Origin of the sequence: Brevundimonas sp., assembly GCF_032055285.1 — a bacterium.
In the GTDB taxonomy this organism is placed as follows: Bacteria; Pseudomonadota; Alphaproteobacteria; order Caulobacterales; family Caulobacteraceae; genus Brevundimonas.
The window spans coordinates 551,822-607,552 of record NZ_DAMBRE010000001.1 but is presented as its reverse complement, the minus strand read 5'-3'; the positions used below and the strand labels follow the sequence as shown (position 1 = coordinate 607,552).

Annotated in this window: 54 protein-coding genes and 1 tRNA gene (2 of these 55 only partly in view); 19 read left to right on the top strand and 36 right to left on the bottom strand. The window is 68.5% G+C overall.

The features are described from left to right. On the bottom strand, positions 1–106 hold the beginning of the coding sequence (locus RTY13_RS03060) for a hypothetical protein (RefSeq protein ID WP_312781039.1). The gene continues 557 nt to the left of window position 1, outside the view; the window shows 106 of its 663 coding nt (coding positions 1–106); its start codon is at positions 104–106; its stop codon lies off the left edge, out of view. A 190-nt stretch (positions 107–296) separates the two neighbouring features. On the opposite strand from RTY13_RS03060, the gene RTY13_RS03055 reads away from it, so the two are divergent. After that, the gene (locus RTY13_RS03055; RefSeq protein ID WP_312781038.1) at positions 297–545 is read left to right on the top strand and encodes a hypothetical protein; all 249 of its coding nucleotides are present in this window, start codon (positions 297–299) and stop codon (positions 543–545) included. Between the two features lie 586 nt (positions 546–1,131). Further along, the gene (locus RTY13_RS03050) at positions 1,132–1,884 is read left to right on the top strand and encodes a hypothetical protein (RefSeq protein WP_312781037.1); all 753 of its coding nucleotides are present in this window, start codon (positions 1,132–1,134) and stop codon (positions 1,882–1,884) included. Positions 1,885–2,587: 703 nt separating this feature from the next. On the opposite strand, the gene RTY13_RS03045 is transcribed toward RTY13_RS03050, so the two are convergent. Further along, positions 2,588–2,662: transfer RNA gene (locus RTY13_RS03045), tRNA-Val, on the bottom strand. A gap of 114 nt (positions 2,663–2,776) precedes the next feature. Beyond that, a complete protein-coding gene (gene cpdR, locus RTY13_RS03040; RefSeq protein WP_312781035.1) occupies positions 2,777–3,133 on the bottom strand; it encodes a cell cycle two-component system response regulator CpdR in 357 nt (118 codons plus the stop codon). A 126-nt stretch (positions 3,134–3,259) separates the two neighbouring features. Between cpdR and RTY13_RS03035 the strand changes: the two genes are divergently transcribed. Then, on the top strand, positions 3,260–4,096 hold the full coding sequence (locus RTY13_RS03035) for an N-formylglutamate amidohydrolase (protein WP_312781033.1): 837 nt from the start codon (positions 3,260–3,262) through the stop codon (positions 4,094–4,096). A gap of 251 nt (positions 4,097–4,347) precedes the next feature. On the opposite strand, the gene RTY13_RS03030 is transcribed toward RTY13_RS03035, so the two are convergent. After that, the gene (locus tag RTY13_RS03030; RefSeq protein WP_312781031.1) at positions 4,348–5,034 is read right to left on the bottom strand and encodes a DUF599 family protein; all 687 of its coding nucleotides are present in this window, start codon (positions 5,032–5,034) and stop codon (positions 4,348–4,350) included. Positions 5,035–5,173: 139 nt separating this feature from the next. On the opposite strand from RTY13_RS03030, the gene ppa reads away from it, so the two are divergent. Beyond that, the gene (gene ppa / locus RTY13_RS03025) at positions 5,174–5,728 is read left to right on the top strand and encodes an inorganic diphosphatase (RefSeq protein WP_312781030.1); all 555 of its coding nucleotides are present in this window, start codon (positions 5,174–5,176) and stop codon (positions 5,726–5,728) included. A 265-nt stretch (positions 5,729–5,993) separates the two neighbouring features. Here the strand turns inward: ppa and RTY13_RS03020 are convergent, their stop codons facing one another. Continuing rightward, on the bottom strand, positions 5,994–6,665 hold the full coding sequence (locus RTY13_RS03020; protein WP_312781029.1) for a bifunctional 4-hydroxy-2-oxoglutarate aldolase/2-dehydro-3-deoxy-phosphogluconate aldolase: 672 nt from the start codon (positions 6,663–6,665) through the stop codon (positions 5,994–5,996). A 90-nt stretch (positions 6,666–6,755) separates the two neighbouring features. Continuing rightward, positions 6,756–7,586 (bottom strand): alpha/beta hydrolase, encoded by an 831-nt coding sequence (locus RTY13_RS03015; protein WP_312781028.1) that lies wholly within the window; start codon positions 7,584–7,586, stop codon positions 6,756–6,758. Between the two features lie 48 nt (positions 7,587–7,634). On the opposite strand from RTY13_RS03015, the gene RTY13_RS03010 reads away from it, so the two are divergent. Both RTY13_RS03010 and RTY13_RS03005 read left to right on the top strand, forming a co-directional pair. Further along, a complete protein-coding gene (locus tag RTY13_RS03010) occupies positions 7,635–7,892 on the top strand; it encodes an Lrp/AsnC ligand binding domain-containing protein (protein ID WP_040347054.1) in 258 nt (85 codons plus the stop codon). Next, positions 7,889–8,818, top strand: a complete 930-nt coding sequence (locus RTY13_RS03005; protein WP_312781027.1) for a 2-hydroxyacid dehydrogenase — start codon at positions 7,889–7,891, stop codon at positions 8,816–8,818. The genes RTY13_RS03010 and RTY13_RS03005 overlap by 4 nt, the downstream gene beginning before the upstream one ends. Here RTY13_RS03005 and RTY13_RS03000 read toward each other — a convergent pair. Further along, positions 8,802–9,326, bottom strand: coding sequence for a GNAT family acetyltransferase (locus RTY13_RS03000; protein ID WP_312781025.1), 525 nt, complete (start codon positions 9,324–9,326; stop codon positions 8,802–8,804). The two genes, RTY13_RS03005 and RTY13_RS03000, sit on opposite strands and share 17 nt — an antisense overlap. Positions 9,327–9,458: 132 nt before the next feature. Here RTY13_RS03000 and RTY13_RS02995 point away from each other — a divergent pair, with 132 nt between their 5' ends. The 4 genes from RTY13_RS02995 to RTY13_RS02980 all read left to right on the top strand — a co-directional run bounded on the left by RTY13_RS02995 (position 9,459) and on the right by RTY13_RS02980 (position 13,657). After that, on the top strand, positions 9,459–10,643 hold the full coding sequence (locus RTY13_RS02995) for an acyl-CoA dehydrogenase family protein (RefSeq protein ID WP_312781024.1): 1,185 nt from the start codon (positions 9,459–9,461) through the stop codon (positions 10,641–10,643). A gap of 129 nt (positions 10,644–10,772) precedes the next feature. After that, positions 10,773–11,891 carry an acyl-CoA dehydrogenase gene (locus RTY13_RS02990; protein ID WP_312781023.1) on the top strand — a complete coding sequence of 373 codons (1,119 nt, stop codon included), beginning with the start codon at positions 10,773–10,775 and terminating at the stop codon, positions 11,889–11,891. Between the two features lie 84 nt (positions 11,892–11,975). Further along, positions 11,976–13,271, top strand: coding sequence for a homogentisate 1,2-dioxygenase (gene hmgA, locus RTY13_RS02985; protein ID WP_312781021.1), 1,296 nt, complete (start codon positions 11,976–11,978; stop codon positions 13,269–13,271). Beyond that, positions 13,268–13,657 (top strand): hypothetical protein, encoded by a 390-nt coding sequence (locus RTY13_RS02980; RefSeq protein WP_312781020.1) that lies wholly within the window; start codon positions 13,268–13,270, stop codon positions 13,655–13,657. Before hmgA ends, RTY13_RS02980 begins: the two co-directional genes overlap by 4 nt. Positions 13,658–13,676: 19 nt before the next feature. Here the strand turns inward: RTY13_RS02980 and glk are convergent, their stop codons facing one another. From glk to RTY13_RS02920, 12 genes are all read right to left on the bottom strand, one after another. Then, positions 13,677–14,645 carry a glucokinase gene (gene glk, locus RTY13_RS02975; protein WP_312781019.1) on the bottom strand — a complete coding sequence of 323 codons (969 nt, stop codon included), beginning with the start codon at positions 14,643–14,645 and terminating at the stop codon, positions 13,677–13,679. A gap of 29 nt (positions 14,646–14,674) precedes the next feature. Then, complete coding sequence (gene edd / locus RTY13_RS02970; protein ID WP_312781017.1) at positions 14,675–16,564, bottom strand: phosphogluconate dehydratase; 1,890 nt, start codon at positions 16,562–16,564, stop codon at positions 14,675–14,677. Beyond that, entirely contained in the window at positions 16,564–17,277 is a 714-nt protein-coding gene (gene pgl, locus RTY13_RS02965; protein WP_312781016.1) for a 6-phosphogluconolactonase, read from the bottom strand. The genes edd and pgl overlap by 1 nt, the downstream gene beginning before the upstream one ends. A 180-nt stretch (positions 17,278–17,457) precedes the next feature. Next, the gene (gene zwf / locus RTY13_RS02960; protein ID WP_312781015.1) at positions 17,458–18,918 is read right to left on the bottom strand and encodes a glucose-6-phosphate dehydrogenase; all 1,461 of its coding nucleotides are present in this window, start codon (positions 18,916–18,918) and stop codon (positions 17,458–17,460) included. Positions 18,919–18,967: 49 nt separating this feature from the next. Further along, a complete protein-coding gene (gene hisIE, locus RTY13_RS02955; RefSeq protein WP_312781014.1) occupies positions 18,968–19,606 on the bottom strand; it encodes a bifunctional phosphoribosyl-AMP cyclohydrolase/phosphoribosyl-ATP diphosphatase HisIE in 639 nt (212 codons plus the stop codon). Between the two features lie 148 nt (positions 19,607–19,754). Then, positions 19,755–20,522 (bottom strand): imidazole glycerol phosphate synthase subunit HisF, encoded by a 768-nt coding sequence (hisF, locus tag RTY13_RS02950; protein ID WP_312781013.1) that lies wholly within the window; start codon positions 20,520–20,522, stop codon positions 19,755–19,757. Beyond that, positions 20,512–21,270 carry a 1-(5-phosphoribosyl)-5-[(5-phosphoribosylamino)methylideneamino]imidazole-4-carboxamide isomerase gene (hisA, locus tag RTY13_RS02945; RefSeq protein ID WP_312781011.1) on the bottom strand — a complete coding sequence of 253 codons (759 nt, stop codon included), beginning with the start codon at positions 21,268–21,270 and terminating at the stop codon, positions 20,512–20,514. Before hisA ends, hisF begins: the two co-directional genes overlap by 11 nt. Further along, the gene (gene hisH, locus RTY13_RS02940; RefSeq protein WP_312781010.1) at positions 21,267–21,869 is read right to left on the bottom strand and encodes an imidazole glycerol phosphate synthase subunit HisH; all 603 of its coding nucleotides are present in this window, start codon (positions 21,867–21,869) and stop codon (positions 21,267–21,269) included. Before hisH ends, hisA begins: the two co-directional genes overlap by 4 nt. Positions 21,870–22,023: 154 nt before the next feature. Further along, a complete protein-coding gene (gene hisB, locus RTY13_RS02935) occupies positions 22,024–23,457 on the bottom strand; it encodes an imidazoleglycerol-phosphate dehydratase HisB (protein WP_312781009.1) in 1,434 nt (477 codons plus the stop codon). 175 nt (positions 23,458–23,632) lie between these two features. Next, on the bottom strand, positions 23,633–24,940 hold the full coding sequence (gene hisD, locus RTY13_RS02930) for a histidinol dehydrogenase (RefSeq protein WP_312781007.1): 1,308 nt from the start codon (positions 24,938–24,940) through the stop codon (positions 23,633–23,635). Continuing rightward, complete coding sequence (hisG, locus tag RTY13_RS02925; protein ID WP_312781005.1) at positions 24,940–25,821, bottom strand: ATP phosphoribosyltransferase; 882 nt, start codon at positions 25,819–25,821, stop codon at positions 24,940–24,942. Before hisG ends, hisD begins: the two co-directional genes overlap by 1 nt. A 9-nt stretch (positions 25,822–25,830) precedes the next feature. Further along, a complete protein-coding gene (locus RTY13_RS02920) occupies positions 25,831–26,127 on the bottom strand; it encodes a YerC/YecD family TrpR-related protein (protein WP_409450272.1) in 297 nt (98 codons plus the stop codon). A 106-nt stretch (positions 26,128–26,233) separates the two neighbouring features. On the opposite strand from RTY13_RS02920, the gene RTY13_RS02915 reads away from it, so the two are divergent. The 3 genes from RTY13_RS02915 to RTY13_RS02905 all read left to right on the top strand — a co-directional run bounded on the left by RTY13_RS02915 (position 26,234) and on the right by RTY13_RS02905 (position 30,602). Then, the gene (locus tag RTY13_RS02915) at positions 26,234–27,445 is read left to right on the top strand and encodes an FAD-dependent oxidoreductase (protein ID WP_312781003.1); all 1,212 of its coding nucleotides are present in this window, start codon (positions 26,234–26,236) and stop codon (positions 27,443–27,445) included. Positions 27,446–27,574: 129 nt separating this feature from the next. Further along, a complete protein-coding gene (locus tag RTY13_RS02910; protein WP_312781002.1) occupies positions 27,575–29,842 on the top strand; it encodes a TonB-dependent siderophore receptor in 2,268 nt (755 codons plus the stop codon). Between the two features lie 82 nt (positions 29,843–29,924). Beyond that, on the top strand, positions 29,925–30,602 hold the full coding sequence (locus tag RTY13_RS02905) for a Fe2+-dependent dioxygenase (protein ID WP_312781001.1): 678 nt from the start codon (positions 29,925–29,927) through the stop codon (positions 30,600–30,602). A 199-nt stretch (positions 30,603–30,801) separates the two neighbouring features. On the opposite strand, the gene RTY13_RS02900 is transcribed toward RTY13_RS02905, so the two are convergent. The 8 genes from RTY13_RS02900 to murC all read right to left on the bottom strand — a co-directional run bounded on the left by RTY13_RS02900 (position 30,802) and on the right by murC (position 40,509). Continuing rightward, positions 30,802–32,175 carry a sulfite reductase subunit alpha gene (locus RTY13_RS02900; RefSeq protein WP_312781000.1) on the bottom strand — a complete coding sequence of 458 codons (1,374 nt, stop codon included), beginning with the start codon at positions 32,173–32,175 and terminating at the stop codon, positions 30,802–30,804. Positions 32,176–32,177: 2 nt separating this feature from the next. After that, positions 32,178–33,284 (bottom strand): FAD:protein FMN transferase, encoded by a 1,107-nt coding sequence (locus RTY13_RS02895; RefSeq protein ID WP_312780998.1) that lies wholly within the window; start codon positions 33,282–33,284, stop codon positions 32,178–32,180. Further along, positions 33,254–34,048, bottom strand: a complete 795-nt coding sequence (locus RTY13_RS02890; protein ID WP_312780996.1) for a DUF4198 domain-containing protein — start codon at positions 34,046–34,048, stop codon at positions 33,254–33,256. Before RTY13_RS02890 ends, RTY13_RS02895 begins: the two co-directional genes overlap by 31 nt. Positions 34,049–34,060: 12 nt before the next feature. Continuing rightward, entirely contained in the window at positions 34,061–34,576 is a 516-nt protein-coding gene (locus tag RTY13_RS02885; protein WP_312780994.1) for a DUF2271 domain-containing protein, read from the bottom strand. Between the two features lie 23 nt (positions 34,577–34,599). Continuing rightward, positions 34,600–35,265, bottom strand: a complete 666-nt coding sequence (locus RTY13_RS02880; RefSeq protein WP_312780992.1) for a PepSY-associated TM helix domain-containing protein — start codon at positions 35,263–35,265, stop codon at positions 34,600–34,602. 64 nt (positions 35,266–35,329) lie between these two features. Further along, on the bottom strand, positions 35,330–37,360 hold the full coding sequence (locus tag RTY13_RS02875; RefSeq protein ID WP_312780990.1) for a TonB-dependent receptor domain-containing protein: 2,031 nt from the start codon (positions 37,358–37,360) through the stop codon (positions 35,330–35,332). 41 nt (positions 37,361–37,401) lie between these two features. Further along, complete coding sequence (locus RTY13_RS02870; RefSeq protein WP_312780989.1) at positions 37,402–39,003, bottom strand: ATP-binding protein; 1,602 nt, start codon at positions 39,001–39,003, stop codon at positions 37,402–37,404. A gap of 117 nt (positions 39,004–39,120) precedes the next feature. Continuing rightward, positions 39,121–40,509: a glutamate ligase domain-containing protein gene (gene murC, locus RTY13_RS02865; protein WP_312780987.1), complete on the bottom strand. Its 1,389-nt coding sequence runs from the start codon at positions 40,507–40,509 to the stop codon at positions 39,121–39,123. Positions 40,510–40,585: 76 nt separating this feature from the next. On the opposite strand from murC, the gene RTY13_RS02860 reads away from it, so the two are divergent. Beyond that, positions 40,586–41,428 carry an LD-carboxypeptidase gene (locus RTY13_RS02860; RefSeq protein WP_312781779.1) on the top strand — a complete coding sequence of 281 codons (843 nt, stop codon included), beginning with the start codon at positions 40,586–40,588 and terminating at the stop codon, positions 41,426–41,428. A gap of 187 nt (positions 41,429–41,615) precedes the next feature. Here the strand turns inward: RTY13_RS02860 and RTY13_RS02855 are convergent, their stop codons facing one another. Continuing rightward, complete coding sequence (locus RTY13_RS02855; protein ID WP_312780985.1) at positions 41,616–42,098, bottom strand: TIGR02281 family clan AA aspartic protease; 483 nt, start codon at positions 42,096–42,098, stop codon at positions 41,616–41,618. A gap of 75 nt (positions 42,099–42,173) precedes the next feature. Continuing rightward, positions 42,174–42,401 (bottom strand): DUF1289 domain-containing protein, encoded by a 228-nt coding sequence (locus RTY13_RS02850; protein ID WP_312780983.1) that lies wholly within the window; start codon positions 42,399–42,401, stop codon positions 42,174–42,176. Between the two features lie 166 nt (positions 42,402–42,567). On the opposite strand from RTY13_RS02850, the gene RTY13_RS02845 reads away from it, so the two are divergent. Together RTY13_RS02845 and RTY13_RS02840 are read left to right on the top strand one after the other, a co-directional pair. Beyond that, on the top strand, positions 42,568–42,726 hold the full coding sequence (locus RTY13_RS02845) for a hypothetical protein (protein ID WP_292083720.1): 159 nt from the start codon (positions 42,568–42,570) through the stop codon (positions 42,724–42,726). 117 nt (positions 42,727–42,843) lie between these two features. After that, the gene (locus RTY13_RS02840) at positions 42,844–43,641 is read left to right on the top strand and encodes a crotonase/enoyl-CoA hydratase family protein (RefSeq protein ID WP_312780980.1); all 798 of its coding nucleotides are present in this window, start codon (positions 42,844–42,846) and stop codon (positions 43,639–43,641) included. Between the two features lie 185 nt (positions 43,642–43,826). Here RTY13_RS02840 and RTY13_RS02835 read toward each other — a convergent pair whose 3' ends face one another. From RTY13_RS02835 to RTY13_RS02825, 3 genes are read right to left on the bottom strand one after another with little or no spacing between them, the layout of a single operon-like run. After that, positions 43,827–44,843 carry a biotin/lipoyl-binding protein gene (locus tag RTY13_RS02835; protein WP_312780978.1) on the bottom strand — a complete coding sequence of 339 codons (1,017 nt, stop codon included), beginning with the start codon at positions 44,841–44,843 and terminating at the stop codon, positions 43,827–43,829. Positions 44,844–44,867: 24 nt separating this feature from the next. Further along, on the bottom strand, positions 44,868–45,623 hold the full coding sequence (locus RTY13_RS02830; RefSeq protein WP_312780976.1) for an ABC transporter ATP-binding protein: 756 nt from the start codon (positions 45,621–45,623) through the stop codon (positions 44,868–44,870). Beyond that, entirely contained in the window at positions 45,620–46,792 is a 1,173-nt protein-coding gene (locus tag RTY13_RS02825) for an ABC transporter permease (RefSeq protein ID WP_312780974.1), read from the bottom strand. Before RTY13_RS02825 ends, RTY13_RS02830 begins: the two co-directional genes overlap by 4 nt. A gap of 194 nt (positions 46,793–46,986) precedes the next feature. On the opposite strand from RTY13_RS02825, the gene RTY13_RS02820 reads away from it, so the two are divergent. The 3 genes from RTY13_RS02820 (at position 46,987) to RTY13_RS02810 (ending at position 51,995) form a co-directional block, all read left to right on the top strand. Continuing rightward, complete coding sequence (locus tag RTY13_RS02820) at positions 46,987–49,080, top strand: S46 family peptidase (protein ID WP_312780972.1); 2,094 nt, start codon at positions 46,987–46,989, stop codon at positions 49,078–49,080. A gap of 291 nt (positions 49,081–49,371) precedes the next feature. Beyond that, a complete protein-coding gene (locus tag RTY13_RS02815) occupies positions 49,372–51,468 on the top strand; it encodes a S46 family peptidase (RefSeq protein ID WP_312780970.1) in 2,097 nt (698 codons plus the stop codon). Continuing rightward, a complete protein-coding gene (locus RTY13_RS02810) occupies positions 51,465–51,995 on the top strand; it encodes a GNAT family N-acetyltransferase (RefSeq protein ID WP_312780969.1) in 531 nt (176 codons plus the stop codon). Before RTY13_RS02815 ends, RTY13_RS02810 begins: the two co-directional genes overlap by 4 nt. Before the next feature lie 187 nt (positions 51,996–52,182). Here RTY13_RS02810 and pgsA read toward each other — a convergent pair whose 3' ends face one another. The 4 genes from pgsA to RTY13_RS02790 form a co-directional block, all read right to left on the bottom strand. Then, the gene (gene pgsA / locus RTY13_RS02805) at positions 52,183–52,815 is read right to left on the bottom strand and encodes a CDP-diacylglycerol--glycerol-3-phosphate 3-phosphatidyltransferase (protein ID WP_312780967.1); all 633 of its coding nucleotides are present in this window, start codon (positions 52,813–52,815) and stop codon (positions 52,183–52,185) included. Between the two features lie 96 nt (positions 52,816–52,911). Next, a complete protein-coding gene (locus RTY13_RS02800; RefSeq protein WP_312780965.1) occupies positions 52,912–53,526 on the bottom strand; it encodes a carbonic anhydrase in 615 nt (204 codons plus the stop codon). A 44-nt stretch (positions 53,527–53,570) separates the two neighbouring features. After that, positions 53,571–55,460, bottom strand: a complete 1,890-nt coding sequence (gene uvrC / locus RTY13_RS02795) for an excinuclease ABC subunit UvrC (protein WP_312780963.1) — start codon at positions 55,458–55,460, stop codon at positions 53,571–53,573. 16 nt (positions 55,461–55,476) lie between these two features. Continuing rightward, on the bottom strand, positions 55,477–55,731 hold the 3' portion of the coding sequence (locus RTY13_RS02790) for a DMT family transporter (RefSeq protein WP_312780961.1). Its footprint extends 192 nt past the window's final position; only the last 255 of its 447 coding nucleotides appear in the window; its start codon lies beyond the right edge, outside the window; the stop codon is at positions 55,477–55,479.

The following is a 55,731-nucleotide window of genomic DNA, read 5'->3' as shown; positions in this document are numbered from 1 at the left end:
CATCCACGTCGGCGACCACGAGGACGTCTCCGCGCCAGAACACGTCGGGCACGTCGTTAAATCGTTTCGTATAGCCCCTGAACACGGCCTGATCACCTACGCGCATGAGCACCTCCTATAGATCAACGCTAACAAGTGCTCCGGTCACGTCAAGGATCATGCTCCGACAAAACATACCATTTGGCCAGTCAACGCGGACAATTGGCAGCAACCCAAACATGTAGACAGCATTTGTTGCAAAATTTTCTCTGGCAACACTTGTAGACACACACACGGATGCACCCTATTCGACGGCCATGATCACCGAAGCCGCCGCACACGACCCAGGAGACCGCTCCATCGCGCTGCGACTTCCGGAGCGACCCGCCGAAATGCTGTCCGCCATCTGTCGGGGCCAAGCACCAATGCTCTCGAAGACCGAGTGGGCGATGCTGAAGCAACACGCCAAGGACCGGGTTCGACGGTTCGATGCAGAGATCGAGAACCGGCTGCGGTTGGGCGATCTCAGGGCCGCGAAGCACAAGGCCCGGAAGATGCTAGCCTGACCGGGCTACCTCCCGAGGTCATCCATCGGCATCTCTCCGTGGAACACCTCAAGGTCCGACCGGGAAACTCTAAGGAGTATCTGACAGGTCAAGGGAACGTAGGTCCTGGTGTGAGACACTCCGCGCCTTGCAAGCCGGAGCGTGAAAGCCCCGAGGTCCTTAGCGGCCTCACAACCGGCTCAGCGGCGTCATCTACCGTGGCCGAAATCGTGATGGGACACATCCTTCGGGATGCGGGCGCTACAGAAGGCCTCATCACGTTGATCGTCTACTCCGACAACGTCGGGGCAGTCGTTCGGTCACAGGAAGCGGCGCTTGTGTTCAAGGAAGCCACCGCCTGCTCCGGCGTCACGTTATCTCGCACTAGACGAAGCACTAGCCCCTGCGTTCTGTCGTCCGCCTTGCCTGCCATCGCCCGCCTCCACCTAAAGTGGTTCAGACTTTCGGGCCATTCCCGAGTCGTAGCAAGATAACGGCAGTCGGCCGACGCGTGCCCGCGCCGTGTTACAGCCGCTTCGAGGGGAGCGGATCGACGTTGCCCCTTCAGGGCGATTGATGGAAAGCGGAGCACGCACTGGGGGTGGCGATGACTGACATTCAACTCGTCCTGACAACGCTGGCGGGCAATACGCTCCTGCTCGGGGTATTGGGCTTTCTGGGCAAGGCGATCTTCAAAGAGATGCTGGCCCAAGACACGAAGGCGTTCGAGGCTAGGTTGAGAGCTGACACCGATTCCGAGATCGAGCGTCTGCGGAGCGAACTCGCCCACACCGTCGAAAGTCACAAGGCAAGGCTGAAGAAGTCTGACTTCTTGTTTCAGAAGGAGTTTGAAGCCGCGTCTGCCTTCACCGCTTTCTTTCGCTCCTTCTCGCCGAAGGCTAATCGGCCAGATATGGACTGGCATGAGGCCTGTGAGGTCATCGCGTCGGAGTTCGGTAATACCGAGAGTCGCCTCGAGGCCTTCCTGACCACCCACGGCGCCGTCCTGCTACCCGAGCAGCGAGAAAGCCTCGACAAGGCGTTGGCCATCCTGAGTGATGGTAAGTTCGCCATGGCGAGCTACGATGTGAGCGAGACAGATTGCGCCAACGACCTCTATGACATCCTGATGGACTTAGGAGCGGAGCCAACTGGTAGAGGTTGGTCACCAAGCTGCTCTTGCGCTTTTTCCCAGCGTCCACGCGGACTTGCTGATCCCGGACCCAGTGCTCGGCGACCTCGGCCAAGGATGGCGTTATGCGGTCCTGTTGCGGCAGACGCCCATATGCTCCGTTCAACTGGACTTCCAACAGGATCGCCCGCGCACCTTGTTCGGCTTCACGGGCCGAAGGGAACATGACCCTCTTACGTTTGCCGGAAAGGGTCAGGTTGTCAGGGACATCGACCTGCCATCGCCCAGACGGAACGCCGCCCCGCACATGCGGACGCGCCGTGAGCGCGCCGACCTTGAACGCTTTAGGCATGACCGGCACGACCCATTTCACGGGCCAGTGCAGCCGGATCAAAGGTGGGGACCGAGACGCGTCGGTTCGGACGTCCTTCAGGGGTGACGCCAACCGACGAACCCGCAACAGGCAAACCGGCGACATAGATCAACACGTCCGAGCGGAGATAAAGCAGCCATTTCCCCGGTCCCTTTCTCGCCTTCAACAGTGTGCGCGGGATGCGCCGGACAGTGTCTTCATCGCATCTAAGTATCCGCGCCACGTCAGTAAGCGTTAGAATGTCCGTATCGGAGGCGCGTGCAAGGCGCGCACGCACTCGCGCGCTACAGGGAGATGATGTTCTGGATTTGATGAGCACTGGTTGCCAACTCAACTGATCGAGGTTGGCCTCTCTTCTAACCACAAAGCCGACAGCTTCAACAGGTTTCGGTTGCAACCCGTTGCAACTCAAGTCGTCGACGCGTCGGGGCGCGGCGCTGCATTGAACGTCTTGGCTCGCGCCACCCCGGCACTTGGCAACACTTGGCAACACCGTATCCGCGGAGGCCACAGTCCCCTTTCGGGCTTGGCCTAAGCTACCGATTTCAAGAGAGAAAATGGTGGACGCGACAGGGATTGAACCTGTGACCCCTACGATGTCAACGTAGTGCTCTCCCGCTGAGCTACGCGTCCGCCTTTTCTGCGGCCCGTCCGACTGGTGTGTCGGTGGGCGGGAAGGCGGCGTCTATAACCCGCAGTTCGCGGGGGCCGCAAGAGGCTTGTGTCTTCTTTTTTCGTATTTTTTCGTTAGGCGGCGATCATGCGTTCGACCTCGTTCACCAGGTCGCGCAGGTGGACGGGTTTGGACAGGACCTTGGCCTGGGGCGTGGCCTGGGCGGCCGACAGGGCCACGGCGGCGAAGCCGGTGATGAACATGATGCGGATGCCCGGCTGGCGCACCGCGGCGACGCGCGCGACCTCGATCCCGTCGGCGCCCGGCATGACGATGTCGGTCAGCAGCAGGTCGTAGGGACCCTGTTCCAGGGCGTCGATGGCGTCATCGCCGTTCTCGCAATCCACCACGGTATGACCGGCGCGTTCCAGCGCCCGCGTCAGGAAGCCTCGAAGCGAGCCGTCGTCTTCGGCCAGCAGAATACGCGCCATGCGGGGTCAAGTCCTTGAATACCGAAGCGGACCCTAGGCGCCGAACTGTAAACTCGCAGTGAAAATCGTTCTGAGGGCGAGCGCGTAGAGGGCGCGGTCGGGGATAAATCAGGCTATGGCCAAGCCATGATCCCTGCGGCGACCGATGCGACCTTCAGCCTGACGCCCGCGCCGAGCGGGCGTGCGACGCCGCTGGTGTTCGCCTCGCCCCATTCGGGCGGGCTCTATCCTGACGACATGGGGGCGGCTAAGGGGCTGTTGGAGGCCTCGCTGCGCAGCGCCGAGGACGCGGCGGTGGATCAGATGCTGACTGCGGCGGCGGCGGCGGGGGCGGTTCTGATCGTCGGACAAATCGGCCGGGCCTATGTCGATCTGAACCGGGCGCCGGACGACCTCGATCCGGTCCTGATTCTCGATTGTCCCGAGGGGCCGCCGCCGGGGCTGAAGACCCAGGCCGGCTATGGCGTGGTGCCGCGCCTGGCGGGCGACGGGACGCCGCTCTACGATCGCCGTCTGACGCTGGCGGAGGCGAGGGCGCGCATTGCGCGGGTCCACGCCCCCTATCACGCGGCCCTGGCCGAGCAGATGCAGGCGGCGCGGGCGCGCCACGGGCGGGCGGTGCTGATCGATTGGCATTCCATGCCGGCGCGAGCCACGGGGCCGAACGGGCCGGACGTGGTGCTGGGTGATCGTCACGGGACGGCCTGCGCAACTGAGTTGGCGCGGCGTCTGCGGGTGCTGTTCGAGGCCTTGGGCTGGCGCGTGGCGCTGAACCGACCCTATGCGGGCGGGTATGCGACACAGCTCTGGGGGCGGCCCGAGGAAGGTTTCGAGGCGATCCAGATCGAACTGAACCGGCGGCTTTACTGGGACGAGATCGCGGGCGCGCCCTCGGTCGGCTGGGGCCGGTGCCGGTCGGGTTTGAACCGGGCGATCGCGGCCCTGGGCGAAGACTTCGTCTGACCCGGGCTGCGGATCAAAAAAAAGCCGCGCCCGGGGGCGCGGCATATAAAGTCTATAGGGAGGAAACGCCCAGGAAGGGCAAGACGCCCGAAAGCGTCGAAAGCCAAGTTAGGTTGCAGCGCACAAAATTTCAAGCGCCGATTTTTGACTCGCGATCACAGGCTGTTACGAAAATCCGTTTCGTCGTTACGCGGCGCGAGGCGAGGTGTCCGCACGAATCGTTCGCGGCTGCAATAAGACCAAAGTCGGGCCTAACTGCGCTCCAACAGCCGCCTGGCCGCCCGCACGGCCTGCGCCGCCGGCGATCCGGCCTGACGCCAGACCAGCAGGCCGAAGGCCGAGATCACGCCCAGGGCCAGCCACAGAGGCCCGAACAGCCAGGCGGCCGCCGCCAGGGCGAAGTAGTAGCCGCGCACCCCCTGGCTGAAGCCGCCCAGCGCGGGGTTCAGCACCTGGGCCACGGCGTGACCATAGGCGACGCGGTCGGTCTCGACATGGATCTCGGGCGCCGCGCCGATCAGGGCCAGGGCGTAGTTCATCTGGCGAAGGGACCAGATGAAGTCGAGGAAGCCGCGCGCCAGGCAGACCAGGACCAGGGCCAGCTTGGCCTCCAGAATCTTCATCGGCACGGCCTCGGCCCCGACGGCGGCGAAGCCCTTCAGCGCGTTCTCGCCGCCGAACAGGATGCCGGCCACCGCTGCGATCAGCAGCAGGTTGGTCGAGGCGAAGAAGGAGGCCGAGTTGATCGAATGCCCCATCAACTGGCTGTCGATCAGGCGCATCTCGCGGTGGGTCATGGCCGTCATCCAGCTGTCGCGGACGATCAACATGTCGTCGTTGAGCGAGCCGCTGCGTCGGGCGATCAGCCCCAGGATCGGGCCATAGCCGAGCCAGGCGACGAAGAAGAGGAAGAGGGCGATCCAGTCGAACAGGGTCATGCCCTGTTGATGCCTTCAGTCGGGCCTATGGAGCAAGGGCGATCGCCGTGAAAGCCCGCCCTGAAGCTTGCTGTTCGGCGACGCAAAGCTTATCACGCGCGTCAATTCTCCCCGTTCGCACCTGCAATAAGAGCGTAACATGAACATCGAAGCCATTCCGGTCGGCCCGAATGCGCCGTGGGACATCAACGTCATCATCGAGATCCCGCAAGGCGGTCTGCCGGTGAAGTACGAGATGGACAAGGAATCCGGCGCCCTGTTCGTCGACCGCTTCCTGCACACCGCCATGTACTATCCGGGCAACTACGGCTTCGTGCCGCACACCCTGTCGGACGACGGCGACCCCTGCGACGTCATCGTGCTGAACCCGACCCCGGTGGTGCCGGGCTGCGTCATCCGCTCGCGCCCCATCGGCGTGCTGAAGATGGTCGATGAAGCCGGCGGCGACGAAAAGATCCTGGCCGTGCCGGTCGACAAGCTGAACCCCTACTACACTGAGGTTTCCAGCTATCGTCAGCTGCCCGCCATCCTGATCGAGCAGATCGAGCACTTCTTCACCCGCTACAAGGATCTGGAGAAGGGCAAGTCGGTCACGGTCAAGGGCTGGGGCGACGCCGGCGAGGCCGCCGAGCTGATCGCCCTGGGCATGAAGGCCCACCAGGACAAGCTGGCCAAGGCCGAAGCCGCCGCCTGAGGCGACGAAGCGTCTGAATAAAGAAGGCCCCGCTGGTCGAACCGGCGGAGCCTTTTTTGTTGGCTGAATTGATGTTGCGTATTGGTGTTTTCAATAGCCCTCCCCCTCGAGGGGGGAGGGTTGGGAGGGGGTGTTTGCAGGCCCTATCCCTTGGGGCTCGGGAGATCGGGGAAGCGCCTCATGCGCGCCATCGGCCATGTTGCGCTCTACACCCCCATCCCCGACCCTTCCCCCCTCGAGGGGGAAGGGGGCCAATTGGGGGCGGTTACTTCGCCCGGAAGGCCGCGATGGCCTCGACCGTCTGGCGCACCTTGGCCTCGATGCCGGCCCAGTCCTTCGCCTGGATCGCCGCGTCGGTGATCAGCTTGGACCCCATGCCCGCCGCCACGATGCCCGAGCCGAACCATTTGGCGATCGAGGCCTCGTCCGGGTCGACGCCGCCGGTCGGCATGATCTTGGTCCAGGGCATGGGGCCCAGCACCGCCTTGACGAAGTCCGGTCCGCCGACCGAGGCGCCGGGGAAGAGCTTTACGATCTCGCAGCCGAGGGCCTGGGCTTCCGAAATGTCGCGCACCGAGCCGCAGCCCGGCGAATAGGCGACCTGACGGCGGTTGCAGACCTGCGCCACCTCGGGGACCAGGCAGGGGCTGATCACGAAACGCGCGCCCGAGGCCAGGTAGAGGGCCGCCGTCGGCGCATCCAGGATCGAGCCGACGCCCATGATGATGTCGGGATCGGTCTGGGCGAACTGCTTCGACAGGGCGGTGAAGGTCTCCCAGGCGAAGTCGCCGCGGTTGGTGAACTCGATGGCCTTGGCCCCGCCGCGGGCGCAGGCGCGGATCACCTCGGCGCAGACCTCCGGGTCGGCGTGATAGAAGACCGGGACGACGCCCTGGGTTTCGAGGGCGGTCAGCACGCTGAGGCGGTCGTGTCGCATGGGGTCTCCTTCAGGCCTTGCAGCCCGCAGATCGTCGGTTCCCGGCGCCCCCGTCAAGTGACACCGGGATCAACACTGGTAAGCGGCGCCCTATTCCGCCGTGGCCAGGGTAGCCAGCCGCTTGACCATGGCGCTGTCCTTGTCGGCCAGCGGGTCCAGCATGGTGAAGTGGTCCAGCCCGTCCAGCACCTCGACATGGGTGTCGGCGCCCTTGCCGCCCCATTCGGCGGCCATGTGGCGGCTCTGGCGGATGAACTCGTTGCTTTCCGCCCCGCCGACCCAGCAGTCCAGCGTCCGCCCGCCCGGCGCCCCGCCGTTGGGGGCAGGCCAGTGGATCGGCGACAGGGCCCGCGCCGTCATGGCGTCCAGCCCCAGGGCCGCGTTCAGCGAGGTGTGGATCAGCGGCTCGATGTCGAACACGCCCGAGATGGCCATCGCCGCCCGCGCCCGGCCCTCGGACAGCATGCAGGCCGCCATGTGCCCGCCGACCGAATGGCCGAAGACCAGGGGCCGTTTGCCGGTGCGGTCGCGCACCAGCTCGGTCGCCCGCCGCATCTGACCGATGATGGCGCCGACCTTGACCGTCGGGGCCAGGTCGTAGCCCGGAATGACCACGCTGATTCCGTGATCCAGCAGGGCCGGGGCCACCCAGGCGAACCAGGCCCGGTCCAGCGCCTGCCAATAGCCGCCGTGGATGAAGACGGCGGTCGGCGATCCCGCACCGGCGTCGAACCATTCCATCCTCTGACGCTCGCCGGGGCCGTATTCGACGGTTTCGGGACGGCGGGCGTCGATGACGCGGGCCGAATCCTCTCGCCATCGTTTCAGGATCGCCGGGTGTCCCGGCACCCGTTCTCGATTGTTGTAAGCCGCCTCGTAATCGACTGGAGGGGCCGTCAGTGTCGCCGGAGCCTTACCCATGCCGTTTCCATCCGCTATGCACCTCCGCTTGAACGGGAGGTTCCGACCATGATGACCGCCATTTTCGTCTTCATCAAATGCGAGTTGGGCTACGCCAACGACGTCGCCGCCGATCTGGTCGACAATGTTGAAAACGTGTCGGAAGTTTACTCGACCTCGGGTCAGCACGACCTGCTGGCCAAGTTCCAGCTGCCGAAAGACGCCGACATCGGCACCTTCGTGACCAAGCAGGTGCAGACTCGCCCGCACATCCGCGACACCTTCACCGTCATCACCTTCTCGCCCTTCCTGCCGTCGAAGAAATGACCGGCCTGGTCCTTCTGGCGCCGGGCCTGCCCGACAGCCTGCTGACGCCGCTGCGCGCCTCCGGCCTGGCGCTTCAGACGCTGGACGGCGCGCCCACCCCGGAACAGGCCGAGGCGGCGACCGCCTATGTCGTCTTCGGCGGCAGCCCGGCCTCCGCCGCCCTGATCGATTCCCTGCCGAACCTGAAGCTCATCGCCGTTCACGGCGTCGGCTATGACGGGGTGGACGTGGATCACGCCCGCTCGCGCGGCGTGGTCGTGAGCAACACTCCCGACGTCCTGACCGAGGACGTGGCCGATCTGGCCCTGGCCCTGACGTTGAACACCCTGCGCGCCCTGCCGCTGGCCGAGCAGCACCTGCGCAGCGGTCGCTGGACGGCGGGCGAACGCGCGCCCCTGACCCGCCGGGCCAGCGCCCGGCGCTATGGCGTTCTGGGCCTCGGCCGCATCGGTGCGGCCATCGCACGACGGCTGGAGCCGCTGGGCGGATCGATCGCCTATCACAGCCGCCGCCCGGTCGCGGGGGCGCCCTACGCCTATCACGACAGCGCCCGGTCGCTGGCCGAGGCCGTGGACGTGCTGATCATCGCTACGCCGGGCGGGCCGACGACCGACAAGCTGGTCGACGCCGAGGTTCTGGCCGCCCTCGGTCCCGACGGCGTCCTGATCAATATCGCGCGCGGCGGGGTGGTGGACGAAGAGGCCCTGATCGCCGCCCTGAGCGAGGATCGCCTGTTCGGCGCGGGCCTCGACGTCTTCGCCCATGAGCCCCGCGTGCCCCAGGCCCTGCTGGACCATCCGCGCTGCGTCCTGACCCCCCACGTCGGCTCGGCCACGCTTGAGACCCGCGCCGCCATGGCCGGACTGGTGGTCGAGAACCTGCTGGCGGTGTTGTCGGGTCAGCCCGCGATCACGCCGGTGGTTTGACGACGGTCCTGCGCCGGGCGGCCTTGGCGGCGTCGGCCCGATCCGCCGCCTCGTCCTCGACCCCGACCTTTTCTTCCACCGCGGCCGAAAAGCGCTGAAAGGCGCCCAGGCCCACCAGCACGATCACCGCCGCCACCAGCAGGGCGGTGGGATAGATCAGCAGGGCCACGTCCTCGCGCGCCGTCTTGAACACCACCACCAGGGCCTCGAGGAAGACGGCGATGACGATGGTGGACAGGAACTTGGTCAGGCTGCGGCGGGCCTCGGCGGCGCTGCGCTTTTCCTTGCCGCGCTGGACCTCTTCCTCGAACAGGTACTTGGCCACGTCGAAGACGGCGATGGCGACGATGATGTAGCCCAGCACGTCCAGCAGGGCGTCCACGCCCGAATGGTCCGGACTGACCACGGCGCGCAGGGCTTCGCAGACTCCCAGAAACACCAGGCCGAGCGCCAGAAGCAGCAACAACAGGCTGGCGCCGCCGAAGACGATGCGGGTCAGAAGAATCATGGGGACGGGCCTCTTTCGTGTCCTGGGCCAACGCTCGAACGGCCAAGGTGTTTCCGCATCCAAGAGACCGTAGCCAATCGCAACGGATTGCTGTTAGCGTGGCTTCAGGGAAACGCAGCAAGGGCACGCGAGATGGCCGATCTGGAGACGTTCCGCGCCGAGACGCGCGTCTGGCTGGAGGCCAACTGCCCGCCGGAGGTGCGCGGTCCGCGCGACGGCGACGAGGACTATGTCTGGGGTGGCCGCAACCCCGTCTTCAAGACCCCCGCGCACAAGCTCTGGCTGGACCGCATGGCGGCGCGCGGCTGGACCGCCCCGGAATGGCCCAGCGAATACGGGGGCGGTGGTCTGAGCCGTGAAGAGGCCAAGGTTCTGGCCTCCGAGATGCGTCGCATCCAGGCGCAGGCGCCGCTCGCCAGCTTCGGCATCTGGATGCTGGGTCCGGCCCTGCTGGCCTTCGGGACCGAGGAGCAGAAGCAGCGCTTCCTGCCCCCCATCGTGCGCGGCGAGATCCGCTGGTGTCAGGGCTATTCTGAACCGGGCTCAGGCTCCGACCTCGCCTCGATCCAGACGCGCGCCGAGGATCGCGGCGACCACTGGATCGTCAACGGCCAGAAGGTCTGGACCTCCTACGCCGACAAGGCCGACTGGATCTTCTGTCTGGTCCGCACCGACCCCGAGGCGCCCAAGCATCTGGGCATCAGCTTCGTCCTGTTCGACATGGCGACGCCGGGGGTCAGCACCCGCCCCATCACGCTGATCAGCGGCAAGTCGCCCTTCTGCGAGACCTTCTTCGACGACGTGCGCGTCGAGAAAGAGAACCTTGTCGGCACGCTGAACCGCGGCTGGGACGTGGCCAAGGCCCTGCTCGCGCACGAGCGGACCATGATCGGCGCCATGGGCGATGTCGGCGTCGGCCGCCCGCTGGGGCAGGTCGCGATGGATGCTCTGGGCGTGGACGACGCCGGGCGGCTGGACGAGCCGCTCTTGCGCGCTCGCATCGCCGACTACGATGTCGACGCCGCCGCCTTCCGTCTGGCGATGGAGCGGGTGGGGGATCAGGTGAAGGCCAGACAGGCCCACCCGGCTGTCGCTTCGGTTCTCAAATACTACGGCTCGGAGCTGAACAAGCGCCGCCACGAACTGGCCATGGCGGCGGGCGGTTCGGACGCGCTGGAATGGGAGGGCGAGCGCTCGAAGGAGGGGCAGGCCGCCCGCGACTGGCTGCGCACCAAGGCCAATTCCATCGAGGGCGGCACCAGCGAAATCCAGCTGAACATCATCGCAAAACACCTGCTGCAACTGCCGGGGGCGTGACGCCACGCCCGCCGTCATCCTCGGGCTTGACCCGAGGATCGAGGGTTGCGCCGGACTGGACGCCGCCCGCTTGCCCCAACGCCCGATGCTCGGATTAAGTCCGAGCATGACGAAGAGAAAGTAGGATTGATGCCCCTGATCCTGACCGAAGAGCAGACCATGCTTCAGGACGCCGCCGACGGCTTCCTGAACGAAAACGCGCCCATCAATCACCTTCGCCAGCTGCGCGACAGCCGCGACCCCGACGGCGTCTCGCGCGATCTGTGGCGGGCCTTCGGCGAGATGGGCTTCGCCGGCGTCGTCATCCCCGAGGAAGACGGCGGCTCCGGCCTCGGCGCCGTCGAGGCGGGCGTCATCGCCGAAAGCCTGGGCCGCACCCTGACGCCCTCGCCCTTCATGGGCTCGTCGGTGCTGGCGGCGACCGTGCTGAAGGCGGCGGGCTCGGCGGCGCAGAAGGCTTGGCTGCCCCGCATCGCGGCGGGCGAGGCCATCCTCAGTCTCGCCGTCGACGAAGGGCCGAAGCACGCCCCGAGCAAGATCGCCACGCGCGCCGAACGCGCCGGCAACGGCTTCAAGCTGAACGGCGCCAAGGGCTTCGTGCTGGACGGCCATATCGCCGACGCCCTGATCGTCGCTGCACAAGCAGACGACGGCCTGACCCTCTTCCTGATCGACCCGAAGACCCCCGGCGTCGCCGTCGAGCGCACCGTCATGGTCGACGCCCACAACGCCGCCCGCGTGACCCTGACCGACGTGGTCGTGGACGCCGATGCCGTCCTCGGCGCCGTGGGCGAGGGGCAGGGACCGCTGGACGCCGCCCTGGTTCTGGGCCGCGCCTGCGCCGCCGCCTCTCTGGTCGGGGCGGGGGATCAGGCCTTCAAGGTGACGCTGGACTACCTGCGCACCCGCAAGCAGTTCGGCAAGCTGATCGGCGAGTTCCAGGCCCTGCAGCACCGCGCCGCCCATCTCTTCACCGAGCTGGAACTGGCCAAGGCCGCAAGCCTCGCCGCCCTGCAAGCCATCGACGCGGGCCGTCCCGATGCCGAACAGGCCGCCGGGATCGCCAAGGCCAAGGCCGGCCGCGTCGCCGAACTGGCGGTGCAGGAGGCGGTCCAGATGCACGGCGGCGTCGGCATGACCGACGAGTTCGACGTCGGCCTGTTCATGAAGCGCGTCCGCGTCCTGAACGAACTTCTGGGCGACGCCGACTTCCACGCCGAACGACTGGCGCGCAGTCAGGGCTTCTGACGGATTGATCCAGGGCAAAGCTGGGCGGCACCGGGGTGACGCATCGGCTTGGCCCGGCTAAACCTCCCGCAAGGGAGAAACCATATGACGCGATCCAACGCGCCCGCCTATCAGACCGGCTTCGCCAACCACTTCGCCACCGAGGCCGTCGAGGGCGCCCTGCCGGTCGGCCGTAACTCGCCGCAGCGCCCGGCCCTGGGCCTCTACGCCGAACAGCTGTCGGGCGCGGCCTTCACCGCCCCGCGCGACCATAACCTGCGCAGCTGGCTCTACCGCCTGCGGCCCTCGGCCCAGCACGGGCCGTATCAGCCGTTCGAGCAGGGCCGCGTGCGCTCCGGTCCCTTCACCGAGACCCCGCCCAATCCCAACCGCATGCGTTGGGACCCCCTGACCATGCCCGAGGCGCCGACCGACTGGGTCGAGGGCCTGACCACCTATGGCGGCAACGGCGACGCCGATTCCGGCGCGGGCGTGGGCGTCCACCTCTATGTCGCCAACCGCTCGATGGTCGATCGCGTCTTCTACTCCGCCGACGGCGAGCTGCTGATCGTGCCGCAGCAGGGGAGCCACCGCTTCGTCACCGAGATGGGCGTGATCGAGGCGGCGCCGGGCCATGTCGTCGTCGTCCCGCGCGGCGTCCGCTTCCGCGTCGAGGTCGACGGTGAGGTGCGCGGCTATGTCTGCGAGAACTACGGCGCGCCCTTCCGCCTGCCGGACCTCGGCCCCATCGGCTCGAACGGCCTAGCCAATCCGCGCGACTTCGAGACCCCCGTCGCCTGGTTCGAGGACGTCGACCGCCCGACCCAGTGCGTCCAGAAATACGGTGGGCTTCTTTGGGCCACGACCTTCGACCACAGCCCGCTGGACGTGGTCGGCTGGCATGGCAACTACGCCCCCTATCGCTATGACACGGCGCGCTTCAACACCATCGGCACGGTCAGCTTCGACCACCCTGACCCGTCGATCTTCACCGTCCTGACCTCGCCCAGCGACACGCCCGGCACGGCCAACTGCGACTTCGTCATCTTCCCGCCGCGCTGGATGGTGGCCGAGGACACCTTCCGTCCGCCGTGGTTCCACCGCAACGTCATGAGCGAGTTCATGGGGCTGATCTTCGGCGAGTACGACGCCAAGGCGGGCGGCTTCGCCCCCGGGGGCGCCTCCCTGCACAACCGCATGAGCGGTCACGGCCCGGATCAGGCCAGCTGGAACGGCGCGACCAAGGCCGAGCTGAAACCGATGAAGATCGAGAACACCCTGGCCTTCATGTTCGAGACGCGAATGCCCATCCGCACCACCGCCTGGGCCGAGAAGACGCCCCTGATGCAGCTCGACTACGACGACTGCTGGACCGGGTTCGAAAAAGGACAGGTCGGATGAGGCTGAAAACTGTTCTGCTGGCGGCGGGCCTTGCCCTGGCCGCCTGTTCGCCGGCTCCGGCGCCTGAACCGGTGGTCCCGACGCCCGCCGAGGCCCCCGAGCCGCCGCCGACCATGAGCATCAGCACCTCGTCCTGCTCGTCGCGGGGCGGGCAGATGCAGCAGGTCGGGCGCGCCCAGACCTGGCAGTGCGTGGTCAAGTACGCCGACGCGGGCAAGCGCTGCACCGACGCCTCGCAATGCGAAGGCGATTGCGAGATCGCGGGCAACAGCGGCATCGCACCCGGCGCCAGCGCTGTCGGTCAATGCCAGGCCGACAGCAATCGTTTCGGCTGCCGCACCACCGTCAAGGACGGCAAGGCCGAGGCCACCCTCTGCATCGACTGATCAAGGCCTGAGGCGGGCGTCAGCCCGCCTCGTTGAAGGCCACCCGCGCGGCGCCCAGAAGGGCGGCCTGCTTGTGCAGGATCACCTTGGTCGGGATGGCCTGCATATAGGGCTGGAACCGCCCCTTGCGCTCGAAGCGGGTGCGGAAGGGGCTGGCCTTGAGGAAGGGCAGGATGCGCGGGGCGATGCCGCCGGCGATATAGACCCCGCCGCGCGCACCGGTGGTCAGGGCGATGTCCCCGGCCACGGCGCCCAGGATGGCGCAGAAGCGGGCCAGGGTGGCGCCGCAGGGGCTGTTGGGGTCCTTCATCGCCGTCTCGGTGATTTCGGCCGGGTCGTCGATGTGGGTCTCGCGTCCGTCGATCTCGGCCAGGGCCCGGTGCATGTTCAACAGGCCGGGCCCGCAGATCAGCCGCTCGATCGACACCCGGTCATAGCGACGGCGCAGGATGCGCAGGATTTCGTCCTCGACCGGATCGCCGGGGGGGAAGCAGGCGTGGCCGCCCTCGCTGGGCATGGCCATCTCCTTCCCGTGCGCGTCGCGCACCAGGGCCGAGACGCCGAAGCCGGTGCCGGGACCCAGCACGGCCACCGTGGCGTGGGGATCGCCGTCCACCGGTCCGCCCAGCGAGGCCAACTGGTCCTCCGGGACGATGGGCGCGCCCCAGGCCAGGGCCTCGAAGTCGTTGATCAGCTTGACCGGATTCAGGCCCAGGGTCTGAAGCTCGCCTTCCGACACCCGCCACGGCGAGTTGGTCAGGTCGATCTCCCCGTCCGTCACCGGTCCGGCCACGGCGATGACGCCGCCGGTCGGCTTGACGTCGCAGCCGTCGAGGAAGGCCTTCACCCCGCCGAGGAAGGTGGGGTGCTCCGAGGCCGGGAAGCTCTCGTGGTGCTCCAGCACCGGGCGGCCGTCGACCAGGCGGGTCAGGGCGAACCGGGCGTTGGTGCCGCCGACGTCGCCGACGAGAAGGATCTTGTCATTCATGGGTCGTTTCCTGCGCTCGGTTGGGCGGATCAGGCGTCCACCGTCCGGTCGACGAAGTTGGGATGGGGCAGGGTGTCGGTATGGCCGCCCGGGCTGACGGGGAAGGCGAAGCAGACGGTTGCGCCTTCCTCCGCCGTGGTCACGACCTGGCGGAAGGCGCCGAACAGCTCGCGACCATAGCCCCAGGACGATCCATGGGCGTTGGCGGTCGAACGCACGGCCAGGGGGCGCGCGGTCAGATCGCTGACGCCCACCGTAGTCAGCACCCCGGTCTCTGCGTCCAGACGGATGATGTCGCCGTCCTTCACATGGGCCAGGGGGCCGCCGGCCAGGGCCTCGGGCGAAACGTGGATGGCGGCGGGGGTCTTGCCGCTGGCGCCCGACATGCGGCCGTCGGTGACGAAGGCGACCTTGAAGCCCTTGTCCTGCAGGACGCTGAGCGCCGGCGACAGGGAGTGCAGTTCCGGCATGCCGTTGGCCTTCGGCCCCTGGAAGCGCAGCACCAGCACCACGTCGCGGTTCAGCTTGCCGTCCTTGAAGGCCTGCAGGGCGTCTTCCTGGGTCTCGAACACGGCGGCGGGGGCTTCGACGATGCGGTTCTCGGGCTTGACCGCCGAGATCTTGATCACCGCCCGGCCCAGGTCGCCCTGCACCAGTCGCAGACCGCCCTCGCGGTCGAAGGGATCGGAGGCGGGGCGCAGGATGTCGCGGTCCAGGCTTTCCGCCACGCCGTCGCGCCAGACCAGTTCCCCGTCGATCAGCGACGGCTCCTGGAAATAGGCCTCTATGCCCTGACCCATGACGGTCACGACGTCGGTGTGAATATTGCCCGCCTGCGCCAGCTCGCGCGCCACGAAGGCCACGCCGCCCGCCGCCTGGAAGGCGTTCACGTCAGCCGATCCGTTGGGATAGACCCGCGCCAGCAGCGGCGTCACCGAGGACAGCTGATCCATGTCGGTCCAGTCGATCAGCACCCCCGCCGCCCGCGCCATGGCGACCAGGTGGATGGCGTGGTTGGTCGATCCTCCGGTGGCCAGCAGGGCGACGATCATGTTGACGATCGACTTCTCGCTGACGACATCGGCCATGCGGCTCTCGCCCGAGCGGGCCAGTTCGACGGCGCGCTTGGCAGCGGCGGCGGTCAGGGCGTCGCGTAAGCCGGTCTCGGGGTGGACGAAGGCGGTCGAGGGCAGGTGCAGGCCGCCCAGCTCCATCATCATCTGGTTGGAGTTGGCCGTGCCGTAGAAGGTGCAGGTGCCCGGCGAATGATAACTGCCGATCTCGCTGGCCAGCAGGGTGGTGCGGTCCACCAGGCCTTGCGCGTATTCGGCGCGGACACGAGCCTTTTCCGCGTTGGGAATGCCCGAGGGCATTGGCCCCGCTGGCGCGAAGACGACCGGCAGGTGCCCGAACGCCAGGGCCCCCATGAAGAGGCCCGGCACGATCTTGTCGCAGACGCCCAGCATCATGGCGGCGTCGAAGGCGTCGTGGGTCAGGGCCACGCCCGTCGCCATGGCGATGGCGTCGCGGCTGAACAGGCTCAGCTCCATGCCGGGGCGCCCCTGGGTGACGCCGTCGCACATGGCCGGGGTTCCGCCCGCCACCTGGGCCGTGGCGCCGACCTCGCGGACCGCCTTGCGGATCACCTCAGGGAAGCGCTCGAACGGCTGATGCGCCGACAACATGTCGTTGTAGGCGGTGACTACGCCGACATTGGGCTTGGACCCGTCCATGGCCGTCAGCTTGTCGGCGATGGTCTGACCGGCAAACGCATGGGCCCAGTTGGCGCAGGACAGCTTGGCGCGCCCGGCGCCTGAGTCGCGGGCGGCGTCCATGCGACGCAGATAGTCGGCGCGGGTGGCGCGGCTGCGTTCGGTGATACGGGCGGTGACTTCGGCCACCACAGGATTGAGCGCCATCAGACAGCCTCCGTCCAAAGCACTTCGAGGGGAACCTTGGCCGCGATCAGGGCGGCGATGGGATGGATGCGCGGATCGCCCGCCGCCTCGCGCTCGAACACGGGGCGCTTCTTGGCGCCGGTCAGGGCCAGGACCACGCGGCGGGCGCCGATTAGATAGGGCAGGTTGATCGACAGCCGTTCCTGCGGCGGGGCCATCCCGTCGCGGCCCGGCGGCACGCCATAGACGGCGGGTTTCAGATCGGGCGTCAGCAGGGTCTTCAGCGTCGGGCTGTCGGGGAACATGGAACAGATATGCCCGTCCTCGCCCATGCCCAGCAGGACGGCGTCGAGGCGCGGGCCCTCAGCCGCCACCGCCTTCGACGCCTCGGCGGCGGCGCGGTCCACGGTGACCGACGGCGCATACAGCGGCAGGAAGCGCGCGGCGGCGGCCCGCCCGGTCAGCAGGGTTCGCTTCATCAGGGCGGCGTTCGAGTCTGGCGAGGTCTCGGGCACATAGCGCTCGTCCACCAGGGTCGCCGTGACCTTCGACCAGTCCAGATCGGCTTGCGCCAACCGCGCATAGACGGGCGAGGGGGTCGATCCGCCCGCGCCGGCGAAGACCGCGCGGCCTTCGGCGGCGACGCCCTCGGTCAGGGCTGCGGCCAATCGCGCGGCGGCGGCCTCGGCCCAGGCGGCGGCGTCGGGGAAGGTTTCGATGAGCGATTGGGTCATGACATGCCTCCCCTTCCCCTCGAGGGGGAAGGGGTCGGGGGATGGGGTGAAGGCAGGGCGGTGAAGAACGAGGCGCGTGAGGCAGGGCCGGAAAGGCGGCCCCCTCCGGCGTGAAGCGGGACTCGGTGTGCCTTCACCCCTCCCAACCCTCCCCCTCGAGGGGAGGGCTTGTGTGCCGTCTTACTCATCGCGCGTGTTCCATTTGCGCCCGGTCCGCGACAGCAGCAGGTCCGCCGCCTCCGGTCCCCAGGTTCCGGCTGCATAGTCCAGCGGCTTGAAGGCGGCGCCCGACCAGGCGTCGGACACCTCGTCGACCCACTTCCACGCCTGTTCGGCCTCGTCGCGGCGCACGAACAGGGTGCTGTCGCCGTGCATGGCGTCCAGCAGCAGGCGCTCATAGGCGATGCGGCGACGCGGCGGCGCGGCGTCTTTACCGTTCACGCCCCAGGACAGGCTCATCTTGATCGGCTGTAGCTGCATGCGCTGATCCAGCCCCGGCTTCTTGTTCATCACCGACAGCGAGATGTCTTCCTCGGGTTGCAGCTCGATGACCAGGCGGTTGGCGTTGATCTCGCCGCGCTCGCCGTGGCCGAAGATGGAGTGGGGCACCGGCTTGAACTGGATGACGATCTCGGTGCGCTTCTCGGGCAGGCGCTTGCCCGTCCGCATGAAGAAGGGCACGCCCGCCCAGCGCCAGTTGTCGATGTCGGCGCGGATGGCGACGAAGGTCTCGGTGTCGGAAGGCTGACCGCGTTCCTCGTCATAGCCCTTGGCCGGCTTGCCCTCGCTGGTTCCGGCCACATACTGGCCGCGCACGGTGACGCGCTCGGCCTCTTCCAGGGTGATCGGGCGCAAGGAGCGCAGCACCTTGACCTTCTCGTTGCGCACCGAATCCGGGTCCAGGTCGCTGGGCGGCTCCATGGCCACCAGACACAGCAGCTGCAGCATGTGGTTCTGCAGCATGTCCCGCAGGGCGCCGTATTCGTCGTAATAGGGCCAGCGGTCGCCGACCCCGACCGTCTCGCCCACCGTGATCTGGACGTGGTCGACCGTGAGGTTGTTCCACAGAGGCTCGAAGATGGTGTTGCCGAACCGCAGGGCGATCAGGTTCTGCACCGTCTCCTTGCCCAGGTAGTGGTCGATGCGGAACACCTGACGCTCGTCAAAGGCGTGGGCCACCGCGTCGTCGATCTCGAGGAAGCTTTCCAGATCGCGCCCGACCGGCTTCTCCAGCACGATGCGGCAGTTCTTCTCGGCCAGACCCGCCGCCTTCATCGCCGTAACGATGCGGCCATACAGGGACGGCGACACCGCCAGGAAGGACGTGACCTCGCCGTCGCCGCACTTCGCCTTCAGCGGGGCCAGGCTGGCCGGATCGGTGGCGTCCACGGCCAGATAGTCGAGGCGGGATTTCATCCGCGCCCAGCTGGCTTCGTCCCAGCCGCCGTCGGCCTCGGCGCGCGCCTTCACCGCCTCATGGACCTTGGCGACATATTCCTCGGCGCTTTCCTCGGACCGCGCGGCGCCGATGATCTTCAGCCCCTCGGGCAGCAGACCGTCGTGGTCGAGGAAATAGAGCGAAGGCAACAGCATCCGCATGGCGAGGTCGCCGCCGCCGCCGAACAGAATCAGTGCCGCCATTCGTCCCGTTCCTCCCTGATCCCGACATGCGGGATATTCGCCTCAAGGCCTAGGCTTCGGTCTTGGCCGCTTCCGCGCGCTTCGCCAAGACGACCAATACGTCCTGAAACACCATGTTACGGGCATGGAGAAGAACGAGCAGGTGATAGATCAGGTCCGCCGCCTCGCTGGCCAGTTCCGCCTCGTCGCCCGCCGCGCCCGCCAGGGCCGTCTCCACGCCCTCCTCGCCGACTTTCTGGGCCGCCCGTTTCGGCCCCTGGGCGATCAGGCGGGCGGTCCAGCTGTCGTTGGGATCGGCCTGGGCGCGGACATGGATGGTGCGCTCCAGGCGCCCGATGCGGCCCAGCCCCGGCGCGTCCTCGTCGCCGAAACAGCTGACGCGGTTCAGGTGGCAGGCGTTGCCGACCGGCCGCACCTTCACCACCACGGCGTCGCCGTCGCAGTCGGGCGTCACCGACACCACATTGAGGAAGTCGCCCGAGGTCTCGCCCTTCCTCCAGCGGCCCCCGCGCGAGCGCGAGAAGAAGGTGGCCTGACCGCTGTCCAGCGTCTCGCGCAGCGCCGCCTCGTCCATATAGGCCAGGGTCAGCACCTGCAGCGTGTCGGCGTCCTGCACCACGGCGGGGACCAGGCCGTCGCCCTTGGCGAAGTCGATCTTGGAAAACTCGAGGGTGTCGGAAAGGGTCATGCGTTTGATCCGCTCATCCCCGCGGAGGCGGGGACCCAGGATTGAGCCATCTGACGGACGGCGGCCTTGTCTGCGCAACCCAACACGCGGCGTTTGTCGCCAAAGTCCTGGGTCCCCGCCTCCGCGGGGATGAGCGGGAGGAGGGCGTTCATATCCTCACCTCCACCCCGACCTGATCCAGGTAACGCTTGAGATCGGGAATCGCGATCGCGCCCGAGTGGAAGACGCTGGCGGCCAGGGCCCCCGACACGTCTGCGTTCAGAAACACGTCGCGGAAATGCTCGACCACCCCGGCCCCGCCTGAGGCGACCAACGGAATGGTCAGCCGTCGCCGCGCCTCGGCCAGTTGTTCAAGGTCATAGCCGCGCCGCACCCCGTCCTGATCGATGCAGTTCAGCACGATCTCTCCGGCGCCGAGGTTCTGCGCCTCGACGATCCAGTCCATGGTCAGCCGGCCGGCGCCGCGCCGGGCGTCGGGATCGCCGGTGTATTTGTGCACCCGCCACGCGCCGTCCTGAAAGGCGCTGTCGACGCCGACGACGACGCACTGCCGCCCCAGCCGCGCGGCCATCTCGCCGATCAGTTCGGGACGCTCCAGGGCGGGGGAGTTGATCGACACCTTGTCGGCCCCGTGGTCGAGACAGCGCGCCGCCTGCTCCACCGTGCGGATGCCGCCCGCGACGCAGAAGGGGATGTCCAGCAGCCGGGCGATGTCCTGCACCCAGCCATAGTCCAGCGTCCGCCCCTCGGGGCTGGCGGTGATGTCGTAGAAGACCAGTTCGTCGGCGCCCTCATCGCGATAACGCGCGGCCAGTTCGGCGGCGTCGCCCATGTCGACGTGGCCCTCGAACCGCACCCCCTTGACCACCCGCCCGTCCTTGACGTCGAGGCAGGGGATGATCCGTCTAGCGGTCATTGGCTGAAATCGGGGTCATGGCCACGGCCCGGACGGCTTCGGCCACGGTGAAGCGACCGGCGTAGATGGCGCGTCCGGTGATGGCCCCGGCGCAGCCGATGACCTTGGCGGTGGTCAGGTCGTCCAGACTGGCGATCCCGCCTGAGGCCTGAATCGCCAGATCGGGGCGCCGTGCGATGGCCTCGGACAGCAACTCCCGGTTCAGACCGGTCAGGGCGCCGTCGCGCTCGACGTCCGTGATCAGGATATGACGCAGCATGCCGACCGGATAGCGATCCAGCACGCTCCACAGATCCACGCCCGACGACTGGGTCCAGCCCTTCAGCGCGGGCACGGGCAGGCCGTTCTCGTTTCTGACGTCCAGGGCCAGGGCGATGGCCTCGGGGCCGAACTGCTCCAGCCATTTCAGCACCTGATCCGTGTCGGTGACCGCCAGCGAGCCGATGACGACGCGGCTGATTCCGGCGCTCAGCAGGTGCTCGATATCCTTGGCTGAACGCACGCCGCCGCCCGACTGGACCTTGATGTCCACGGCCCGGGCCATGTCGCCGATCAGCCCATACTGGCGCGCCTCGCCCGCCTTGGCCCCGTCCAGGTCGATGACGTGGATCCATTCCGCCCCTTCGGCGGTGAAGGCCGCCATCCGGTTGGCGGGATGGGAGTCGTAGCGGGTCACGTGATTGAAATCGCCGTGCAACAGGCGAACCGCATGGCCGTCGATCAGGTCAATGGCGGGATAGATGATCACGCGGGCAACTCCAGGAAGTTCTTCAAGATACGCGCTCCGGCCTTGGCCGACCGTTCCGGGTGGAACTGGCAGCCCCAGCGGTTGCCCATGTTGACCACGGCCGGCACAGCCAGGCCATAGTCGGCGGCGGCGAGGGTCGCCGGGCCGTCGGGGCAGACGAAGCCGTGGACGAAATAGGCCCAGTCGCTGTCCCCAACCCCCTCCAGCAGCGGATCGGGACGACGGATGGTCAGTCGGCTCCAGCCCATGTGCGGCGAGGGCCGCGACGGCGCGGGAAGGATGGCCTCGACCCGGCCGGGGATCAGGCCCAGCAGGTCGGCGCCCCCATCTTCCGCGCTGGTCTCGAACAGCAGCTGCTGACCCAGACAGACGCCCAGCAGCGGCCGCTGGAACCGCCGCAAGGGCTCGACCAGGCCGAGCGCATTCAGCCGCTGCATGGCGTAACCCGCCGCCCCGACGCCGGGCAGGATGACCCGCTCGGCCTCGTCCAGATCGGCGGGATCGGCGCTGATCCGCACCCGCGCCCCCAGCCGCTCCAGCGCGAAGCGCACCGAGGCGACATTGCCCGAGCCGTATCCGATCAGGGTGACGTTGCTCATCTATGTTCACCGCTCATCCCCGCGGAAGCGGGGACCCAGTGAGAGCCACGCACGCCGCCCTTGGCTTCAATGCGGTTGAGACAGCCGCCGTCGCGCGTGCAGCCAAAGGACTGGGTCCCCGCCTCCGCGGGGATGAGCGGAAAGGAAGGAACCATCACAGCACCCCCTTGGTCGACGGCACCACGTCGCCCTCGACGCGGATGGCCTGACGCAGGGCGCGGCCCAGGGCCTTGAACACGGCCTCGGTCTTGTGGTGGTCGTCGTCGCCGGTGACGCGGACGTGGATGGCCGCGCCGAGGTTCTCGGCCAGCGAGCGCACCACATGGGCCGTCAGGTCGGTGCGGTAGTCGCCGATGAAGGGGGTCGCAAACGTCCCCTCGAACACCGGATAGGGCCGCCCCGACAGGTCGATGGAGATCGACGCATTGGCCTCGTCCATCGGCAGGACGAAGCCATAGCGGGCGATGCCCTTGCGCTCGCCCAGCGCCTGCTTCAGCGCCTGACCCAGCGCAATCGCGCTGTCCTCGATGGTGTGGTGCGGATCAGTGTGCAGGTCGCCCTCGCACGACAGGCGGATCGAGAATCCGCCGTGCGCCGCCACCTGTTCGATCATGTGGTCGAAGAAGCCGACGCCGGTGTGGATCGTCACCGGCCCGGCGCTGTCCAGATCGACGGCGCAGACGATGCGCGTCTCTTTCGTATCACGCACGGCCTGACCGACGCGGGTGCGCCGGACTTTCGGAGCGGCGGCGCCGAGGGCGACCAGCAGGCGGTCGTTGACCTCCGGCTTCAGCGCGACGGGCAGGCGCACCCGATCGCCCGCCGCATCGGCGCTCAGGCCATAGCGGCGCAGGTCAGCGACGACGGCCGCGGGATCGGACGGCCGGGCGATGATCACCGGACCGACCCCGGCCTCCAGCGGCATGACGCGCGACAGGGCCTCGGCGACGCGGGCGCGCTCGCGGCGCACCCCGTCGATGCGCTCGGCGGTTTCGATCATCCGCGACGGGTCCAGGGCCTGCAGGGCCAGCCGCACCGAGACCTCGGGCAGGGCGTAGGGCTCCAGCACGCCGGCCAGCCGCGCCAGGGTTGGCGCCTGCGCTGCGGCCGCCCCGACTCGCGCCCCGGCCAGGCCATAGGCCAGCGACAGGCTGCGCAAGACGATCAGGTTGGCGTGGTCCTTCACGACGCTCGCGGCGGACGGGCCTTCCGCGAACTCGACCAGACCCTCGTCCACCACCAGCAGGGCGGGGGCGACGCGCTCGGCCATCTCGGCCACGGCCTCGGGTGAGCCCAGGGCGCGGATCACCACGGCGGCGGTCTCGGCCCCCTCCGCCGGACGGGCGTAGAGCGCGGCCAGTCCCAGATAGGGCTCCGCGTCCGGCGCCTGAACTTTCAACCCGTCGCGGGCGGCCAGACGCCAGACCAGCTCCAGCCCGTGCGTCAGGCCGCGCACCGGCAGCACCTGATCGGCGGCGACGCCGTAGAGCTTGGCCAGTCGCGTGCCCAGCGCGGTCGGGTCGGACGGATAGCGATCCAGACCTTCGCCGCCTAACACCAGCGGCGGATAGGGGGCGGGCAGGGTCACTGGCGATCCTCCCCTGCGCAGCGGGGGCGGGGGACCATGCGCAGCATGGTGGAGGGGGCGGAAACGGGCATGCCGGCGGAACAGGCTTCCAAAGGGCGCGACCAGAGCCGCCCCCTCCACCGCCTGCGGCGGTCCCCCTCCCCCGTAGAACGGGGGAGGATCAAGATGGGGGCGCTCATCCTTCGGTCCTCAGATCGGCCGCCCGCGCGTGGGCCTCCAGCCCCTCCATCCGCGCCAGACGGGCGGCGACGGGGGCCAGGGCGGCGGCCCCGGCCTGCGTCACCGTCTGCACCGACATGGTGGTCATGAAGCTGGCGGTGGTGACGCCGCCCAGCGTCCGCGCCCCGCCGTCGGTCGGCAGGACGTGGCTGGGCCCGGCGGCGTAGTCGCCGAGCGTCTCGGCCGCCCATTGGCCGACGAAGACCGCGCCGGCGGCGGTGATCTTGTCCACCAGCCGCTCGGCCTCCTCGGCCTGGATCGACAGGTGTTCGGGGCCATAGAGGTTGGCCACGGCGCAGGCCTCGGCCATGTCGGCCACGCGGATGGCGCGGGCCTGCTCCAGCGAGGCGCGGGCGATCGCCGCACGGGGCAGGCTCTCCACCTGACGCTCGACCTCGGCCACGATCTCGTTCAGGGCGGTGCCGCTGTCGGACACCAGCAGAACCTGGGCGTCGGCGTCGTGCTCGGCCTGGCTCAGCAGGTCGGCGGCGACGATCTCGAAGTCGGCGTCGCGGTCGGCGATGACCAGCAGCTCCGACGGCCCCGCCGGCATGTCCTGCGCCGGCCCGTTCGGCAGGCTGGACGCATAGCGCTTGGCCTCGGCCACATAGGCGTTGCCGGGACCGAACAGCTTGTCGACCGGTTCGATCACGCCCGCCTCCAGCTCGACGCCAAACGTCAGCGCCGCGATGGCTTGCGCCCCGCCCAGTAGCCACAGTTCGTCCAGACCGGCCTCGGCGGCGGCGACGATCATGGCCGGGTGGACCGAGCCGTCCTTCGACGGCGGGGTGACCGCCACGCGCCGCCCGACCCCGGCCACGCCCGCCGGAATGGCCAGCATCAGCAAGGACGAAAACAGCGGCGCCGTGCCGCCGGGCACATAGAGACCCGCCGAGTCGATGGGGCGCCAGACCAGCCTGGACTTCACCCCCGGCGTGGTTTCGATGAAGGCGGTGTCCTCGGGCCGCGTCGCCGCGTGGAAGACGCGGACGTTGTCGGCGGCGACCCGCAGGGCCCGCGCGGCGGCGGGCGGCAGGTCGGCGCGGGCCTCGGCGGCGGCCTTCTCGGTGATCGCCACCCGGCGCGGCGCGGCGCCGTCCAGCCTGATCGCCCAGTCGGTCACGGCCTGACCACCGCGCGCCTGCACGTCGTCGAAGATCTCGCGCACCACGCTGGTGACGAAGCCCTCGGTGCGTTGCTGCGGGCGGGCCAGCGCGGCCTGACGCTCGCCTGCGTCCAGCTTGTTCCAGTCGATACGCTTCATCACATCATCTTCTCGATCGGCAGGACCAGGATGGCCGAAGCCCCCGCCGCCTTCAGCTTCTCCAGCGTCTCCCAGAAGACGGCTTCCTGACAGACGGCGTGGACGGCCACGGCGTCGTCGCGGCCCGACAGGGGCATGACGGTGGGCGAGCCGGCACCCGGCAGGATGGCGGTGATCTCCGCCAGGGCCGAACGCGGCGCGTTCAGCATGACGTATTTGGCGCCTTGCGAGGACACGACGCCGGCCATCCGCTCGATGATGGAGTCCAGCAGGTGCTGCAGGCCCGCCTCGGGCGCGGTCGGCGACTTGATCAGCACCGCCTGGCTGTCCAGCACGGTTTCCTTGGCGATCAGGCCGTTGGCCTCCAGCGTCGCCCCGGTCGAGACCAGATCGCAGATGGCCGAGGCTAGCTTCAGCCGGGGCGCTACCTCGACCGCCCCGCGCATGGTGACGATGTCGGCGCGCACGTCGCGGTCGTTGAGGAAGCGACGCAGGACCTTCGGGTATGAGGTGGCGATGCGCAGACCGTCCAGCGACTGCGGCCCGGCGAAGTCCAGGCTCGGCGGCACGGCGATCTTCAGCGTGCAGCGGCCAAAGCCCAGCGGCATGACCACCTCGGCGTTCGGCCCGCCGTTCCTGACCTCTTCCAGCACGTTCTCGCCGACGATGCCGAGGTCGCAGACCCCGTCCGCCACGAAGGTCGGGATGTCGTCGTCGCGCACCCGCAGCAGGTCGATCGGATAGTTCTCGATCCGGTACAGCAGCTCGTTGTTGCCCTTGACGACGCGCAGACCCGCGTCGCGGACCAGGTCGAGGCTGCGTTCGGCCAGACGGCCGGATTTCTGGACGGCGATGCGAAGCCGCCCCTGCACGGTGCTCATGATCTCAACTCAGGCTTTCAGTCTGTCCAGCACCAGGCGATAGCCCTGATACGGCATGTCCTTCAGGGAACGCGCGACGCGGACCACGGTGGTCGGGCTGGCCGAGGCCTCCACCGCGATCTCGCGATAGGTCTTGTCCCCGCCGTCCAGCAGCCGCGCCACCTGCCACCGCTCGGCAAAGGCGCGCAGCTCGGCGGGAGTGCAGAGGTCGGACAGAAAGGCGTCGGCCTCCGCCCGCGTCTGCAGCGAAAGCAGGGCGTCCAGCAGGGCGGTCTTGGCGGCGTCGGTGCTCATGGCGCGTTCCATTATGCTGTAACAATGGAACGGTCAAGCGCCGCTGCTGTCTCTCCTCCCCACGCGAGTGGGGAGGAGAGAGTAGCCGCTACGCTCGATCCGTCCTATCTCCGCTTTCATGACCAAGGTTCTGATTATCGGCGCGGGACACGCGGGGGGCTCGGCGGCGGCGCTGCTGAGACAGTATGGCTTCGAGGGCGAGATCGTCCTGGCGGGCGAGGAGGCGGCGGCGCCCTATCAGCGGCCGCCCCTGTCCAAGGCCTGGCTGAAGGGGGAGGCGGGTCTGGAGGACCTGCTGCTGCGCCCCGAGAGCTTCTACGTCGAGCAGAAGATCGACCTGCGCACCGGCGTCACGGCGACCGCCATCGACGTGGCGGCCAGGACCGTGACCTTCGCTGACGGGGCGCTCGAGGCCTACGACATCCTGATCCTGGCCACCGGTTCGACCGCGCGTCGTCTGGCCATTCCGGGCGCGGATCGCTCTGACCTGTTGGAACTGCGCACCCTGGAGCATGCCGAACGGCTGAAATCCGTGCTGGCGCCCGGCAAGCGGCTGGCCGTGGTCGGCGGCGGCTATGTCGGGCTGGAGGCGGCGGCTTCGGCCCGCGCCCTCGGCGCCGAGGCGGTGGTGATCGAGCGCATGGACCGGGTGCTGGCCCGCGTGGCGTCCGAGCCTCTGTCAGCCTTCTTCACCGACCTGCATCGCCAGCACGGCGTCGAGATCCTGACCGGCGCCGAGGTCGCGGGCTTCGAGGACGGCGGCGTGCGGCTGGCGGACGGATCCCTGATCGCGGCCGATGCGGTGCTGGTCGGTGTCGGCGCCCTGGCGCGCGAGGCCCTGGCGCGCACCGCCGGCCTGGCCTGCGAGAACGGCGTGGTGGTGGACGAAAGCGCCCGCACCAGCGACCCTTCCATCTACGCCATCGGCGACGTGACCCATCGGCCCATTCCCGTGCACGGCGGACGGATGCACCGGCTGGAAAGCGTGCCCAACGCCCTGGAGCAGGCCAAGCAGGCCGCCGCCGCCATCGTCGGCCGCGCGGCCCCGGCGCCCGAAGTGCCCTGGTTCTGGTCTGACCAGTATGACGTCAAGCTGCAGATCGCGGGCCTGCCCTTCGACGCCGACCGTCAGGTGGTGCGCGGCGATCCGGCGACGGGCAGCTTCGCCGTCTTCCACCTGAACGGCGACCGCATCCTCTGTGTCGAGGCGGTGAATGCGCCTGCCGAATTCATGGGCGGGCGCCTGTTGATCGGCAAGGCGACGCCGGTGGACGCAGACCTCCTGGCGGACCCTGCGACCTCGATCAAGGCGGTGACGAAACCAGCCTGAGGGCGCGGTCATGACGCCAGTGTGACATCTGTGCCGCAATTGCGATTTAGTCGCAGGAGTCAGATTGTCGCACCCGAAAAAGCTGATATTGCGAGCCGGTCTCAACATTAACCGACTGGCTCCTCCCCCATGTCCGACGCTCGCTCCTCCGCCCTCAAGGCGCTTCTGTTCGCTTCCAGCGCCGCCGGCATGCTGTGCGCCGCGCCCGCCATGGCGGCTGACGAAGCCCCGATCGCCACGGCGGACGTGACCCAGGACGCCACCACCCTCAGCGCCGTCGACGTGCACGGCCAGCGCGTGAAGCGCGAGCCCAAGGATCCGCAGTTCGTCGCCCCCCTGGTCGACACGCCGCGCTCGGTCACGGTGATCCCGCAACAGATCATCGAGCAGACCGCCGCCACCTCGCTGCAGGACATCCTGCGCACCTCGCCGGGCATCACCTTCGGCGCCGGTGAAGGCGGCCAGCCTCTGGCCGACCGGCCCTTCATTCGCGGCCAGGCTTCGGGCAACAACATCTTCGTCGACGGCATCCGCGACACCGGCGGCCAGCAGCGCGAAGTCTTCAACCTGGAGCAGGTCGAGGTCATCAAGGGGCCGGACTCGGTCTATTCGGGTCGCGGCTCGGGCGGCGGCAGCATCAACCTCGGCTCCAAGGCTCCGCGCCTCAGCGACTTCACCAACGCCTCGATCGGCGCCGGTACGGATTCCTATGTGCGCGGCACGGTGGACTTCAATCGCCAGCTTTCGCAAACGGCGGCCCTGCGGCTGAACCTGATGGTCGGTCAGGGCGACATCGCCGGTCGGGATGCGGTCGACTTCGACAAGTGGGGCGTCGGCGCCTCGTTCGCCGTCGGCCTCGGCACGGACACGACCCTGACGGCCAGCTACTACCACCTCGACAGCGATCAGATGCCTGATTACGGCATCCCGCTCTACACCAAGCTGGCGGGCGCCACGGGCCCGCGTCCGGACGCCTCGGGCGTTCTGGATGTCCCCTATGACAGCTTCTACGGCCTGACGGCGCGCGACTATCTGACCAATACGGTCGACTCGGTCACGGTCACCCTGGAGCGCCAGCTGACCGAGAACCTGAAAATCCGCAACGTCACCCGCTACGCCGAGACCCTGAACGACTATGTCGTCACCAACCCTGGCGACGGCGGTACGGCGCAGCAGATCAACGGCGTGTGGTGGATGAAGCGTGGTCTGAAGTCGCGCTGGAACCCCGCTGACACCCTGGCCAATGTCACGGACCTGACGGGTTCGTTCCAGACGGGCGGTCTGAAGCACAGCTTCAACCTGGGCCTCGAGCTGTCGTCCGAGAAGAACGACAACGCCTCCTACACCGTCACGACGCTCACCGGCACGGCCTGCCCGGCGCCCCTGACCGGCCTGGATTGCACCCAGGTCTATAATCCGAACCCCAGCGACCCCTGGACGGGTACGAAAACGCGCGGTCTGGTCAGCTCGACCGATACCCAGTCGACCGGGATCTATGCCTTTGACTCGATCAGCTTCGGCGAGAAGTTCATCGTCAACCTGGGCCTGCGCTGGGACGACTACTCGGTCGACGCCACCAACGCCTCGGGCACGGTGACGGCGCCTGATTACACCTCGGTCCGCTCGGACTGGGACTTCGTCAACTATCAGATCGGCGCCGTCTACAAGCCGACCGCCAACACCAGCATCTACGCCTCCTACGCCACTTCCTCGACGCCCCCGACCATCTCGGCCGGCGATCAGAACGGCGGCACGGGCACGGGCACGGGCAACCTGGCCACGACCCTGCTGGATCCGGAAGAGACCGACAGCTTCGAGATCGGCGCCAAGGCCAACCTTTTCGGCGACCGCCTGGCGCTCAGCGGCGCCCTGTTCAAGACCGTGCGCAAGAACGCCCAGATCCAGGTCGAACCGGGCGTCTATGAACAGGCCGGCGAGGCCGAAGTCCAAGGTCTGGAACTCGGCGTCTCGGGCAATGTCACCGACAAGTGGCAGGTCTTCGGCGGCTACACCTGGATGGACTCGGAGCTGACCGAGGGCGCCTACAACAACGTCAACGTCGGCGACTCCCTGGCCAATACGCCGGAACACACCGCCAGCCTGTTCACGACCTATCGCGTCATGCCCAAGCTGAGCCTGGGCGGCGGCGTCTACTATGTCGGCAAGTCGTTCGGCGGCAATCAGGGCGGCGCTGGCGGCGGCGCCAACCGCGTCTACGCTCCGGCCTACACTCGCGTGGACCTGTTCGCATCGTACGACGTCACCGACCGCGCCTCGCTGCAGCTGAACGTTCAGAACGCGGGCGATGAGGAATACATCATCCGCACCAACGGCGTTCACCACGCCGACGTGGCTCCGGCCCGTTCGGCCATCCTGACGCTGAACGTCCGCTACTAAGCGCTCGCGTTTCGCGCCATCATGTCGGCCCCGTCGTTCATCCGAGCGGCGGGGCCGATGCGTTTTTACCGGTGAGAGAGCCATGCTGCTGCACATCCCCGACGTCTTCACCAAGGCCGAGGTCGCCGCCCTGCGCCGAACCCTGGACGCCGGGCCCTGGGCCGACGGCAACATGACCTCGGGCCATCAGTCGGCCACCGCCAAGAAGAACCAGCAACTGCCCGAGGACAGCGCTCAGGCGCGCGAGGTCTCGGCCCTGATCGTTCAGGCCCTGAACGCCAATCCCATGTTCGTCTCGGCCGCCCTGCCGCACACGATCTTTCCGCCCCTGTTCAACCGCTACGAGGGCGGCGGCGAGTTCGGCGTCCACGTCGACAACGCCATCCGCCAGCGCGGCGACATGCGCATCCGCAGCGACCTCTCGGCCACCCTCTTCCTGTCCGAGCCCGAGGACTACGACGGCGGCGAACTGATCATCGAGGAGCTGTACGGCGCCCAGTCGGTCAAGCTGCCGGCCGGCGACCTGGTCCTCTATCCGTCCAAGAGCCTGCACCGCGTCACGCCCGTCACCCGCGGCGCCCGCGTCTCCAGCTTCATGTGGCTGCAAAGCCTGGTCCGCGACGACGCCGACCGCGAAAGCCTGTTCCGCCTCGACGTGGCCACCCAGCGCGTGAACCTGGACAAGGGGCCGAAGGATCAAGCGGTGATCGAACTGACCGGCCTCTATCACAACCTGCTGCGGCGCTGGTCGGAGGTGTGATCGTGACCCTCTCCCGGCGGGAGAGGGCTTGAGCGCAGCGAGCGTTCTTGCGCGAAAGGGTGAGGGGCTAAGGGTCCAGTCGGCGCAAGCCGCGGCGCGACGGCTCACGCCGACTTCGATGGCGAACCCTCATCCTTTCGCCTGTTCCAATCGCTTCGCTCTTGGAGGCTCAAGCCCTCTCCCAGCGGGAGAGGGATTTCTAGTAAACGTCGCGCCGATACCGCCCGCTGTCGGTCAGCCGCATCAGCCGCTCCTCGCCCAGCGCCGCCTCCAGCGCGGCGTGAACGCCCTTGGACATGCCTTCCAGGCTGCCGCAGACATAGACATAGGCCCCGCGATCGACCCAGTCGGCCATGGGCCGGGCGTGTTCCGCCACCAGCGACTGAACGTAGCGGTTCTCGCCGCCGTCGCGCGAGAAGGCGCGGTCCAGGCGGGTCAGGGCGCCCGAGGCCAGCCAGCCTTGCAAGTCGGCGTCATACAGCGCGTCGTGCGCCCGCGTCCGCTCGCCGAACAGCAGCCAGGCCCCGCCCGTCTTGTCGTGCCGCGCCCGCGCCTTCAGGTGGCCGCGCAGGCCCGCGATCCCCGTGCCGTTGCCGATCAGGATGACGGGGGCCTCCGGCGGCGGGGCGTGGAAGCCGCGGTTGGCGCGCACCCGCATGGCCACCTCGTCGCCGATCTGCACACCTTGCGTCAGCCAGCCCGAGGCCAGGCCCGGCGTGCCGTCGGGGCGGGTCATCAGGCGGATGCAGAACTCGACCCGCTCGTCCGAGGGCAGGGAGGCGACTGAATACTCACGGCTGGCCGGCTGCTCGCCGTCGCGGACGGGAAGGCCGACCTCGGCGATGTCGCCCGCCGCCCAGTCGGGGGCGTGGTCGATCGGTTCAAACGCCAGATGCCAGGCCGCGCCGCCGGGGCTGCCCGCGTTGAGCAGGGTCCGCTCCACCAGACGCCAGCGGTCATAGGCGGGCGGGGTCCAGTCGGGCGCGGCGGTCGAGCCGGTGATCTGGTTCAGCTGATGTTGCCAGTGGCGGATGGCGCCCGCGTCGCCGTTGTCCACCTCGACCCGGTCGAACAGGGTCTGGGCGCCGCCGTCGTCCAGCCAGTCGCCGACCGCACGGCCGAAGCTGCAATAGGCGTCATAGGACCGGTCGCCCAGCGCCAGCAGGCCATAGGACAGGTGCGACAGGTCGGCCCCGGCCTTCATCACCTGCCGCACGAAGCGGGCGGCGCTGTCGGGGGCGTCGCCCTCGCCGGTGGTGGAGGCGATCACCAGCAGGCGCCTTGCCCCCTTCAGCGTCTCCAGATCCAGATCGGCGAACGACAGGGGCCGTGCGCCCACGCCGCCGTCGCCCAGAGCCCGGGCGGTCATCCAGGCCAACTCCTCGCCGAACCCGGTCTGGCTGGCGAAGGCGATCAGCACGGCGTCGTCGCCGGCCGCCTCGGCCAGGGCGTGGGCCTGTTCAGCGGCCTTCCTGGCGGCGGCGCGCACACGCCAGACGGTCAGGCCGATCAGGCCCAGCCACAGGATCAAAGCAACGCCGGCCCACAGCCAGCGGGACAGGTCGGCGGTCACGGTCAGGCTTCTTCTTCGTCCATCATGGCGGCGAAGGCGGGCGTCATCCGCTCGAGCAGGCCGCGCGGCGTGCGTTCGACGAAGCAGGCGGCGATCTGCATGGCCTCGGCGAACTCCGGCCCGTCATAGGGGCCGAGCACGGTCAGGGCGGTGGCGAAGGCGTCGGCGCGCATGGCCGAGGCGTCGAACACCGTCACCTGCGCCAGACCATTGTCCACCGGCCGCCCGGTCGAACCGTCGATGGTGTGCGGATAGAGGCGCTCTTCATGCACGAAGGCGCGGCGCCAGTCGCCCGATGTGGCCACCGCCACGTCGAACAGGGCCGCCACCGTATGCGGCGCGGGCGACCCCGGCACGGCCTCGATCTCGACCCACCAGGGCTGGGCGTCCGGCTTGACCCCGCGCCCCAGAAGCTCGCCGCCAATCTCGACCAGATGCGAGGTTGCGCCCATCTCGGTCAGGCGCGTGGACACCCGGTCCACGGCGTGACCCTTGGCGATGCCGGAAAAGTCCAGCTTCATGCCCCCGGTCTGCACCGCCGCCCGCGCGTCGCGGTTCAGCCTCAGCTTCTGCCAGCCCGACACCGCCAGCGCCGCCTCGACCTCCTCGGCGGAGGGCAGGGGATGGAGCGGATCGCGCGGCCCGGGCGGGCCGAAACCCCACAGATCGACCAGGGCGCCCAGCGTCGGATCGACCGCGCCGTTGACGTCGTCGGCCAGGTCCAGCGAGGCGTTCAGCAGGCTCCAGAACTCGTCCGACAGCTTCCACGTCCCGGCGGGCGCATTGTTGAAGCGGCTGATCTCGCTGCTGGGCGTCCACGGGCTGAACAGGGCGATGATGCGCGCCAGCTCTTCCTCGATGGCCGCCTGAAAGACGTCCTGCGTGGTCCCTATTGGCGGGACCAGACGCACCGACCAGGTGGTGCCCATGCTTTCCCCCGCCAGCGACCAGATCAGGTCGCTGGGCGGCCGCTCGGGCGCCTGTGCGCTCGGCGGGATCAGGACGCGGGTGTCCTGACGGCCTTCCACCAACGCTCCGAGCTGGAGCGGCGGCGGGGCCGAACTGGACTTCTTGACGGTCAGGGCAGGACTTCCAGCGCGCCGTTCCACGAGGCGTTCGAGCCGGGCTGGCCGTTCACGCCCGCCGTGCGCACCGAGGCGCCCAGCCAGTAGAGGCCGGCTTGCGGCCAGGTCACGCTGAAGGCGCCGTCAGCGCCGGTCTTGACCGTGATTTCTTCGGGATTGTCGCGGTAGCGGGTGCCGCCGCGCGCGATGGTCACCTCGACGCCTGCGGCCGGCTGGCCGTCCTTCAGCAGCTTGAAGGTGGCGGCTTCACCGGCGGCCAGGTCGTTCGGGTGGGTGACCGGGGCCAGTTCCAGACCCTTGCCGACGATGGCCAGATCCGTGGGCTCGCCCAGGGTCACGAAGGTCTCGGTGCGGCTGTCGGTGCGCGTGGCCTGAACCTCGGTGGCGTCGGCCGGGATGGCGGTGGCGAAGTCAGCCTCGGCGCCGCGCCAGCGCTTCTGTTCGCCGCCCTGCTTGTAGCTGGCCATGAAGCCCGAGCCGACATTGGCGATGCGATAGGTGCCGGGCTTCGACAGGTGCAGGTCGAAGCTGGAGCGGTACTTGGCCTGCATGACGTTCTCGGCCTGGGCGGTCGAACCGTCCGGGGCGGTGATGGTCAGACCGGCCAGGCGCATGGCGGCGTGGTCGGGGATGAAGACCCCGTTCGACATGCCGGCGTCGAAGCCGACCCAGGCGTCGTTGCCCGACAGGACGGTCGAGGTCGGGGCCAGCCAGGCGCGGTGCGCCTGGGCCGAGAGCGGGGCGGCCAGAACGGCGGCCAGAGACAGGAAGGCGAGCGTCTTTTTCATGATCTCAGGTCCTTAGCGGGTCACGGCGACGCGAACGGCGCCCAGTTCGGTGGAGCCGGTTCCGGCGGCGGTGTTGGCGCCGCCCCAGCGGAAGGGCACGCGGACGACCTCGCGGCCGCCCAGTTCACGGGCCGCCTCGACGACGATGTTGTATTGGCCGGCAGGCAGGTTGCGCAGGCGGGCGGCGGGCACGGTCACGGCGTGACGGCCGGGGGCCTTGGTCGGGCCGGACACGCCGTCAGCGGGCATGGTCATGGCGCGGCCGCCCTTGCGCCACCAGGTGCGCAGGTCCTTCAGCCAGTCCTTGCCGTCGCCCTCGTTGTTGCGGGTCTGCTGGTACCAGACGGCCAGGGTCTGGGCCGTGGTCTGGTCCGGCTTCTCGATCCACACGGCCACATAGGGACGGTGATAGGAGGCGCTGGCGATGCGCGGCAGCTCGACGTTCACCGTCAGATCGGCGGCGTTGGCGACGGCGGGCGCAGCGGCGGCGAGGCCGGCGGCGGTCAGGACGAGAGGAAGCTTACGCATGGGGAGGCTCGTCAGTTGAAGGATCAATGGATGAACAGAAGGGCGATAACGACGGGAATGAGCAGACCCAGGGCCACGATGGGCCAGGTCGAGGGACGGCCGCGGGCGTGCAGCCACAGCAGGGCCAGACCGGTGACGGAGAAGATCACGCAGGCCACGGCGAAGACGTCGATGAACCAGTACCAGACCTTTCCGGCGTTCCGACCCTTGTGCAGGTCATTGAGGTAGGCGATCGCGCCGCGCGTGGTTTTCTCGTGCACGGCCTCGCCGGTTGAACGGTCGATGGTCAGCCATCCGTCGCCGCCGGGCGTGGCCAGGGCGACATAGATTTCATCCGCCGTGGTCTCGGTCGGCTTGCCGTCCACCTGAACCTTGAAGGCTTCGGCGGCCCAGCGCGCCACGGGGGCAGGGACCGGGTCGGTGGTTTCTTCGGGGAAGTCGGCCAGACGCGCCAGCAGGGGCGCGGGCAGGGTCGCCGTCGCCTCCTTGGTCACCGGCTCGGCCGGGATCTGGGCGGCGTGGTTGAGGGTGATGCCGGTCGCCGCGAACAGGATCATGCCGACCAGGCTGACCGCCGCCGAGATCCAGTGCCAGCTGTGCAATTGCTTCAGCCAGAACGACCGCTTGGCGTTCAGCGCCGCCTTGGGTTTCGCGACGGTCTTGGCGGGATTGGCTGCGGCTTCGGTCACAACATGGCTCTGCCACAGTGTGCGAACGATTTGCAATGCCGTTTAGGCGTCTGAATGTCGCGGTTCAGTAGGTCAGCCGCACGCCAGCGCTGAACGAGCGCGGCGGGCCGAAGCCTTCGACTCCGTTCCCGGTCTCCGAGACCTCGACCTCGGCGTCGAACAGATTGTCGGCGGCCAGCCACAGCGAGGCCGTGTCTTTGACCCGCCAGTCGGCCCGAAGGTCCGCTGTGACGGCGGCGCCCAGGACCCGGCTGTTCAGGTCGTCCTCGAAGCGTTTGCTCTCATACCGGGCGCGGGCGCTCAGGCTCAGGCGCTCGCTGGCGCGCCAGTCGATCCCGGCTGCGGCGCTCCAGATCGGGGCCTGGGCCGGGCGCAGGCCGGTCAGTTGCGGCGCGGCCGATCCGCCGTCCATGCGGGCGTCGGTGACCGAGACGGCGCCGGTCAGGTCGAGACCGCCGCGTAGCGTTTGACGGGCGCTGATCTCGACGCCGGACGCCTCGATGGTCCCGGCGTTCCGGCGCTGGCGCAGCACCCCGCCCGCCGGGACAAAGCCCGCGCGGGGGAAGGTCGTTGGGCCTTCGCCGATGGTGACGTTGACCACGGCGTCCTCGATCCGGTTCCAGAACAGGGTGGCGCTCAGCGCCGAGATCGGTCCCTCGAACGCCAGTCCCGCCTCGATCCCCCGCAGGGTCTCGGGGACCAGGGCCGCATTGGCCTCGGTCAGGTCGTTGCCGACGCGGAAGGGCCGATGTAGCTCGTTCAGGGTGGCGGGCCGGAAGCCGGAATAGGCCGCGGCCCGCGCCGCCCAGCCGCCGCCGATCATGCGCCGCGCCGCCAGCCGCGCGCTGACCACCTCGCCGGAACGCTCGGGATCGGTCTCGTCCAGCGTCGCCGCCCCGGTGGCGAGGTCGCGCTCCAGCCGCCGCCCGTTCCGGTTTTTCCAGCCGTCCAGACGCAGGCCGCCCGCCACCAGCCAGCGCCCGGTCTCCCACGACCCTTCGCCGTAAATCCCCGCCACCGAGGTCTCGCCCCCGGCGATGCGGTCGCGGGTGAAGGCCCCGGCCATGTAGCGGAACCGTTCGTGCGTCTCGCCTTCGTTGAAGCGGGCGTCGGCGCCGACCTCCCACGCCAGCCGCCCGCCGCCGACCTGGCGCTCGGCCCGGCGCAGGGCGGCGTTCAGGCCCCAGCCCGTCGCGGGCGTCTCATACTGGTCGTTGGCGGGCGTGGTCGTGGCCCGATCCGCCGCCACCGCGACCGAGCTATTGGCCAGATCGCTCTCGCGCCGCCAGGCCTGCAGCCGCCAGCCGTAGTCGCCCTCGGTCGGACGTTTGGCCGCCGTGGCCGACAGCACATGACCGCTGGCCGTGGCCCGCGCCCCCGCCAGGCCCGAACCGCGTTCCTCCTCATAGGCCGCTGCGCGTAATGATAGCGCCGCCTCGCCCAGTGGAATGTCGGCGCGCAGCGAGGCGCTCTTCGCCTCCAGATCTAACGGCGCATCCGCCGCCCCGGCGGCCGCCCTGCGCACGGGGACATAGCCGTCGCTGGTCTCATACAGCGCCGATCCGGTCAGCCGCATCGGGCCGGCGTCGACCCCGCCCGACCCCGCCAGCCGCGCGCCGCCACGCTCGCCGATGGAGGCGTCCAGCACCCCGCCGCGCTCGCGCTCTCTCAACTGGATCACGCCGATCAGCGCCCCCGCGCCATAGGGACCGGCCCCGGCGCCGCGCACGATGTCGAGGCTCTCGACGCTCTCGGTTGGAACCTGGGACCAGATCACCCAGCCGCCGAAGGGGTCGTTCAGCGGCACGCCGTCCAGTGTCACCAGCGTCCGCCCCGCCCCCGACGGGGCGATGGCGCGAAGACTGATCCCCTGGGTTGTCGGATTGGCCGCCAGGCTAGAGGTGCGCCGGAACAGAGACACCGCCGGAACCGTCGCCAGGGCCTCATCCAGCCGCGTGGCAGTGGATAGCGTCTCCTCGCCCAGACGGATCACCGAAAACGCCGCCTCGCCCGCCGCCGGGGGCAGGCGGGCGGCGGTGACGATCACCTCGTCGAGGGTGGTGGTCGGGGCGGCGGGGGGCGTGTCCTGAAGCATCAGGCGGGACCATAGCCCAGCGCCCGCCCGGTGGCGCGCCCTTAAGCCGCCACGGCTGTCGCATGACGCGACAGGGCCAGTCGGATGGCGTTCAGCAGGGCGTCGGGCTGGATCGGCTTCTGCGCCACCCCGTCCATGCCCGCCGCCAGATACTCGGCCTCGTCGCGCGGGTCGGCGTTGGCGGTCAGGGCCAGGATGGGCACGGCGGAGGCCGCGCCGGGCAGGGCGCGGATGGCCCGCGTCGCCGCCACCCCGTCCATCACCGGCATCTTCACGTCCATCAGGATCAGGTCGAAGGGGGCGATGGTCGCCCGCTCCACCGCCTGTCGCCCGTCCTCGGCGGTCTCATGGGTGCAGCCGAACAGCTCCAGCACCTTGCCCGCGACGAAGCGGTTGGCGGCGTTGTCGTCCACCACCAGGACATGCAGGGTCTCATGCGCGGTGGGGGCGGCGGTCCGCGCCTCAAGGCTGCGCGCGTCGGCCGCGGCCAGCGGCAGGTGCAGGTCGAAACGGAAGCGCGCCCCGCCGGCGGGCGACCGCTCCAGCGCCAGCGTCCCCTCCATCCGCTCGACGATCTGGCGGCAGATGGCCAGGCCGAGACCCGCGCCCGCGCCTTGCCTTCCCGCCTCGCCGGTATTGAACGGCTCGAAGATGGCTGCCGCCGCCTCGTCGCTGACGCCGGGACCGCTGTCGTCCACCACGGCGTCCAGCCGCACCCGACCGTCGTCCAGCCGCGTGGTCAGGCTGACCTCGACCGCGCCGGCTTGCGTGAACTTCAGCGCATTGCCGATCAGGTTGTTCAGCAGTTGCTTCAGCCGCATCTCGTCGCCGACGACCCAGCGTGCCGCGGCTGTCTCCGTTGTCACCGTCAGGCGCAGGGCCTTCTCCTCCGCGCGCGGCCGCCACAGGGCCGACAGGTCGGCGGCCACCGCGTCAAGGTCCAGCGGCGCCGGCTCCAGCGTCAGGATGCCCGCCTCGGCCCGCGACATGTCCAGGGCGTCGGTCAGCAGGCGCAGCAGGCTGTTCCCCGAATCCAGAATGGTGCGGACATAGGGGCGCAGCGAATCTTGAGTCAGTTCGCGCTCCATCAGGGCGGCCACCCCCAGCACGCCGTTCAGCGGCGTGCGGATCTCGTGGCTCATGACCGCCAGAAACTCGGACTTGGCGCGGCTGGAGGCGCGGGCCTCGGCCTCGGCGCGCACCAGATTCTGGGCCAGTTGGCTCATGGCCTCGGCGCGGCGCTTGTGGATGGCCACGCCCGCCTGCAGCACGTGCAGCCCCGCTCCGACCCCGACATAGCGCCCGCGCGACACGACGATGAAGCCCTTCAGCAGGGCCCCCAGCCCCGCCGCGTCCATGTTCTGGAACAGGACGTCGGCCGAGGCGTCGGCCTCGACCAGCAGAGGCTTGGGCTCCATCAGGGCCGAGACCGGGCGGCGGGCATAGAGGGCGCGACCGAACTCGGCGGCCATCTTCAGGGTGAAGGCGTTGCGCTCGATCAGGCCTATGGGGCGACCGTCCTCGTCCACCACGGCGATGACCAGGGTGTCGGGCTCGGCCTGAAACCGGTCGAAGGCCTCGGCGCCGAAGGCCTCGGGCGCCATGGGCGGCGCCGTCTCGACGAAGTCTCCGATCCTGGCCATCCTGACGCCCCTTCCGCGTTTTGCGAGAGCGCAGTTAGGCGGGCGGCGCTTAACAGCCGATTTGCCGAAGGTGAATGTTTTACAAGGACAATTTGACGATTGCTCCGGGCGCGGAGCTTAAAGCCGGGCCAGCAGCTCCGCCGCGAAGCTCGACAGGCTGTCGTCGCGCGCCCCCATGACCACCACCCGGTCGCCGGGCTGCGCCAGCTTCACGATGCGGTCGCCGCAGTCGGCGCGTGTGGCCAGCGCCTCGGCCTGACGCCCCTCGGCGCGCACGCCCGCGGCGATGTCCTCAGACCCCACGCTGCGGTCGGTGGTGCCGCCGTAATAGACCGGCTCGGGCATCAGCAGGATGTCATGCTCGCGCATCAGGCCAGCGAAGCCCTCGATGAACTCCCGCTGCATCAGCTTCAGCGGGCCGAAGCCGTGCGGCTGGAACAGGATCAGCAGCCGCCCGTCAAAGGCGTGCAGGGTCTTCAGGGTGGCGGCGATCTTGTCCGGGTTGTGGGCGAAGTCGTCGATGACGGTGACGCCGTTCTGGCTCCCCACCACCTCGAGGCGCCGCCGGATGCCGGCGAAGCTCTCCAGCGCCGCGACGGCCGCATCCACTGACACGTCCAGGGCCTTGACCGCGCCGAGCGCCGCCAGGGCGTTGGCGACATTGTGCGCGCCCGGTACGTTCAGCACGACCGGGCGCGGGGCCTCGCCGCGCACCCGCAGCTCGAAACTCATGCCGGTCGGCAGGGGCTTGAGGTCATGCGCCGACAGGTCCGCCTCTTCCTCGCCGAGCGCGAAGGTGATGGCCTTGCCGGCAGGCAGGGCCTGCGCCAGGGCCGCTGTCTCGGGGTTGTCGAGGTTCAGCACCGCCGTCGTCGCCCGACCGACGAAGCCGCCGAACAGGTCGCGCAACTCCTCCATCGACTTGTGGTCCAGCGAGATGTTCGAGACCACGGCGACGGTGGCGTCATAGCGGGCGATGGAGCCGTCGCTCTCGTCCACCTCGGCCACGAACAGGTCTGGTCCGCCCACCAGGGCGCTGGCGAAGGGATGATCCGCATCGGCGAAATTCTTCATCACCGCGCCGTTGACCACGGTGGGCTGGCGTCCCGCCTGATCCAGAATCCAGGCCACCATGCCGGTGATGGTCGACTTGCCGCTGGTCCCGGCCACGCCGATCGAGGTCGGGGCGGCGTTGAACAGTTCGCTCAGCAGCTGGGGCCGGGTCTTGATGGTGGCGTCGACGCGTTTGGCCGCGCCGATGTCCGGCACCGTGTCCTCGACCGCGCCGGTGGCGACGACGATCTGGTCCGCGCGGGTCACGCCCGATCCGTCCTGCGGGTGCAGGGCGACGCCGTGGGCGCGCAGCCAGTCGAACTTGTCCGGCGTCCGGCCCTGATCCAGCGCCCGGTCCGAGCCCGCGATGCGGTTGCCCTGCGCCTGAACGATCATGGCCAGGGGCAGCATGCCGGACCCGCCGACGCCGCAGAAGAAATAGTCTTTGTTCATCGGCTTGATTTTGACGCGCGAAACCGGGGAATGTCCGGCGGCCTGACTAGCACGGGCGACGCCGGAGGCCAGCCCCATCCCTACGTCCACTCCCTTCAAGATCGGCGTCGTCAACGCCAGCTCGCGTCTGGACCCCGCTCGCGGCGCGGCCATCCAGGCCTGGATGGATCAGGCCTATCCGGGCGGCGAGGTCCAGCTGGTCTTCCATCCGATGGCGTTCGAGACCCATGGCCACTTCGGCGGCGACGACGCCGTCCGCGCCGCCGCCTTCGTCGAGTTCGCCAATGACCCGCGCCTGGACGCCATCTGGTTCGCGCGCGGCGGCTATGGCTCCTGCCGCATCGCCGAAGCGGTCCTGCCGCAACTGACCGATGTGGCGCGCAAGAAGCGCTACCTCGGCTATTCCGACGCCGGCAGCCTGCTGGCCCTGCTCTACAAGGCGGGCTTTCCCCATCTGGCCCACGGCCCGATGGCCTCGGACGGGGCGCGGCATGACGCGACGGGCCGCCGGGCGGTGGACTGGCTGGTCAGCGGCGACCGCGCCTCGCTGGAGCCGTCGCTGCTGGACGACCCGCGCCCGGCCGTCGCCTTCAATCTGACCATTCTCAACGAACTGGTGGGCACGGCGCTGGAGCCGGATCTGAGCGGCCATGTCGTCATGCTGGAAGAGGTGTCCGAGGCCCTCTATCGAGTCGACCGGATGATGTTCCACCTGACCGGTCAGGCCTCGATCCGACGCGCCGCGGGCATTCGTCTGGGCCGGGTTTCGGACGTCACGGCCAACGACCCCGACTTCGGCCTGACGGCGGAGGAGATCGTTCGCTACTGGTGCGAGCGCTCGGGCATCCCCTGGCTGGGAACCGCCGACATCGGCCACGACGCGGATAACAAGGTGGTGCCCTTCGGCGCGAAACGCTGACGTCGCAATCCTCCCCTGCGCAGCGGGGGAGGGGGACCATGCGCAGCATGGTGGAGGGGGCGAGCTCCGAGCGTCTTCGTTGAGGTCGGGCGCAATTTTGTCTCAGGAAGTGTAGGCTGCTGAGGTTCGCGAGCGTTTTGGACGTAAGCTGAAGCCCCTGCGGGATGAAGCAGCGAACTGCAGGTCCTCAGCCCTTGAAGGTCAAACCTTCAGGCCGGGCCTCGAAGCCCGACAGCCGACCCAGATAGCTCATGCCCAGCAGCGAGGCGGGCATGTCGCCATCGACCACCAGGGCCTCGACCGAAGTCAGCCGCACCCCGGCCACCGCCAGCGAGGGCAGGACGACGGGCGCGGCTTTCACGGGACCGGACGCGGTGTTCAAGGTGCGGGTGAAATCCCTGGCGCCCACGCTGACGCCGGCCTTTTCCGCGTCGGCGCGGCTCAGGGTCACGACGCTGGCGCCGGTGTCGACCAGCATCCGCATCGGCTTGCCGTCGACCACGGCCTCGGCCCAGTAGTGGCCGTCGGCCGAGCGCGCGACCGAAGGCGCGGCGATGGCGGCCTGGGCCTCGCCCGCGCCGTCCATCCAGCGCAGGGCTCCCGCGCAGGCCAGGGAGGTGGCCAGGGCGGCGGCGAAGACGACGGCGGAGCGCGGGTCGATGCGGATCATGGCGCCACTGTGCCGCAAGGGTCTTGGCAGGCGATGAAGCGATACGGCGAACGAAAGGTTGACGGACGAACCGCGTTAGCCGCCGAGCAGTGCGGGATCTATCAGACTTTGACGCCCGTTCAGTTCACTCATGATCTTCGCCCGCTCTTCGTCGCTCATCCGGCTCCAGGTCGCGATCTCGGGCAGGGTGCGAAAACAGCCCAGGCACAGGCCCGACGCCCCGTCCACGGTGCAGACCATGACGCAGGGCGTGGCGATCGCGCGCGGCGGTCGGGCGGGAGAGGGGGCGGCTTGCTGGCTCATGATTTTGTGACGTTCAAACTACAACAAGTCCGACTCCGGACCAAAATCTTGACTTTTTAACCAAGCGGAGCTATCTAGGCTGCTGACGCGAAACGACTATGACGGTGAGATTCCCGAAAAGCACGACGCGTCTTCTTTCATCGTTCAGCGAAAGGAGACGCCAAAAATGAACGACAAGGAGCGCAACCTCCAGCACGCCATGATGTCCTTCGCCCTGTGGGGCGGGATGCTGGTCAACACGAAGCAGATGAACAACGCGAACAACCGCGTGGTCAGTCATCCCTCGAACTTCGTGCCCATAACGATCAAACGGCCGCGCGCGTAGTCGCGAGGGCAGTTGATCCAACCGCAACCCCGGTCAGAACGACCGGGGTTTTTCAATTCCGCTTGCCTTCAATCGCCGCCCCGCTGAAACCGGCTTCATCTTTTGGAGGAGCGTCGCATGGGTCTGATCGTCGAGGAACGCAAAGGCGCGGTCATGGTCTGGACCCTGACCCGGCCCGACCGGCTCAACGCCCTGCCGGATCTGGAAGACGGCGAGGTTTTCGCCACGGCCTGCGAGGCGGTCAACGCCGACCCGTCGATCCGCTGCGTGGTCATGACCGGGGCGGGGCGCGCCTTTTCGGCGGGCGGGGACCTCAAGGCCATGAAGGCCCGCGCCGATCTGTTCGAGGGCTCGGGCGCCGCCATTCGCGAGCGCTATCGCCGCGTCGTCCACCGCATCGTGCGGTCGCTCTACGGGCTGGAGGTTCCGCTGATCGCGGCGGTCAACGGCCCGGCCATGGGTCTGGGCTGCGACATCGCTGGTCTGGGCGACATCCGCATCGCCTCGGACCGCGCCAGCTTCGGCGTGCCCTTCATGAAGCTGGGCATCATCCCCGGCGACGGCGGCTCCTGGCTGCTGCCGCGCAACGTCGGCTATGTCCGCGCCGCCGAGATGCTGTTCACCGCCCGCGCCATCGACGCCGAGACCGCTGACCAGTGGGGCCTGGTCAACCGGGTGGTCCCGCACGAGACCCTGATGGACGAGGCCATGACGATGGCCAACCAGATCGCCGCCCAGCCGCCCCAGGCCCTGCGCATGGCCAAGAGCCTGCTGCGTCAGGGCCGCGACATGAATTTCGATCAGATGCTGGAACTGTCGGCGGCCATGCAGGCCCTGGCCCATCTGACCGAGGACCACATCGAGGGCGTGACGGCGGTGCTGGAGAAGCGGCCGGGGGAGTTTAGCGGCCGCTAGATTTCCGCTCATCCCCGCGGAGGCGGGGACCCAGTCTTTGGCTTTCAAACGCAAGTTTGCCTGCGGAGGCGGCTGTGTTTCCCACTGGGTCCCCGCCTCCGCGGGGATGAGCGGGAGAGGCCGGGATCGGACAACAAAAAAAGGGGCCTCTCGCGAGGCCCCTTTTCCATTTTCAGTCGTCAGCCTTAGCGGCGGGCCGGGGTCTGCATCGAGCGGTTGGCGGGCACGCCCGTGACATTGGTGTCGCGCTTGGCGCCGGCCGTCTGGCCCGGCTTCATGAACTTGACCAGGACGCGCTGGCCGATCAGCAGCGGGGCGTCGTTGACGGCGACCACCACCTCGACCACGCGCTCGTCGGTGCGTTGCGACGGGTCGTCCGAGGCCAGCTTGCGGGCGCCGAAGACGGCGGCGCGGCGCAGGACCTTGCCGACATAGACCTTCGACGGATCGCCTTCCGGGGTGATCTCGACGGCCTGGTCCGGGGTGATGTTCGGAATATCGGCCTCGACGATCTCGGCGCGGGCGATGCGCGGGGCGTCGGGCTCCAGGTCGAACATGTTGGACACGTTCAGGGTCGAGGCGCCGGCGCCCGGGTTGGCGTAGCGGCGCACGATACGGCCCTCGGCGGGCGAGCGGATGACGGTCAACTCGACGTCATAGGCGGCCTGGTCGCGGCGGGCGCGGGCGGTCTGGACCGCCGACTGGGCCGAGCCGAGGCGGGCCTGGGCCTGGGCGATGGCGTCGCGGGCCTGATCCAGCTTCTGGGCGGCGACGAAGTTGCTGTCCTTCAGCCGCGCCAGGCGGTCGTATTCACGCTGGGCCGTGGTGATGTCGACGTTGATCAGGCGCAACTGGCTTTCGGCCTCCGACAGGTTGGCGGCGGCGGTCTGCAGGGCCAGGCGCGGTTCGTCGTCTTCCTGACGGGCCAGGATCTGACCGGCGGTGACGCGGTCGCCTTCCTGCACCAGGACTTCACGCACCACGCCGCCGCGACGGGCTGCGATCTGGATGATGCCGCCCTCGATGTCGACCTTGCCGTTGGCGATGGCGGCGTAGGGGCTCTCGACCTTCTTCTCGGCGGCGGCGGCGGCTTCGGCCTTCTTGGCGGCCTGGGCATTCTGGAACGCGCCGAAGCCGATGATCGCCACGACCAGCAGCACGAGGCCGATCCAGAGCCATTTGTTTTTCAGGAAAGCGGGCATTTCAGATGTCCTTGAGGATCGGTGTCAGTGCGAGGCCAGAACGGCGTCGGGATTGGGGATGCGGCGCTGATCGTCGATGATCACGCCGTCTTCGATGTGGATGACCCGGTCGGCCCAGGCTTCCAGGCGCGGGTCGTGGGTCACGCAGATGACCGCCGCGCCGTGTTCGGTGGCGGCCCGACGCAGAAGCTTGATGACGATCTGGCCGTTCTCGCCGTCCAGGGCCGAGGTCGGTTCGTCGGCGAACAGGATCTGCGGGTCCTTGGCCAGGGCGCGGGCGATGGCGACGCGCTGCTTCTCGCCGCCGGACAGGGCGGCTGGGCGCTGGTGCAGACGATGGCCCAGGCCCACTTCTTCCAGCGCCAGGGTGGCCCGCTTCCTGGCCTGATCCGGGGTCAGGCCCTGGAACTTCAGCACCGTCGTCACCTGTTGCAGGGCGCTGAGCGACGGGAAGAGGTTGAAGCCCTGGAAGATGAAGCCGCAGTGATCCAGGCGGAACTTGTCGATCCGCCCCGACGACAGCTTCCACATGTCGTCCACGTCCAGGGCGTCGACCCGGCCTTCCTCGGGACGCAGCAGGCCGGACAGGGCGGCGATCAGGGTCGACTTGCCCGACCCGGACGGCCCCATGACCATGGTCAGGTCGCCGTGGCGGGCGTCGAAATTCACGCCCTTCAAGACCTCGACATAATTCTTGCCGGACTTGAAGCGCTTGACCAGACCCTTGGCCTCGATGGCGAACTCGCCATGCTTGCCTTGAACTTTCGTATGCATGTTCATCGCAGCAGATCCGCAGGTTGGCTCTTCTTCAGGATGCCCATCGACAGCAGGCCGGACACCATGGCGATGAGGATCAGGCCGCCGCCGACCACGATCAGCAGGGGCAGGGGCAGGGCGATGATGACCGCCTTGGACATGGCGAACAGCGACAAGAGCCAGGTCAGGCCGATGGCGGCGGCGACGCCGACCACCCCGACCCAGAAGCTCAGCTCCATGACGATGCGGCGCAGGCTTCCCATGCCGACGCCCAGGGCGCGCAACGAGGCGAACTCCTTGATGTTGGCCATGATGGCCCCACGCAGGGTCTGCCAGGTGATGGCCACGCCGATGATGATGCCCAGCACCACGCAGCCGCCGATGATGATGACCAGGATGCCTTCTTCGAACATGGCGCCGGCATTGGCGTCGGCCAGTTCCTGACGCGTCCAGGCCTTCCACTGGCCATTGCCCATCTTGTTCAGTTCGGCGACGACGGCGGGGGCCTGGGCCGGGTCCTTGATCTTGATCATCAACGGGCCGACGCGTGGGCCGGTGTCGGCCTGACCCAGCATCCGCAGGGTGTCGCGCGACATGACCACGCCGGGCTGCATCATGTTGGGATAGCCGCGCGTCACGCCGACGACGGTGACGGTCTGGCCGTTGTAAAGAGCCTTATCGCCCAGCTTGACGCCGAGCGTGGTCAGGGCCGTCTCGTCGATGGCCACGGTGTAGGGCTGACGCAGGGCGTCGACCAGTTCTTGCGAATAGTCGGTCGGAATGGTCACCGAACCGGGCGTGGTGTCGATGATGCTGGACTGGACGAATTTCTGACGCGGCGCGCCCTGCTTGGCGTTGTCGGCCTGGCTGCGGGTCGGATCGACCTCCTTGACCGACTGGAAGGTGCCGCCGGCGCCGTCCAGGGGCTGCACCTCGACCACGGCCGGGTGGTTGTAGGCCAGCGGAATGAAGCGGCGCGGCACGCCCGACGGGCCGTTGATCAGGCTCTTGGCCCCCGGCTGCAGGATCATGATGTCCGCGTTCGAGCGCTCGATCTGGGCGGTGAAGCCCTTGCCGATGCCGATGAAGACCCCGGTCATCGCCAGCACGAGCAGACCCGAAAGGGCCAGCGCCATGACGGCGGCCATATAACGTCGCCACTCGAAGAGCAGCGTGGATAGCGCGAGTGACATGACGCGTCTCAAACCCCTGACTTGCAGTGTTATCTGACGGCGCGCCGGGCCGGGGCCAAGTTAAATCGGGGTAAGGCTTCGGCTTCCCCCCGGCGCGCGGCGGGACTATGGGGGCTTGAGGCCCGTCCCAGGACGGCGCTAGTTACACAATAACAGACGCGAGGCGCCGTGCCTTGCGCGTCGGGAGAGCCTGAATGTCGCTTCGTCGCACCTTTTCCTTCACCGCCTCGCTGGCGGCCCTGGGCGTAGCCGCCGCCGTCACCGGCGCGACCGCCACCCCGGCGCGCGCCGACGAGGGCATGTGGACGTTCGACAACTTCCCGATCCAGACGGTGAACGACAAGTACGGCACCCGCATCGATCAGTCGTGGCTGGACCGCGTGCGCAACGCCGCCGTGCGTCTGCAGGGCTGCTCGGCCTCCTTCGTCTCGGGCGAAGGTCTGATCCTGACCAACCACCACTGCGTCATCTCCTGCGTTCAGGACCTGTCCACGGCCCAGAACGACTACGTCAAGAACGGCTGGATGCCGGCCACGCGTGAAGAAGAGAAGAAGTGCCCCGGCCAGACCGCCGAGGTCCTGACCGACATCACCGACGTGACCGAGCGCGTCCTGGGCGCCGGCGCCGGCCTGGAAGGCGCCGCCTTCGTCGCCGCCCGCTCGGCCGAGATCGACAAGATCCAGAAGGAAGCCTGCGGCGACGACCGCAAGCTGACCTGCCAGGTCATCAGCTTCTACCGCGGCGGCAAGTACGCCCTGTACAAGTTCCGCAAGTACGAGGACGTGCGTCTGGCCTTCGCGCCGGAGTTCCAGGCGGCCTTCTTCGGCGGCGACCCGGACAACTTCAACTTCCCGCGCTACGCCCTCGACGCCGCCTTCCTGCGCGCCTACGAGGACGGCAAGCCGGTCACGACCCCGAACCATCTGAAGTGGAACCCCGAGGCTCCGGCCGAGGGTGACGTCACCTTCGTCGCCGGCAACCCCGGCACCACCCAGCGTCTGCTGACCATCAGCCAGCTGGAGCGCCTGCGCGACCAGCAGATCCCGGTCACCCTGATCCAGGGTTCGGAACTGCGCGGCCGCCTGGTCGAATACTCGACCCAGGGCGACGAAGAGAAGCGCGTCGCTCTGGACCCGATCTTCGGTCTCGAGAACAGCTTCAAGGTCTATTACGGCCAGCAGGGCGCCCTGACCGACCCGGCCTTCATAGGCAAGAAGCGCGCCGAGGAGACCGAGCTGCGTCAACGCGTCGCCGCCGACCCGGCCCTGGCCGAGCGCATCGGCGATCCGTGGGCGGATCTGGAAAAGGTCCAGACCACGGCCCGCGACCTCTACCTGCCTTACCGCCAGCTGGAAGGTAACGCCGGCGGCGGCTCGACCCTCTACTCCTACGCCCGCGCCATCGTCCGCGCTTCCAAGGAGCGCGCCAAGCCGGTCGCCGAGCGCCGCGCCGGCTATTCGGACAGCGACATCGCCGCCATCGGCCGTCGCCTGGCCTCGGAAGCCCCGATCGCCAAGGGCGTCGAGGAAATCCAGCTGTCCTTCTGGCTGTCCAAGACCCGTGAATACCTGACCGTCGACAACGCCAATGTGAAGTCGATGCTGGGCCGCGAGAACCCCGAGGGCATCGCCGCCAAGCTGGTCGAGACCAGGCTGATCGACCCGGCCTTCCGTGCCGAGGCCCTGGCCATGACGCCGGAACAGCTGGCCGCCTCGGGCGACCCGATGATCGCCTTCGTCCTGGCCAATGACGACGCCGCCCAGGCCGTCCGCACCCAGTGGGACGCCGGCGTCAACGGCCCGACCGCCCGCGCCGCCGAAAAGGTCGCCCAGGCCCGCTTCGCCGTCTATGGCGACAACCTCTACCCCGACGCGACCTTCTCGCTTCGCCTGTCCTACGGTCAGGTGAAGGGCTGGACCTATCGCGGCGTGACCGTGCCGTCCTTCACCTTCATGGGCGGTCTGTACGAGCGCGCCACGGGCGCCGAGCCCTTCAACGCGGCTGCCCGCTTCGTCGACGCCGAGAGCCGCATCAACAAGAACGTCGTCTATGACTTCGTTTCGACCAACGACATCATCGGCGGCAACTCCGGCTCGCCGGTGATCAACGCCAAGGGCGAAGTGATCGGCGCCGCCTTCGACGGCAACATCCACTCGCTGGGCGGCTCGTTCGGCTATGACGGCGAACTGAACCGAACGGTGACGGTCTCGACCGCCGCCGTCACCGAGGCCCTGCGCAACGTCTACAACCAGCCGCGCCTGCTGCGCGAACTGGGCGTGCGTCGCTAAGCAGCATCTTTTCTCCTCTCCACGCGTGGGGAGGGGGACCGCGTAGCGGTGGAGGGGGCGACGCAAACGTCAGCCGTGGAGTCGCCCCCTCCGTCTCGTCGCCTTCGGCGCCGATCCACCTCCCCATAAAATGGGGAGGAGACGCCCCGGTCTGACGCATCGGCCTGCTAAGATCCTCTCGTCCTAGCCGCCGATTTCAGACTATTCAGACGAATTGGACTCTGTTTTTTCCTCAGCCAGAGTCCGGCATCGACGCCCCGACCGACGGGGCATGAGGATCAGGAGTTCTCCATGCGTCACATGTTCTTCGCCTCGGCCGCCGTCCTGGCCTTCGCCGCTGCTTCTTCGGCCAAGGCCGAGGAGGGCATGTGGACCTACGACAACTTCCCCATCGCCCGCGCCAACCAGACCCTGGGCACCTCGATCGATCAGGGCTGGCTCGACAAGGTGCGCCTGTCGTCGGTCAAGTTCGGCGGCTGCTCGGCGGGGGTCATCTCGGGCGAGGGCCTGGTGATGACCAACAACCACTGCGTCGCCACCTGCGTCGCCAACCTGTCCACGCCCCAGCTGCAGTACGCCGAGACCGGCTTCACGCCCAGGAGCCGCGAGGAGGAGCTGAAATGCCCCGGCGGTTCGGCTGAAATCCTGACCGACATCTCCGACGTCACCGCGCGTATTCACGAGGCCGGCGAGGGTCTGGAGGGCCAGGCCTTCACCCAGGCCCGCGAGGCCGAGGCCGGCCGCATCGAGACCGAGGCCTGCGGTTCTGATCCCAAGATCCGCTGCCAGGTCGTCAGCCTGTATCGCGGCGGCCAGTTCAAGCTCTACAAGTTCCGCAAATACTCCGACGTGCGTCTGGCCTGGGCGCCGGAAGACCGCGCCGCGACCTTCGGCGGCGATCTGGACAACTTCTCCTTCCCGCGCTTCGCCATCGATGCCGCCTTCATCCGCCTCTATGAAGACGGCAAGCCCGCCGCGACGCCGACCCACTTCACCTGGAACCCGAACAAGCCGACCGAGGGCGAGCCCGTCTTCGTCACCGGCAACCCCGGTTCGACCCAGCGCCTGCTGACCCAGGCCCAGCTGATGACCATCCGCGACGTGGTCCTGCCGATGGACCAGCTGATCGCCTCGGAGCTGCGCGGCCGTCTGATCCGCTATTCCGAGGAGGGCGAGGAACAGGCCTTCATCGCCATGGACCCCATCGTCGGCGTCGAGAACACCTACAAGCGCGGTCGCGGCCGCATGGCCGCCCTGATCGACCCGGCCTTCATGGCCGCCAAGGCCGAGGCCGAGGCTGACTTCCGCGCCCGCGCCGCGGGCGGCGCCGCCGACCCGTGGGCCACGCTGGAGGGCGTGCAGCCCTTGGCGCGCGAGCTCTACGCCCCGATGGCCCTGCTGGAAGGCGGCACGGGCATGGGCACCACCTCGGTGGCGGGCGGCTCGTCCCTGTTCCAGTGGGCGCGGGCCATCGTGCGCGGCGCTCAGGAGCGCGCCAAGCCGTCCGACCAGCGTCTGGGCGAGTTCGCCGACAGCCGCCTGCCGGGCGTCCAGTCCAGCCTGTTCGCCGAGCGTCCGACCTATCCGGCGCTGGAACAGATCCGTCTGGAATGGTGGCTGTCCAAGACCCGCGAATGGCTGACCGTCGACAGCCCCTATGTCCGCACCCTGCTCGGCAAGGAAAGCCCCGAGGCCCTGTCGGCCCGCCTGGTCGAAGGCACCAGGCTGGCCGATCCGGCCGTGCGCCGCGCCCTGTGGGAAGGCGGTCTGCCCGCCGTCCAGGCCTCGACCGATCCTCTGATCCAGTACGTCCTGGCCATCGACGCCGACGCCCGCGCCGTGCGCAAGGACTGGGATGACCAGGTCAAGGCCCCGACCGACCGCGCCTCGGAACAACTGGCCGCCGCCCGCTTCGCCGCCTATGGCGACGCCGTCTATCCCGACGCCACCGGGACGCTCCGCCTGACCTACGGCCGGGTCGAGGGCACGGACGTTCCGGGCCAACGCATCGGCGCCTTCACCACCTTCGCCGGCCTGTGGGATCGCGCGACAGGGGCCGAGCCCTTCAATGTCGCGCCGAAATTGCTGGCCGCCAAGGACCGGATCGACCCCAATGCGGTGATGAACATGGCCGTGTCGTCCGACACCATCGGCGGCTCCTCGGGTTCGCCCGCAGTGAATGCGAAGGGCGAGATTATCGGCGCCAACTTCGACTCCACCGTCCTGACCCAGCGCAACGCCTACGGCTATGACCGCAACGTCAACCGCAGCGTCATCGTCACCACCCAGGCCGTGACCACGGCCCTGCGCGACGTCTACGGCATGGATCACCTGATCCAGGAACTGGGCGTGGCTCCGAAGGCCGCGCCGCGCCGGACGCGCCGTTGATCGCCCCGACCTTTCGGCCCGCCACGTCTTCGGACGTGGCGGCGCTGCACCATCTGATTGAAAGCGCCTATCGCGGCGACAGCGCCAAGGCGGGCTGGACCCATGAGGCCGACCTGCTGGGCGGCCAGCGCACCGACGAGGCCGAGTTGCTCGACATCCTCGCCGACGCCAGCCGGGTCATCCTGCTGGCCGAGGTCGACGGCGTCCTGACCGGCTGCGTTCAGGTGGCGGATCAGGGCGAGGGTCTGGCCTATCTCGGCCTGCTGACCGTCGATCCGACGCGTCAGGCGGGCGGTCTGGGCCGCCTGCTGATTGAGGCCGCTGAAGCCGAAGCCCGCAGCCGCTTCGCCGCTACGCGCATGGAGATGACCGTCATCCGCCAGCGGTCCGAACTGATCGCCTGGTACGAACGCCGGGGCTACGCCCTGACCGGCGAGACGCGGCCCTTCCCGCTGGACGACGAGCGCTTCGGCCTGCCGCAGACGCGGGAGCTGGAGTTCGTGGTCATGGAAAAGGCGCTCAAATAAAAACCCTCTCCCGGCGGGAAAGGGCTTGAGTCTCGGAGAGCCGAAGGCGATCCGTCCAGGCGAAAGGGTGAGGGGCCACGGCTCCAGTCGGCGGCAGCCGTGGCGCGGGCGGCTTACGCCGACAGATATCGCCGACCCTCATCCGACCCTTCGGGCCACCTTCTCCCAATGGGAGAAGGGATTTGTCCTACAGGTCCCGCATCTGCTTCTGGGCGGCGTTGAAATACTGCCAGCCGGTCCACAGGGTGATGAGGGCGGCCAGCCAGATCAGGGTGTCCGAGAACAGCTGGAAGTGGGGCAGGTAGTCGAAGGGCAGGCCCCAGCCGTCCCAGTTGCGGGCGAACAGCTGGCAGCCCAGGGCCACCATCTGCAGGGTGGTCTTCCACTTGGCGGCCAGGGTGACGGGCAGGTTGATGCGCCCGGCCATGGTCTCGCGCAGAGCTGATACGGCGAACTCGCGGAACAGGATGAGGCCGCAGGGGATGATGATCTGCTGCACCGAACCCGAGGTCAGCACGCCCAGGATGGCGCCCGTGACCAGGATCTTGTCGGCGATGGGGTCCAGGATGGCGCCCCAGCGCGTCTCAGCGTGCCAGCGACGGGCCAGATAGCCGTCGATCCAGTCCGTCGAGGCGGCGATGACGAAGATCCAGAAGCCCGTGCGGTACATGGCGAACTGGTCGTCGGGGCTCAACATGGCCGAGACGAAGGGGAAGCCGCTGGTGGCGCCGGCCAGCAGCAGGAACATGACCACCCCCGCCGCCAGACGGATGCCGGTCAGGATGTTCGGGATCGGGTTGGCTTTGTGGGCAGAAGTCATCATCACGTCCATTGCAACGCCTGCGGTGTGGCATGGTTCGCGGCTGGAGGCGAGAGCGGGGGGCGAGGGCGACGACCTGTCGCCCTCGACCGAGGTTCAGTCCAGCCGCTCGAACCGCTTGGCGGCCGTCAGCTTGGTCAGGAGGCCGGCGGCGATGCCGAAGTGCAGGCCGCTGAGGCGCAGTTCGCCCGCGGCCTCCTTCTCGGCGATCCAGGGGAAGGTGCGCAGGTTGTCCAGCGACAGGCGCACCACGGCCTCTTCGGCCACCGTCTCCTGCTCGTCGGCGGGCACGCCCTCGATGGCGGCGCTGACGGCGGGCACGCCCTGGGCCACCCAGGGGGCGACGAAGTCCTGGCAGTTGGACGGGGCGCCGTTGCGCATGGCGTTGACCCCGCCGCACGAGGCGTGGCCCATGACCACCACGTGCTGGACCTTCAGCACGTTGACGCCGAACTCCAGCGCCGCCGAGACGCCGTGCAGCTTGCCGTCGGGCTCATAGGGCGGGACCAGGTTGGCGACGTTGCGCACCACGAACAGCTCGCCCGGCGCGGTGTCGAAGATCAGGGCCGGGTCGGCGCGGCTGTCGGAACAGGCCACCACCAGGGTGTGCGGCTTCTGCCCGTTCGTGGCCAGGGCCTCGTATTCGGCGCGTTCGGACGGCCACCGGTTCTGGCGGAAACGGTGATAGCCCTTGATCAGTTCATTGGTCATGAGCGCCTTCCTAGACCCGCAGCGGTTTGCGGCTCAAGTCCTGATCAGGACTTATGGAAGAAACCGTGGATGCGCTCGGCCAGGGCCTGATTGACGCCGGGGACCTTGACCAGGTCGGCGACCGAGGCGCGCGACACCCCCTTGGCCGAGCCGAAGGCGTGCAGCAGGGCCTTCTTGCGCGAGGGGCCGACGCCCTCGATCTCGTCCAGCGGGTTCTTGGTGATGTCCATCGAGCGGCGCTTGGCGTGGGCGCCGTTGGCGAAACGGTGGGCCTCGTCGCGCAGCCGCTGGATGTAGTAGAGGGCCGGGCTCTTCATCGGCAGCATGAAGGGCGGCTTGCCGGGCATGAAGAAATGCTCCTTGCCCGCGTCCCGGTCCGGCCCCTTGGCCACGCCGACGGCGGTGATGTCGTCGACGCCCAGATCGGCCAGGACCGCCAGCACCTCGGCCAGTTGCCCGGCGCCGCCGTCGATCAGCAGCAGGTCGGGGCGCTCGACGACCTCGCCGGCCTCCTCGTCCTTGACCATCTTGCCGAAGCGCCGCCGCATGACCTCTCGCATCATGCCGTAGTCGTCGCCGGGCGTCAGGTCGTCGCCGCGGATGTTGAACTTGCGGTACTGGTTCTTGCGGAAGCCCTCGGGCCCGGCGACCACCATGCCGCCGACCGCATTGGTCCCCTGGATGTGGGCGTTGTCATAGACCTCGATCCGTTCGGGCCGGGCGTCCAGACCGAAGGCCTCGCAGACCTCGTCGAGGATCTTGGATGTGGCCGAGTTCTCCGCCAGCTTGCGGCCCAGGGCCTCGCGGGCGTTGGTCAGGGCGTAGTCCACGACGGCCAGCTTCTCGCCGCGCTGGGGCCGGGCGATCTCGACCTTGCGTCCCGACTTCAGGGTGAAGGCCTCCTGAAGCAGCTCCAGTTCGTGCGGGCGTACGTTGGACAGGATCTGACGCGGGATCGGCTTGTCCTCGTAGAACTGGGCCAGGAAGGCGCCGAGGATTTCGGGATCGGTGTCCGACTTGTCGATGCGCGGGAAGTAGGCGCGCCCGCCCCAGTTCTGGCCTGCGCGATAGAAGAAGACCTGGACGCAGGCCTGACCGCCCTCGGAATGCAGGGCCATGACGTCAGCCTCGGCGTCACCGGCGCCCTCGGCGTTGAGGCCCGATTCCATGGCGATGGCCGACAGGGCGCGGATGCGGTCGCGCACCCGGGCGGCGTGCTCGAACTCCATCTCGTCTGATGCGGTCTGCATCTCCTCCGACAGGCGGGCGATGACGGCGCGCGACTTGCCGCGCAGGAAGGCCTCCGCCTCCTTCACCAGATCGCCGTAGTCCTCCAGGCTGATCAGACCGGTGCAGGGGGCCGAGCAGCGCTTGATCTGATGCAGCATGCAGGGCCGGGTGCGGGTCTCATAGACGCTGTCCGAACATGTCCGCAGCAGAAAGGCCTTCTGCAGGGTGTTCAGCGTCCGGTTCACCGCCCAGGTCGAGGCGAAGGGGCCGAAATAGGCGCCGGGCGTGGTGTGGGCCCCGCGATGCTTCCTCACCTGGGGCGCGCGGTGGTCGCGCCGGATCATGATCTCGGCGAAGGACTTGTCGTCCTTCAAAAGGACGTTGAAGCGGGGCTTGAGCCGCTTGATGTAGCCGGCCTCGAGGATCAGGGCCTCGGTCTCGGTGGTGGTGACCACCAGCTCCATCGAGCGGGTCAGGCTGACCATCAGGCCGATGCGCTGGGTGTGGAATCGCCCTTGCGCGTGCTGGACGATGCGCTTCTTCAGCGACTTGGCCTTGCCGACATAGAGGCAGTCGCCGTCCTCGCCGTACATGCGATAGACGCCGGGCTTGTCGGGGGCGCGGCGCGCCTCGTCGGCGATCAGGGCGGTCGCCTGAAGGGGCAGGTCCTCGGTCGCGGCGGTGTCGATCGTCTCGTCGGTCATCGGGGCGGATATAGGCTCAGGAACGGCGAACCAGAACCACGCCGCCGATCACCAGGGCGACCCCGGCGATGCGGCCCAGGCTCAAGGGCTGCTTCTCGACGCCGAGAGCGCCGAAATGGTCGAGCGCCAGACTGAGCAGCAGCTGGCCCGCGATCATGACGGTGATGGTGGTGGCCACCCCGAGGCGCGGCACGCCCCAGGCGGCGGAGACCACGAAGGCGCAGCCGTAGAGGCCGCCCATCCACGCCCACCAGGGCAGGGCCTTCATGGC

Coding starts and splice junctions, on each gene's coding strand:
- pgsA (WP_312780967.1), bottom strand. CDS start 52,815: ATGACTTCTGCCCACAAAGCCAACCCGATCCCGAACATCCTGACCGGC.
- RTY13_RS03015 (WP_312781028.1), bottom strand. CDS start 7,586: ATGGGTAAGGCTCCGGCGACACTGACGGCCCCTCCAGTCGATTACGAG.
- RTY13_RS02815 (WP_312780970.1), top strand. CDS start 49,372: ATGCGTCACATGTTCTTCGCCTCGGCCGCCGTCCTGGCCTTCGCCGCT.
- RTY13_RS03030 (WP_312781031.1), bottom strand. CDS start 5,034: ATGACCCTGTTCGACTGGATCGCCCTCTTCCTCTTCTTCGTCGCCTGG.
- RTY13_RS03035 (WP_312781033.1), top strand. CDS start 3,260: ATGATCCCTGCGGCGACCGATGCGACCTTCAGCCTGACGCCCGCGCCG.
- edd (WP_312781017.1), bottom strand. CDS start 16,564: ATGGCGCTCAATCCTGTGGTGGCCGAAGTCACCGCCCGTATCACCGAA.
- cpdR (WP_312781035.1), bottom strand. CDS start 3,133: ATGGCGCGTATTCTGCTGGCCGAAGACGACGGCTCGCTTCGAGGCTTC.
- RTY13_RS03055 (WP_312781038.1), top strand. CDS start 297: ATGATCACCGAAGCCGCCGCACACGACCCAGGAGACCGCTCCATCGCG.
- RTY13_RS02885 (WP_312780994.1), bottom strand. CDS start 34,576: ATGCGTAAGCTTCCTCTCGTCCTGACCGCCGCCGGCCTCGCCGCCGCT.
- RTY13_RS02845 (WP_292083720.1), top strand. CDS start 42,568: ATGAACGACAAGGAGCGCAACCTCCAGCACGCCATGATGTCCTTCGCC.
- RTY13_RS02855 (WP_312780985.1), bottom strand. CDS start 42,098: ATGATCCGCATCGACCCGCGCTCCGCCGTCGTCTTCGCCGCCGCCCTG.
- RTY13_RS02835 (WP_312780978.1), bottom strand. CDS start 44,843: ATGCCCGCTTTCCTGAAAAACAAATGGCTCTGGATCGGCCTCGTGCTG.
- hisF (WP_312781013.1), bottom strand. CDS start 20,522: ATGACCGCTAGACGGATCATCCCCTGCCTCGACGTCAAGGACGGGCGG.
- RTY13_RS02905 (WP_312781001.1), top strand. CDS start 29,925: ATGCTGCTGCACATCCCCGACGTCTTCACCAAGGCCGAGGTCGCCGCC.
- pgl (WP_312781016.1), bottom strand. CDS start 17,277: ATGACCCAATCGCTCATCGAAACCTTCCCCGACGCCGCCGCCTGGGCC.
- murC (WP_312780987.1), bottom strand. CDS start 40,509: ATGAACAAAGACTATTTCTTCTGCGGCGTCGGCGGGTCCGGCATGCTG.
- RTY13_RS03005 (WP_312781027.1), top strand. CDS start 7,889: ATGACCGGCCTGGTCCTTCTGGCGCCGGGCCTGCCCGACAGCCTGCTG.
- RTY13_RS03010 (WP_040347054.1), top strand. CDS start 7,635: ATGATGACCGCCATTTTCGTCTTCATCAAATGCGAGTTGGGCTACGCC.
- hisIE (WP_312781014.1), bottom strand. CDS start 19,606: ATGACCCTTTCCGACACCCTCGAGTTTTCCAAGATCGACTTCGCCAAG.
- hisH (WP_312781010.1), bottom strand. CDS start 21,869: ATGAGCAACGTCACCCTGATCGGATACGGCTCGGGCAATGTCGCCTCG.
- RTY13_RS02995 (WP_312781024.1), top strand. CDS start 9,459: ATGGCCGATCTGGAGACGTTCCGCGCCGAGACGCGCGTCTGGCTGGAG.
- RTY13_RS02870 (WP_312780989.1), bottom strand. CDS start 39,003: ATGGCCAGGATCGGAGACTTCGTCGAGACGGCGCCGCCCATGGCGCCC.
- RTY13_RS02820 (WP_312780972.1), top strand. CDS start 46,987: ATGTCGCTTCGTCGCACCTTTTCCTTCACCGCCTCGCTGGCGGCCCTG.
- RTY13_RS02920 (WP_409450272.1), bottom strand. CDS start 26,127: ATGGAACGCGCCATGAGCACCGACGCCGCCAAGACCGCCCTGCTGGAC.
- RTY13_RS02840 (WP_312780980.1), top strand. CDS start 42,844: ATGGGTCTGATCGTCGAGGAACGCAAAGGCGCGGTCATGGTCTGGACC.
- ppa (WP_312781030.1), top strand. CDS start 5,174: ATGAACATCGAAGCCATTCCGGTCGGCCCGAATGCGCCGTGGGACATC.
- RTY13_RS02875 (WP_312780990.1), bottom strand. CDS start 37,360: ATGCTTCAGGACACGCCCCCCGCCGCCCCGACCACCACCCTCGACGAG.
- RTY13_RS02830 (WP_312780976.1), bottom strand. CDS start 45,623: ATGAACATGCATACGAAAGTTCAAGGCAAGCATGGCGAGTTCGCCATC.
- RTY13_RS02910 (WP_312781002.1), top strand. CDS start 27,575: ATGTCCGACGCTCGCTCCTCCGCCCTCAAGGCGCTTCTGTTCGCTTCC.
- RTY13_RS02980 (WP_312781020.1), top strand. CDS start 13,268: ATGAGGCTGAAAACTGTTCTGCTGGCGGCGGGCCTTGCCCTGGCCGCC.
- RTY13_RS02915 (WP_312781003.1), top strand. CDS start 26,234: ATGACCAAGGTTCTGATTATCGGCGCGGGACACGCGGGGGGCTCGGCG.
- hmgA (WP_312781021.1), top strand. CDS start 11,976: ATGACGCGATCCAACGCGCCCGCCTATCAGACCGGCTTCGCCAACCAC.
- RTY13_RS02825 (WP_312780974.1), bottom strand. CDS start 46,792: ATGTCACTCGCGCTATCCACGCTGCTCTTCGAGTGGCGACGTTATATG.
- hisD (WP_312781007.1), bottom strand. CDS start 24,940: ATGAAGCGTATCGACTGGAACAAGCTGGACGCAGGCGAGCGTCAGGCC.
- RTY13_RS02800 (WP_312780965.1), bottom strand. CDS start 53,526: ATGACCAATGAACTGATCAAGGGCTATCACCGTTTCCGCCAGAACCGG.
- uvrC (WP_312780963.1), bottom strand. CDS start 55,460: ATGACCGACGAGACGATCGACACCGCCGCGACCGAGGACCTGCCCCTT.
- hisG (WP_312781005.1), bottom strand. CDS start 25,821: ATGAGCACCGTGCAGGGGCGGCTTCGCATCGCCGTCCAGAAATCCGGC.
- glk (WP_312781019.1), bottom strand. CDS start 14,645: ATGAATGACAAGATCCTTCTCGTCGGCGACGTCGGCGGCACCAACGCC.
- RTY13_RS02890 (WP_312780996.1), bottom strand. CDS start 34,048: ATGAAAAAGACGCTCGCCTTCCTGTCTCTGGCCGCCGTTCTGGCCGCC.
- RTY13_RS03050 (WP_312781037.1), top strand. CDS start 1,132: ATGACTGACATTCAACTCGTCCTGACAACGCTGGCGGGCAATACGCTC.
- RTY13_RS03020 (WP_312781029.1), bottom strand. CDS start 6,665: ATGCGACACGACCGCCTCAGCGTGCTGACCGCCCTCGAAACCCAGGGC.
- RTY13_RS02850 (WP_312780983.1), bottom strand. CDS start 42,401: ATGAGCCAGCAAGCCGCCCCCTCTCCCGCCCGACCGCCGCGCGCGATC.
- RTY13_RS02990 (WP_312781023.1), top strand. CDS start 10,773: ATGCCCCTGATCCTGACCGAAGAGCAGACCATGCTTCAGGACGCCGCC.
- RTY13_RS03000 (WP_312781025.1), bottom strand. CDS start 9,326: ATGATTCTTCTGACCCGCATCGTCTTCGGCGGCGCCAGCCTGTTGTTG.
- zwf (WP_312781015.1), bottom strand. CDS start 18,918: ATGGCGGCACTGATTCTGTTCGGCGGCGGCGGCGACCTCGCCATGCGG.